This is a genomic window from Blastococcus sp. SYSU D00820 (assembly GCF_054050695.1).
Map to the genome: position 1 here is coordinate 112617 of NZ_JBJGZW010000003.1, position 57037 is coordinate 169653.

A 57037-nucleotide genomic window follows, 5' to 3' on the forward strand; every position below is an offset into this window, starting at 1 on the left:
TGATCCTGGTGATGGCCTTCTACGCCGTGCCGTTCGTCTTCATGAACGCCTCGGCCGGGCTGCGCAACCTGGACCCGGCGCTGGAGGAGGCCTCCCGGCTCAGCGGGGCGGGCACCTTCCGCACGCTGCGCAAGGTCACCCTCCCGGCGGTCGCCCCGAGCCTGGGCGCGGGCTTCCTGCTCGCCGTCTGGTTCGGCGTCGGCATGTTCTCGATCCCGGCGATCATCGGCACGCCGGCCGGCATCGACGTCATCTCCGTCCGCATCGTCGAGCTGCTGACCTTCACCTTCCCGCCGCAGACCGACGTCGCCATCGGCCTGTCCGGCTTCGTCGTCCTCTTCGTCGGGCTGGCCTACTGGCTGCAGGTGCGGATCCTGCGCCGCGGCCGGCACGCCACCGTGGCCGGCAAGGGCGCGCGCGCCAAGACCATCGACCTGGGCGCCTGGAAGTGGCCGGCCCGGCTGCTCGTGCTCGGCTACGTCGTCATCTCGACGATCCTGCCCATCGTCGCGCTGGTCCTGGTGTCGCTCAACGGCTTCTGGACGCCGGACATCAACTGGTCGAACCTCAGCTTCACCGCGGTCTCGCAGGCGGTGTTCGAGGACGAGACGACGCTGCGCGCCCTGCTCAACAGCCTGGGCCTGGGCCTGGTCGGCGGGCTGATCGGCATCGTCAGCGCGGCGATGATCTCCCTCTACGTGTCCCGCAAGCGCACCGCGCTGGCCAAGGGCATCGACGTGGCGATCAAGATGCCGGCGGCCATCTCCAACATGGTCATCGCCGTCGGCATCCTGCTGCTGCTGGCCGGGGCGCCGTTCCACCTCACCGGCACGCTGGCGATCCTGCTGATCGGCTACCTCGCGCTGTACCTGCCGCAGGCGTCGATCGCCGCCGACGCCGCGGTGAGCGGCGTGGGCAAGGAGCTGCCGGAGGCCTCGGCGATCTCCGGAGCGCGGCCGTTCCGCACCTTCCGCAAGGTGTACGTGCCGCTGATGATCCCGGGCCTGGTGGCCGGCTGGGCGCTGCTGTTCATCCGCATCGTCGGCGACCTGACCGCCTCGGCGATCCTCGCCGGCACCGCCAACCCGGTGGTCGGCTTCCGCATCCTCGAGGTGTTCACCAGCGGCTCGTTCGCCCTGCTGGCCTCGCTGTCGACGGTGCTGGTCATCATCACCGCGACCGTGCTGGTCGCCGTGCTGGCCTACACCCGGCGGAAATCCAAGCTGGGCGTCAGCGCCCGCGTCGGCGGGGTCTGATGGCCGCGCCCGCGCTGCCCCGGACCGCCGTCGCCCCTCCCGACCTCCCCGACCCGGCCCTGCGGCCGGAGAGCCTGCTGCTCACGTTCTTCGGCGCCTACGTGCTCGGCCGTCCGGTCATGGTGGCCTCGCCCGGCGTGCTCGACGTGATGGAACGGGTGGGGGTCTCGCCGCACGCCACCCGCTCGGCGCTGGCCCGCATGGTCAAGAAGGGCCTGCTGGTCAGCGAGCGGCGGGGCCGGCCGGTGTACTTCGGGCTCACCGCGCGCTCGGAGGAGGTGCTGGCCGACGGCGGCGTGCGCATCTGGCGCAGCGGTGCGGTCAACCGGCACTGGGACGGCCGCTGGACGCTGCTGGGCTTCTCGCTGCCCGAGTCGTGGCAGCGCCAGCGGCACGACCTGCGGTCGCGGCTGCTGTGGGCCGGCTTCGGCCCGCTGCAGGGCGGGCTGTGGGTGGCGCCGGACACCGTCGACGTCGGGCGGCTGCTCGAGGGCCTGGCCGCCGCCGGCCACGTGCGGTCGTTCCTCGCCACCCCGGCACCCGGCACCGACGTCCAGGCGATGGTCGCCGACGCCTGGGACCTCGCCGAGCTCGCCGGCCGCTACGAGGCCTTCCTCGAGCGGTGGGACGGCGGGGCCGCCGACCGCGGCGCCATCGACCCCCTCGCCCGGCAGCTGGCCCTGCAGGCCGAGTGGCTGCGGGCCATCCGCACCGATCCCCGGCTGCCGGTGGAGCTGCTGCCGGCGCCCTGGCCGGCCGAGCGGGCCCAGGAGGTGTTCCACCGGCTGCACGCCGAGGTGGAGGTCCAGGCCCGGGCGACGGCCGCCGAACTGCTGGACACGATCCCGGTGGGAGCACGATGAGCGACTTCGACCCGCTGGCGACCGACGTGCCCGCGGAGGCACTGGCCACCTACGCGGAGCTGCGCGAGCGGTGCCCGGTGGCGCACACCGACGCCTACGGCGGCTTCTGGGCGCTCACCCGCTACGCCGACGTGGCCGCCGCGGCCGGCGACGCGCGCACCTTCATCTCCTCGGTGCGCGCCGTCGTGCCCAGCGACCCCCGCGGGCTGCGCCGGCCGCCGCTGAACTTCGACGCGCCCGCGCACACCCCCTACCGCAAGGCGCTGGACCGCACCCTGCAGCGCGCCCGCATCGAGCGGCTCGAGCCCCGGCTGCGGGCGCACGCCGCCCGCGAGCTGGCGCCGATGCTGGCCCGCGGCGGCGGGGACGTCGCCCAGGAGTACGGCGCCCGCTTCCCGGCATGGGTGACCACCGAGTGGCTCAACCTCGCGCCGGAGATCGCCCCGCAGCTGGCCGACACCGCCACCGCCTGGATCCGCGCCTGGCGCCGGATGGACGGCCCGGTGGTCAACGAGATGAGCGAGCGGATGTACGGCATCGCCCGCGACCTCGTGCGCGACCGGCGGGCGGCGCCGCTGCCGGTGGAGGAGGACCCGGCCAGCTCGCTGCTCGCCGAGCGGCTGGACGGCCGGCCGCTGGACGAGGAGCACCTGGTCGGCGCGCTGCGGCAGAGCCTGGTCGTCGGCATGGTCGCCCCGCCGATCCTGCTCGGCTCCATCTGCGCGCACCTGTCGGCCGACCAGGAGCTGCAGGCCCGGCTGCGCGCGCACCCGGAGCTGCTGCCCGACGCGGTGGAGGAGTTCCTCCGGCTGCACACCCCCTACCGGGGCTTCGCCCGCACCGTCGCGCACGACGTCGAGCTGCACGGCCGCACCATCCGGCCCGGCGAGCCGGTCACGCTGGTCTACGCCGCGGCCAACCGCGACCCCGAGCAGTTCCCCGACCCCGACACGTTCGTGCTGGGCCGGCCCAACATCGCCACCCACCTGGGCTTCGGCCGCGGCCGCCACCGCTGCGCCGGCATGCCGCTGGCCCGGCTGGCCGTGCGGGTCGCGCTGGAGGAGTTGCTCGCCGGCACCGGCGGCTTCGTCGTCGACGGGCCGCTCGAGGGCGCCCGCATGCCCGAGATCGGCTACCAGTCGGTGCCGCTGCGCTTCACCACTTCGGCGGTGCCCTCGTGACCGGGCAGCGGCCGCTGGCCGGGATGGTCGTGCTCGACCTGACCAACGCCCTCGCCGGCCCCTACGCCACCCTGCTGCTGGCCGGCCTCGGCGCGCGGGTGGTCAAGGTGGAGAACCCGCACCGCGGCGGCGACCCGGCCCGGGAGAACTCGCCGTACGTCACGGGCGAGGGGCTCAGCGTCCGCCGGACCGCACCGGAGGACATGTCGGTCTCCATGCTCGTGCGCGGCCGCGGCAAGGAGTCGCTGACCCTCGACCTGCGCGACGAGCGCGGCCGGGCGGTGCTGGCCGACCTGGTGCGGTCGGCCGACATCCTGGTCGAGAACTACAGCGCCGGGGTCACCGCCCGGCTGGGCATCGACCCCGCCTGGGCCCGCGCGCTGAACCCGCGGCTGGTCTACACCTCGATCAGCGGCTTCGGCGCCGAGGGCGGCCCCGGTACCGGCAAGGCGATGGACACCATCGTCCAGGCGCTCAGCGGCGTGATGATGACCTCCGGCGCGCCGGGGGAGCCGCCCGTGCGGCTGGGCCTGCCGATCGCCGACCTGCTCGCGCCGCTGTACGCGGTCATCGGCACCGTCTCCGCCGTCCTCCAGGCGCAGCGCACCGGCGAGGGCCAGCACGTCGACGTCTCCATGCTCGGCGCGCTCACCTCGCTGGTGGCCTGCGAGCCGTTCGACGCCTTCGAGGAGATCGGCCTCCCGCTGCGCACCGGCGCGACCGTGCCGCGGCTGGCGCCGTTCGGCACCTTCCCGGCCGCCGACGGCTGGTTCGCCCTGTGCGCGCCGGTCGACCCCTTCGCCCACGGGGTGCTCCGGGCGATCGGCCGCCCGGACCTGGTGGACGACGAGCGGTTCGCCCGCCGCGACGGCCGGGTCGCCCACGCCGACGAGCTGCACGCCCTCATCGCCGAGTGGGCCGGCGACCGCACCGTCGCCGAGGCCGTCGCCGTCCTCGACGCGCACGGGGCGCCGGCCGCCGAGGTGCGCGACCCCAGCGCCGCCGTCCGGGATCCGCTGGTGCTCTCCCGCGGCGAGGTGGTGCGCCTGGCCGACCCGACCGGGGGCGGCGCCGAGCTGTACGGCGCCGGCGTGCCGATCGTCTTCTCCGGCACCCCGACCGTGCTCGACGGCCCCGCGCCGGCGCTCGGCGAGCACTCCCGGTCGGTGCTGCGCGACCTGTGCGGCTACGCGGACGAGCGGATCGACGCGCTCGTCGCGGCGGGGGTGGTCTGAGTGCGCGCCGTGGACCGCCTCGCGCAGGAGTACGCCGCCCGGCCCGAGCGGGCGCGCGCCCTGGCCGCCGCCGGCCGGCCGGTCGTGGGGATCGTCGGGGCCGACGTGCCGGCCGAGCTGGTGGCCGCCGCGGGCGCGGTCGGCTACCGGCTGCACGGCTCGCCCGACCGGGTCTCGGCCGAGGCGCGCGCGGTGCTGGGCGCCGCGCTCGACCCGGTCGCCCACTCGGTGCTGACCCGGCTGCTCGACGGGGAGCTGGCCTTCCTCACCGGGCTCGTGGTGTCCCGCGACTCGCAGGCCTCGCTGCAGCTGTTCTACGCGCTGCGCGAGCTGCGCCGGCTGGAGCCGGCCCGGGACCTCCCGCCGGTGGTCCTGCTGGACCTGCTGCACCTGCCGACGGCGCACACCGCCCGCTACGACGAGGAGCGGCTGGCCCAGCTGGCCGGCGTCCTCGCCGGCTGGACCGGCACGGCGCCGTCGCCCGGGCGGCTGGCCGCCGCCGCGGCGGAGGCCGGGCGGGTCCGCGACCTGCTCCGCCGGGTGTCCGCGCTGCGCCGGGAGGCGGCGCCGCGGGGCACCGGCACCACCGCGCTGCACGCGGTGGGGGTGGCCGGCGCGCTGCCGGCGGGGGAGGCCGCCGCGCTTCTGGAGGCCGTGCTGGACGAGGCCGACGAGCTCCCGGCCGGGCGGCGGGTGTTCCTGACCGGCAGCGGCCAGGACACCGACGAGCTGTACCGCGCGCTCGAGGAGGAGCTCGGCTGCCTCGTGGTGGGGGAGGACGCCGACTGGGGCGACCTCGCGCTGCCGCCCGACCCGGCCGGCGCCGACCTCGGCGCCCTCGCCACCGCCTACCGGGACCGCGGCCCGGCCGCGCCGACGGCGTCGATCCCGGCCCGGGCCGCGGCGACCGCGCAGCGGGTGCGCGACAGCGGCGCGGAGCTGCTGCTGGCCGTCGTCCGCGAGCACGACGAGGCCCCGGCGTGGGACTTCCCGGCCCAGGCCGCGGCCGCCGGCGTGCCCGCCGCGCTGCTGGCCCGGCAGCCGTACCGGACCGCCGCCGACGACCTGCGGGCCGCGGTCGGCGTGCCGGCCGGGAGCCGGTCGTGACCCGCCTGGCGGCGGCCACCGCCGCGACGGCCTACCAGAAGGAGTGGTTCGCCGGGATCCGCGCCCGGGTCGCCGCCGGCGAGCCGCTGGCCCTGGTCAACGCCGACGCCCCGCAGGAGCTGCTGCGGGCGATGGACATCCCCTACGTGGTCAACCAGTGGTGGGCCTCGGTGGTGGCGGCCAAGCAGCGGGCCGACGACGCCCTCCAGGTGCTGCGCGACCGCGGCTACCCCGACTACAGCCGGCAGTACGACGCGATCTCCCTCGGCTCGCTGTCGCTGGAGGACCCGCCCTGGGGCGGCCTGCCGCAGCCGACCGTCGTCATCGCCGAGAACAGCGGCGACGCCGCGCGCAAGGTGTTCGACCTGTGGGCCGAGCTCCCGGGCACCGACTCCCTGCCGCTGGAGCGCTCCTCGGCCGTCGAGGCGCCGTCGCGCTGGTGGGAGCTGGTGCCGCACCGCTGGGAGGAGGCGTTCGGCTCCGAGCGGATCGACCTGCTGGCCGGTGAGATCACCGACCTCGCCGCCGCCCTCACCGAGCGCACCGGCAAGGTGCTCGACCTCGACCGGCTGGCCGCGGTCATGGACCTGGTCAACGAGCAGGCCGAGTGGAACCGGCGCACCCGCGACCTGATCGCCGCCGCCCGGCCCACGCCGGTGCGCGTCGGCGACACGATCCCGGCGGTGATGGTGCCGCAGTGGCACCGCGGCACCGAGTGGGGCCGCGACGCCGCCCGCCGGCTCTACGAGGAGGTCGCCGGGCTGGTCGACGCCGGCGCCGCGGTGGTGCCCGACGAGCGGCTCCGGCTGATGTGGCTGGGCCGCGGCCTCTGGTACGACCTGGGCTTCTACCGGCGGTTCGAGGAGCGCTACGGCGCGGTCTTCGTCTGGTCGATGTACCTGGCGATCGCGGCCGACGGATACGCCCGCTACGGCCCCGACCCGGTGCGCGCGCTGGCCGGCCGCTTCGCCGGCCTCACCGACCAGCTCTACACGCCCCCGTGGAGCACGGAGTGGTACGTGGAGCAGGCGCGCACCCACGGCGTGGACGGCGTCGTCCACCTGGTCGCCGACGACGTGCCCGGCAGCTGGTTCACCACCCGCGCGCTGGAGGACGCCGGCATCCCGGTGCTGGAGATCCACGCCAACAACGCCGATCCCCGCACCGGCGGTCCCGACACCCTGGACCGGGCGGTCAGCGAGTTCCTCGAGCGCCGGCTGCTCCCGCGGCCGGCCGGTGGAGGGAGGGCGCCCCTGCAGGCCGACGTGCGCCCCGCCTGACGACCCGCACCGCCATCCCTGCACACCCTGCACACCCCGCGCCGATGCGCGCGGAGGAAGGATCCGCCATGCGCACCACCCGGAAGAGCATCGGAGCTCTCGGTGCCGGCCTCGCCGTCACCATGGTCCTCACCGCCTGCGGGGGAGGGGACGACGGCGGCACCGAGGAGGTGGCCGCGCCGACGCTGGAGAGCTCCGAGGAGCTCGACGCGCTCGTCACCGCCGCCCAGGAGGACAACTGCCTGACCGTCTACGGCACCGTCGACGAGTCGATCCTGCAGTCGGTCACCGACGCGTTCACCGAGCAGTACGACATCCCGGTCGCCTTCGTCCGGCTGGTCTCGGCCGACCTGAGCCAGCGGTACTCCACCGAGGCGCAGGCCGGGGCCACCGTCGCCGACGTCATCCTGCTGACCTCCTCGCCGTTCTACGGCGAGGCGCTCGGCAACGGCTGGCTGCAGCCGGTGGACGAGGCCGGGCTGCCGGCGTTCCCCGGTGAGTTCCCCGCCGACTACACCGCCGACGACGGCGCCACCCCGGTGGTGAGCCTCGTGCCGACGACGATGGTCTACAACACCGGCCTGGTCGAGGCCGCCCCCGAGTCGTGGGAGGCCTACGCCGACCCGGCCAACAAGGGCGAGCTGCTGTTCGCCGAGCCGTCGTCGTCGCCGGCCAACCTGTCGTTCTGGGCGCTCATGCGCGAGGAGTACGGCGACGACTTCCTCGAGGCCGTCGCCGCCAACGAGCCGCGCTGGTACAACTCCGCGGTCCCGGCCACGCAGGGCGTCGCGGCCGGCGAGGGCGCTCTCGGCTTCCCCGGCGTCGCGGCGATCGTGTCGGGCCTGCAGGAGTCCGGCGCCCCGCTGGAGGCCGCCGTGCTGAGCCCGACCACCGGCCCGGAGATCGGCCTGGGCCTGTCCGCCGGCAGCCCCTGCGAGAACGCCGGGAAGCTCTTCGCGAACTACCTGCTGTCGGAGGAGGGCAACACCTACTTCAACGAGGTGTCGAACGCGATCTCGCCGTACGGCGAGGACGTGAGCGACTTCGTCCGGCCGACGCCCGTGCCCGAGGCCGAGGCGCAGGAGATCAACGCGCTGCTCGGCGCGCCCTGACCGGGAGTGGCCGCGCCGGCCCCTGCGCCGGCGCGGCCACGCCCCCCACCCCGGTGGCGCCGGTCATCGGGATCCACCGACCCCGCGGGGTCCGAACGAGGGATGCTGATGCTCCGACGACGAAGCCTGCTCCTCACCGTCGCGGCGGTCACCGCCGGCGGGATCGCCCTGGTGCCGCAGACCGCGGCCGCCGCCGAGGTGGCCTGCTCGACCCAGGCCGACGGAACGGCGGTGTGCACCGGCGCGACCGCGGCCGCCGACGGCGCGCAGGCGCCGTTCCGGTACGAGGTGCCCGCCGACTGGAACGGCACCCTGCTCATCTGGAGCCGCGGCGGGCCGGTGCAGACGCCGCCCCTGCCGGGCCCGGAGAACCTGCGCCAGACCCTGCTCGACCAGGGCTACGCGCTGCTGGCCTCGACCTACTCCCACTTCGGCTGGGCGGTGGAGGAGGGCCCGGCCGACCAGATGGCCGCCCTCGACGTCTTCGAGGCCGAGGTCGGCGCCCCCGACCGCACGATCGCCTGGGGTGGCTCCCTCGGCGGCGTCATCACCGGGGCGATCGTCGAGCGGTACCCCGACCGCATCGACGGCGCGATCCCGCTCTGCCACGGCCTGGGCGGCACCACGGCGCAGTGGAACCAGCTGCTCGACGCCACCTACGTCGTCGACCAGCTGATCGCCACCGACGTCGAGCTGGACCTGGTGGACCTCCCGCCGTTCCCCGGCCCGGCACCCGCCGACGCCGCCACGGCCGGCTCGCTGCTGGCCCAGGCACAGACCACGCCCGAGGGCCAGGCGCGCATCGCCCTGGCCGCGGCGATGAACAACTCGCCGCTGTGGGTGGACCCGGCCGATCCGCGGCCGGCCCCCGGTGACCAGGCCGCGCTGCAGGCCCAGATGTACGACGCCCTGCAGAACGCCGTCCGGCTGGGCATGGGCGTGCCGCGGCAGGAGCTCGAGTACCGCGCCGGGGGCAACTTCTCCTGGAACGTCGGCGTCGACTACGAGCGGCAGCTCCAGGCGTCGGGCCACCGGCAGCTGGTCGAGGCCGTGTACCGGGCCGCCGGGCTGGACCTGCAGGCCGACCTGGACCGGCTGGCGGCCGCGCCGCGGATCGCCGCCGACCCGGAGGCCGTCGCCTACGCCCGGGAGAACCTCGCACCCAGCGGGGAGATCGCGGTGCCGGTGCTGACGATGAACACCACCGGCGACGCCTCGGCCCTGCCGGCGCACAGCCGCACCTACGAGGACGTCGTCCGCCGGGCGGGGAACAACGCCCTGCTGCGCACCGCCTACGTCGACGGCCCCGGCCACTGCACCTTCACGCCCGCCGAGTACCTCGCCGCGCTGCGCGCGATGGAGTACCGGCTGGACACCGGGCACTGGGGCTCGGCGGCGCAGCCGCAGTCGCTGAACCGGGTCGCCGCGGCCAGCGGCCTCGGGGCGGCGCGGTTCGTGCACACCACCCCCGAGCGGCTGCTGCGCCCGTGCAACGCCGGGGAGGAGTGCCCCGGTCAGCCCTGACCGTCTCCCTCCCTGCGGGGACGTCGCTCCCCGGCGGCGTTCCCGCAGGTCCCGGGCTGGGTCAAGATGGCAGGAATGGACGAGACCAGCGCGGCCGGCGGTGAGCCGGACCTGAGCGGGCCGAGCACGGCCGGGCCGGAGGACGTCGTCCTCCGGCCCGAGTCGCTGCTGCTCACGTTCTACGGCGCGCACGTGCTCGGCCGCCCGGTCATGGTCGCCACGCCGAGCCTGATCGAGGTCATGTCCCGGATCGGCGTCTCGCCGCACGCCACCCGGTCGGCCATCGCCCGGATGGTCAAGCGCGGCCGGCTGGTCAGCCGGCGGCAGGGCCGGCAGGTCTTCTACGGCCTGACCCCGCGGTCGGTCGAGGTGCTGCACGACGGATACGTGCGCATCTGGCGCACCGGCGCGGTCAACCGGCACTGGGACGGCCGCTGGACGCTGCTGAGCTTCAAGCTCCCCGAGTCCTGGCAGCGGCAGCGGCACGAGCTGCGCACCCGGCTGCTGTGGGCCGGCTTCGGGCCCCTGCAGGGCGGGCTCTGGATCGCCCCGTCCGTCCCCGACCCGGCCCGGCTGCTGGCCGGGCTGGAGGCCGCCGAGCACGTCCGCGCGTTCGTCGGCCAGCCGCACGGCGACCTCGACCCCGCGGCGATGCTCGCCGACGTCTGGGACATCCCCGGCCTGGCCCGCCGCTACGAGCGGTTCCTCGAGCGGTGGGACGGCGGCGTCGCCGACCGCGCGCACACCGATGCGCTCGGCCGGCAGCTGGCGCTGCAGGAGGAGTGGCGGCTCACGCTGCGCCAGGAGCCGCAGCTGCCCGTGGAGCTGCTGCCCGCGCCGTGGCCGGCCGAGCGGGCCCAGGAGCTGTTCCACCGGCTGCACGCCGAGGTGGAGGTGCAGGCCCGCGCGCTGGCCGGCGCCCTCCTCGACACGATCCCGGCGGTCGAGGGCGAGCCGGCGCCGCAGGCCTGACCGCGTCACCGCAACGGCCGGAAGAACTCCCGCACGTCCTCGACCAGCCGCTCCGGGTGCTCCATCGCCGCGAAGTGCCCGCCGCGGTCGTGCTCGCGCCACATCCGCAGGTCCCGGTACTGCTCGGCGGCCCACTCGCGCAGCGGCTGGTAGATGTCGCGCGCGAACAGCGAGACGCCGGTCGGCACCTCCACCCGGGGCCGCCGGGCTCCCGGGTCGCGCGCGGCCTCCCAGTAGATCCGCGCCGACGACGCCGCGGAGTTGGTGAACCAGTACTCCGAGGGCAGGTCCAGCAGCCGGTCGGCGCCCAGCGCGGCGACCGGGTCGCCGCCGGCGTCGGTCCAGGACCAGAACTTGTCGAGGATCCACGCGCACTGCCCGGCGGGGGAGTCGGCCAGCGCGTAGCCGATCGTCTGCGGCCGGGTGCGCTGCTGGACGGCGTATCCGGAGTCCTCGTCGCGGTAGTGCTCCTCGGCCGCCACCGCCCGCCGCTCCCGCTCCGTCGAGGGCTCGAACCCGCGCGGCGCCCGCACGGTCACCATGTTCAGGTGGACCCCGGCCACCCGGTCCGGATGCCGCGCGCCCAGGTTGGCCGACACGTGCGCGCCCCAGTCGCCGCCCTGGGCGCCGAACCGGTCGTAGCCGAGGCGGCCCATCAGCTCGGCCCAGGCGTCGGCGATCCGGGCCAGTCCCCAGCCGGGTTCCGCGGGCCTGCCGCTCCAGCCGAAGCCGGGCAGCGCGGGGGCGACGACGGTGAACGCGTCCCGGGCGTCGCCGCCGTACCGCACCGGATCGGTCAGCGGCCCGACCACGTCGAGGAACTCCAGCACCGACCCCGGCCAGCCGTGCGTGAGCACCAGCGGCAGCGCGCCGGCGTGCGGGGAGGGCACGTGCCACAGGTGCAGGTCCAGGCCGTCGACCTCGGTGCGGTACTGGTCGACCTCGTCGAACCGCGCCTGCCGGGCCGCCCAGTCGTAGCCGTCGGCCCAGTGCGCGCACAGCTCGCGCAGCACCGCCAGCGGCACGCCCTGCGACCAGTCCGGCACCGTTTCCGGCTCGGGCCAGCGGGTGGCGCGCAGCCGGGCGCGCAGGTCGTCGACGTCGGCCTCGGGCACGCGCACCCGGAAGGGGCGCAGGTCGGTTCCCACCGGCCGAACCTAGCCATCCGCCGGGTCTCTCACCCAGCGAAAGCCGGCCTTGCCCCGGCCGGTGCCCCTTGGTCGGCTGGACCGGTGCTCCCCAAGCTCGCGCCGACCACCAACCACCTGGGCCGCGACGTCACCGCCCGGCTGCCCGACGCCGCCTCGGTGACGGGCATCGCCGCGCTGACCCCGTGCCACGCGGCGATCTGGGAGCGCGCGGCGCCCTACCTCGCCGTCCGCGACAACGACGTCCACACGCTGTACTCCTACGGCCTGGCCCGGGCGCTGGTCGACCTGCACCCCGACGCCGATCCCGAGGTGGTGCTGCCGGGCATCCTGCTGCACGACACCGGCTGGTCGCAGGCGCCGGCCGGCGAGGTGCTCGACGCCATCGCCCCCGGCGGCGGCCGGCCCGACCTCGTGCGGCTGCACGAGGTGGAGGGCGCGCGGATCGCCCGGGAGGTGCTCGCCGACGTCGGGCACGACCCGGCCCGCACCGAGCGGATCGCCGAGATCGTCGACGGCCACGACAGCCGGCTGCACGCGCTGTCGCTGGAGGACGCCCTCGTGAAGGACGCCGACAAGCTGTGGCGGCTGACCCCGCACGGGGTGGACACCGTCATGGACTGGTTCGGCCTGACCCGGGAGCAGGCGCACCGGCTGATCGGCAGCCGGGTGCACGACCACCTGTTCACCGACGCCGCGAGGACGATGGCCCGGGCACTGGCCGCGGTGGCCTCGCTGGACTCCGCGCCGCAGCGCGTCACACTCGGCTGAGCGCGGTGACCGGTGCCGCCGGGGAGGAGGGCGGCGCGGTGACCGCGGAGCGGGGCCCGGGGGAGTCGGTGACCTCCCGGGTGCTGCGCATCCTGGAGGCGTTCGAGTCCGGCCCGGCCTCGCAGTCCCTCACCCAGATCGCCGAGTCCGCCCGGCTGCCGCTGCCGACGGCGCACCGGCTGGTCCGGGAGCTCACGGCGTGGGGCGCGCTGGAGCGCGACGCGACCGGCCGCTACCAGGTGGGCCTGCGGCTGTGGGAGGTCGCCCAGCACGGCGGCCGGCAGCTGCGGGACGCCGCCCGCCCGCACCTGCAGGACCTCTTCTCGCTCACCCACGAGACCACCCACCTCGCCGTCCGCGAGGGCCGCGAGGCGCTCTACGTCGACCGCGTCTACGGCTCCACCCGCGTGCCGCGGGCCTCCCGGGTGGGCGGCCGGCTGCCCTTGCACGCCACCGCGGTCGGCAAGGTGCTGCTGGCCTACGAGGAGCGGTGGGTGTGGGACGCCTACGTGAGCGGTCCCCTCGAGGCGCCGACCGCGCGCACCCACGTGCACCCCGGGCGGCTGCTGGAGGAGCTGGAGCGGATCCGCGAGCAGGGCCACGCCACCACCTTCGAGGAGGTGCGGCCGGGCGCCTGCTCCATCGCCGTCCCCGTGCTGCGCGGCCCGGAGGAGGCGGTGGCCGCCGTGGGCCTGTCGGTGCTGTCCACCCAGGCCGCGCAGATGACGCGGCACCTGCCGGCGATGCAGGGGGTCGCCGGCCGGATCGCCGCCGCGGTCTCGCGCCGTCCGTGGCAGGCCGCGGCGGCGCCTCGACCTCGACGGACGTCCTGATCCCGGGAAGCCGCTTTCACCCACCGAAAGCCCGGCGTTGTGGCCCGCGCCACCGCGGGCGTTCACTCGGTGCGTCACGGCCCAGCCGACGGATCGAGGAACACCCGGTGTCGCAGTCCCTGGAGATGCCCGTCAGCGCCCCGGCGGGGTGCCCCGCCCACCACGGCTACCAGCCGTTCGCGCAGGACGACCCCTTCCCGGCCTACGCCGCGCTGCGCGCCGAGGCCCCGGTGGCCTACGACGACCGGATCGGCTACTGGGTGGTCAGCCGCTACGACGACGTCAAGGCCGTCTTCGCCGACTGGGAGACCTTCAGCAGCGAGAACGCCCAGGCGCCGGTGCGCGAGCGGGGCCCGCAGGCGAAGCGGATCATGGACGAGGGCGGCTTCACCGCCTACTCCGGGCTCTCGGCCCGCATCCCCCCGGACCACACGCGGATCCGCAAGATCGTCCAGAAGGCGTTCACGCCGCGCCGGTACAAGGTCCTCGAGCCCGCCATCCGGGCGCACGTCGTCCGCCTGCTGGAGGCCATGCTGGCCCGGCCCGAGCGGCGCGGCGACCTGGTGGCCGACCTCGCCTACGACGTCCCGACCGTCACCATCCTGACCCTCATCGGTGCCGACACCGCCCAGGTCGACACCTACAAGCGCTGGTCGGACTCCCGGGCCGCCATGACCTGGGGCGACCTCAGCGACGAGGAGCAGGTGCCGCACGCGCACAACCTCGTCGAGTACTGGCAGGAGTGCCGGCGGCTGGTCGCCGAGGCCCACGCCGAGGAGCGCGACAGCCTGGTCGGCGACCTGGTCCGCGCCCAGCAGGCAGGGGAGGAGATCACCGACCACGAGATCGCCTCGGTCTGCTACAGCCTGCTGTTCGCCGGCCACGAGACGACGACGACGCTCATCTCCAACACCCTGCGGGTGCTGCTCGACCACCCCGACCAGTGGGCCCGCGTGGTCGAGGACCCGGCCCGCATCCCGGCCGCGGTCGACGAGGTGCTGCGCTACAGCCCCTCCATCGTGGCCTGGCGGCGCCGGGCGCTGCGCGACGCCACGGTCGGCGGCGTGACGATCCCGGCCGGCGCGCAGCTGCTGCTGGTCATGGGGTCGGCCAACCGGGACGAGACGCACTTCCCCGACCCCGACACCTTCGACCTCGACCGGCCCAACGCCCGCGAGCACCTGGCGTTCGGGTTCGGCATCCACTTCTGCCTGGGCCACCTGCTGGCCAAGCTGCAGACCCGCGTCGCGGTCGAGGAGACCGCCCGCCTGGCGCCCGGCCTGCGCCTGGTCGACGGCTCGGCCATCCGCTTCGGCGACAACCTCTCCTTCCGGGCGCCCCGCAGCGTCCCCGTCACCTGGGAGGCCTGACGTGCAGGACACCCGCTACATCCGGTTCTTCGACGGCGGCAGCGAGCCGACCGTCGAGCTGCTGGGCGGCAAGTGCGCCTCGCTGGTCACGATGACCGCCGCGGGGATGCCCGTCCCGCCCGGCTTCGCGGTCACCACCGCCCACTACGAGGCCGTCGTCGAGCGCTCGGGCGTCGCCGGCGAGATCGCCCGCGAGCTGGCCGGCCTCGACCCCGACGACGTCGCCGGCGTCGACGCGGCCTCGGCGCGGATCCGCCAGGCGATCTGCTCGCGCGAGTTCCCCGAGGACCTGCGCGCCGACGTGCTGGCCGCCTACGCGGCGCTGCAGTCGCGGTTCCCCGAGGAGGTGCCGGTCGCCGTCCGCTCGTCGGCCACCGCCGAGGACCTGCCGGGTGCCAGCTTCGCCGGGCAGCAGGACACCTACCTGTGGGTGCGCGGCGCCGAGGCGGTGCTGCACGCCCTCCGCGCCTGCTTCGCCTCGCTGTACACCAGCCGGGCGATCCTCTACCGGCTGCGCAACGGCATCCCCGACGAGGGGCTGGCGATGGCGGTCGCGGTGCAGAAGATGGTCAACGCCCGCGTCGCCGGGGTGGCGATCACCCTCGACCCGGCCACCGGCGACCGCTCGAAGATCGTCGTCGACGCCTCCTGGGGCGTGGGGGAGATGGTGGTCTCCGGCCAGGTCACCCCGGACAACGTGGTGCTGGACAAGGTGCTGCTCTGCGTGGTCTCCGAGACCGTCGGCGACAAGCACGCCGAGCTGGTGCCCGACGCCGAGGCCGGCCGGCTGGTCGAGCGGGAGGTCGAGGAGGAGCGCCGCCGCCGGCGCTGCCTGACCCCCGACGAGCTCACCGCGGTGGCCGCGCTGGCCAAGCGGGCGGAGAAGCACTACCGCTGCCCGCAGGACGTCGAGTGGGCCCTCGACGCCGACCTCCCGCCCGGGCAGGACCTGCTGCTCCTGCAGGCCCGGCCCGAGACCGTGCACTCCGCCGCCCCGGCTCCCGCGGCGCCGGCCCCGGCCCCGGTGCCGGCCGGCGCACCCGGCTTCAGCCTCTCCGGCATCACCTCGTCGCTGACCGCCGGCCTCGGCCGGCGCTGACCGCACCGGCTCCTCCCGCACCGCCGAACCGCCCGCGGCGCCGTCCCCGGCCCGCGGTCCCCGCCCCTGCCCACGACAGGACCCGCCATGACCGCAGTGCAGCCGTCCCTGAAGTCCTTCCCGAAGCCGTCGCAGCTGCCGGTGCCCGCCGGCGCCGAGGGGTGGGAGCAGCTGTATCCGTACAACCTCGTCTTCCAGAACCTCAGCGGCGCGGAGGACGAGAAGTTCTGGTTCTGCGACAGCCAGCACTGGCCGACGGTGTTCAAGCCGTTCGAGACCATCGGCGGGGAGTTCGCCGTCAAGTGCCTCGGGCAGTACAACACCCGCCACCTGCTCATCCCGCCGGCCAACGGCATCGAGTTCAAGATCCACCTGGGCTACCTCTACATGAGCCCGGTGCCGGTGCCCGAGGACCAGATCGCCGCCCGCGTGCCCGAGTTCGAGCGCCGCGCCGGCCACTACTTCCAGAACTGGGACAGCCTGCTGGAGCAGTGGAAGTCCAAGGTGCGCGCCACGATCGACGAGATGGCCGCGCTGGAGTTCGCGCCGCTGCCCGACGCCGTGCCCTTCGACGACATCGTCAGCGGCAAGGCCAAGGACGGCTCCGAGGTCCTGATGGAGAACTACGACCGGCTGATCCAGCTCTGCTACCAGAACTGGCAGTACCACTTCGAGTTCCTCAACCTCGGCTACCTCGCCTACCTGGACTTCTTCGGCTTCTGCAAGCAGGTCTTCCCGGGCATCCCCGACCAGGCGATCGCCAAGATGGTCCAGGGCGTGGACATGGAGCTGTTCCGGCCCGACGACGAGCTCAAGGCCCTCGCCGCGCTCGCCGTCCGGCTGGGCCTGCAGGACTGCCTGGAGGACCCGACCGACGTCGACGGCACCCTCGCCCGCTTCGCCGCGGCCGACGGCGGCCAGGAGTGGCTGGACGCGTACACCGCCGCGCAGGACCCCTGGTTCAACTTCACCATCGGCAACGGGTTCTACGGCCACGACAAGTACTGGATCGAGCACCAGGAGATCCCCCTGGCCTTCATCCAGGACTACGTCCGCCGGCTGGACGCCGGCGAGCGGATCATGCGGCCGGTCGAGGAGCTGGTCCGGGAGCGCGACCGGGTGGTCGAGGAGTACCGCGAGCTGCTCGACGGCGAGAACCTGGCGCTGTTCGACGCCAAGCGCGGGCTGGCCGCCACCGCCTACCCCTACGTCGAGAACCACAACTTCTACATCGAGCACTGGACCATGGGCGTCTTCTGGCGCAAGGTCCGGCAGCTCGGGGCGGTCTTCGCCGACGCCGGCTTCTGGGCCGATCCGGCCGACATGCTGTACCTGACCCGCGGCGAGGTGCGCGACGCGATCTTCGACCTCGTCACCGGCTGGGCCGTCGGCGCCGAGCCGACCGGGCCGCACTACTGGCCGGCGGAGATCGAGCGCCGCCGCGGGATCATCGACGCGCTGGCCTCCCAGCGCCCGCAGCCGGCGCTGAACACGCCGCCGGCGCAGATCACCGAGCCGTTCACGATGATGCTCTACGGCATCACCACCGAGCAGGTGCAGCAGTGGCTCGGGGACGACGACGCCGAGGACGACGGCGCGATCACCGGCATGGCCGCCTCGCCGGGGGTGGTCGAGGGCCCGGCCCGCGTGATCACCCACGCCGACCAGCTCGGCGAGGTGCAGCAGGGCGAGATCCTGGTCGCCACCATCACCGCGCCGTCCTGGGGCCCGATCTTCGGCAAGATCAAGGCCACCGTCACCGACATCGGCGGGATGATGAGCCACGCGGCGATCGTCTGCCGCGAGTACGGGCTGCCCGCCGTCACCGGCACCGGCAGCGCCTCCACCACCATCCGCACCGGCCAGCTGATCCGCGTCGACGGCTCCGCCGGGCGGGTGGAGATCCTGGCGGAGCAGCCGTGACCGCTGCCGGCGGCGCGACCGCTGCAGGCGCCGAGGGCGCCGGCCGCACCGTGCTGGTCACGGGCGCGGCCGGCGGCCTGGGCCGGGCCTTCGCCCTCGGCTTCGCCGGGCGCGGCTACCGCGTCGCGGTGGCCGACCTCGACGCCGACGGGGTGGCCGAGACCGCCCGGCTGGTCGAGAAGGAGGGGGTGCCGGCCTGGTCGGGCCGGGTGGACGTCACCTCCGCGGAGTCGGTGGCCGAGGTCGCCGCGGCCGTGGCCGGGTTCGGGGACGGCCGGATCGACGTCGTCGTCAACAACGCCGCGGTCTACGCGACCCTCACCCGGGCGCCGCTGGAGGAGATCGACCCCGCCGAGTGGGACCGCGTCATGGCGGTCAACCTCAAGGGCCCGTGGCTGGTGGTGCGGGCCTGCAGCCGGTACCTGCCCGAGGGCGCGCGGGTGGTGAACCTGGCCTCGGCCACCGTGTACAGCGGCTCGGAGCAGTGGGCGCACTACGTGGCCTCCAAGGGCGGGGTCATCGCGCTCACCCGCGTCATGGCCAAGGAGCTCGGCCGCCGGTCGATCGGCGTCAACGCCATCGCCCCCGGCTTCACCCTCACCGAGGCCAGCTACGGCCTGGTCGCCGACGCCGAGCAGTACGGCGTCGACCGCGGCGCCCTCCGCCGGGCCAGCCGCCCCGAGGACGTCGTCGGCGCGGCGCTGTTCCTCGCCGGACCCGACAGCGGCTTCGTCACCGGCCAGACCCTGGTCGTCGACGGCGGCCGGCAGTTCATCTGACCCCCAGCACCAGGAGAACCCCCATGCCGAAGGTCACCTTCACCGACGCCGCGGGCGACACCCGCGTGGTCGAGGCCAACCCCGGCGACTCGGTCATGGAGACCGCCGTCCGCAACGGCGTGCCGGGCATCGTCGCCGAGTGCGGCGGCTCGCTGTCCTGCGCCACCTGCCACGTGTACGTCGACCCCGCCGACCTCCCGGCGCTGCCGCCCATGGAGGAGATGGAGGACGAGATGCTCTACGGCGCGGCCGCCGACCGGCAGGAGACCTCCCGGCTGTCCTGCCAGCTCCCGGTGACCGAGGACACGGACCTGCACGTGACCACCCCCGAGCGGCAGGTCTGACCGTGGCCGGGCTGCTCGTCGTCGGCGCCTCGCAGGCCGGCGTCCAGCTCGTGGGCTCGCTGCGGGCCCTCGGGTACGACGAGCCGATCACCCTGCTCGGGGACGAGGACCACCGCCCCTACCAGCGGCCGGCGCTGTCCAAGGAGTTCCTGCAGGGCACCGTCGGCAAGGAGAAGCTGATCTTCCGCACCCAGGAGTACTGGGACGAGCACCGGATCACGCTGGTCACCAACGAGCGGATCGTCCGGGTGGAGAAGAAGGACGACGGTTCGGGCACCGCCTTCGCCGCCTCGGGGCGCGCCTTCGACTTCGACCGGCTGGCGCTCACCGTCGGCGCGCGGGCCCGGCGGGTGACGCTGCCGGGGGCCGACCTGCCCGGCGTCCTCTACCTGCGCAGCGCCGACGACGCCCTCGAGCTCAAGGCGCGCGCGCCGCAGGCGACCGACGTCGTGGTGGTCGGCGGTGGCTTCGTGGGCCTGGAGGCCGCGGCCAGCCTCACGACCATGGGCAAGCGGGTGACCGTGCTCGAGGCCGGGCCGCGGCTGCTGGGCCGGGCCGTGGGCCCGGAGGTCGCCGAGTACCTGCAGGCGCACCACACCGCCGCCGGCATCGGGATCGAGCTCGGCGCGCAGGTGACCGAGCTGGTCGCCCGCGGGGACGCCGTGGGCGCGGTGCGGCTGGCCGACGGCCGCGAGCTGCCCGCCGACCTCGTGCTGGTGGGCATCGGGGCGGTGCCCAACACCGAGCTCGCCGAGTCGATGGGGCTGGCCGTCGGCGACGGCATCGTCGTCGACGGGTACGCGCTCACCTCCGACGGGGTCACCGTCGCCGTCGGCGACTGCGCCGACCTGCCCAACCCGGTGCCCGGCTCGCCGCCCGGCGACCGGGTGCGCCTGGAGAGCGTCAACAACGCGATCGAGCACGCCAAGGTCGCCGCCTACGCGATCACCGGCCGCCGCCAGGAGTACGCCGGCATCCCGTGGTTCTGGTCCAACCAGGGCTCGCTGAAGCTGCAGATCGCCGGCCTGACCCGCGGCGCGGACCGCACCGTCGTCCGGAGGGACGACGCGCGCGGCCGCTTCACCGTCCTGCACTACCGGGAGGAGCGGGTGCTCGCCGCCGAGTGCGTCAACGCGCCCCTGGACTTCATGGCGGTCAAGGCGGCGCTGGCCGCCGGCGCCGCCGTCCCTGCCGACCGGGCCGCCGACCCGTCGGTGCCGCTGAAGTCGATCACCGTCGCGGCCGACGCCGCGCAGACGAGGAACCAGAGCTCATGAGGACCGCACTCCCGCCCACCCCGGTGCCGACCGACCGGCCCGTGGACACCTCGCCGATCTCGCTGACCCCGGCACCGGGGGAGGGCCTCGACCCCGTGTGGGCCGCCGTGGTGCCCGAGACGCGGACCCGCAGCAACGACATCCACCTGCCCATCTCGCTGGCCTACGCCGAGCGGCTGTGCGACGCCTACCCCGAGGCCGACCGGCAGGTGGTGCGGGTGGCGATCCTGCTGCACGACACCGGCTGGGGCCGGGTGGACGAGGAGCGGATCCTCTCCGAGGGGTTCACCGGCGACTGGCGCAAGGCCGCCATCCGGTTCGAGCACGAGAAGCAGGGCTGCCTGATCGCCCGCGAGGTGCTGCCGCCGCTGGGCTACGAGCCGGAGTTCGTCGACGCCGTCGTGGCGATCATCGACGGGCACGACACCCGCAAGGAGGCGCACACGCTGGAGGACGCGCTGGTGCGCGACGCCGACCGGCTGTGGCGCTTCGACCACGCGGGCATCGCGCTGGCCTCGGGCTGGTTCCGGATGGACCCGGCGACCTACTGCGACCGGCTGGCCCGCGAGATCGTGCCCGAGCTGCTCACCGAGGCCGCGATCGCGATGGCGCGCGCGGACCTCGCCCGCTCGGAGGCGCTGCTCAAGACGGCGGTGCTGCGGTGACCGCGGTGGCCGCCGACCGCCGGGCCGGCCTGGAGCTGCCCTACGCCGCCGTCGACGACCTGTTCGTCGCGGGGGAGTGGCGCCCGGCCGCGGGCGCCGGCCGGCTGGCCGTCGTCGACCCGGCCACCGGGGAGGCCTGGGGCTCGGTGCCCGACGCCTCCGACGAGGACGTCGACGCGGCGATGGCCGCGGCCGACCGGGCCTTCCGCACCGGCCCGTGGCCGCGGCTGAGCCCGGCCGAGCGCGCCGGGTACCTGCTGCGCATCGCCGACGAGGTGGAGCGGCGGGCCGAGGTCATGGCGCTGACCTGCACGCGGGAGAACGGCTCGCCGGTGGCCGAGACGCGCGGCGCGGCGGCCAACGCCGCGGGCATCCTGCGGCACGTGGCCGGGCTGGCCCCGTGGCTGGCCGACGACGACGTCCGCCCGTTCCCGGCCGGCGGGGCGGAGTCCGTCGTCCGGCGCGACCCGGTGGGCGTCTGCGTGCTCATCGCGCCGTGGAACTTCCCGATCAACCTCATGGTCGTGAAGCTGGCGCCGGCGCTGCTGGCCGGCTGCACCGTCGTCCTCAAGCCCGCGGAGTCCACCCCGCTGTCGATCCGGTTCGTCGTCGAGGCGGTGCAGGCCGCCGGCGTGCCGGACGGCGTGGTGAACCTGGTGACCGGGGCCGGGCGGGTCGGCGACGCGCTGGTGCGCCACCCGCGCACGGCCAAGGTCGCGTTCACCGGCTCCACCGCCGTGGGACGGCGGATCGGCGCGGCCTGCGGCGAGCTGCTGCGGCCGGTGACCCTGGAGCTGGGCGGCAAGTCCTCGGCGATCGTGCTGGACGACGCCGACCTCGACGCGATGGCCGGCGTGCTGCTCCGCTCGTGCATGCGCAACAGCGGGCAGACCTGCTACATCTCCACGCGGATCCTGGCGCCCGCGCGGCGCTACGACGAGGTGGTCGACGTGGTGACGCGGACCGTCGCCGCGGCCCGGCTGGGCGACCCCCTCGACGAGGACACCGAGGTCGGCCCGCTGGCCACCCGGCGGCAGTACGAGACGGTGCTCGGCTTCCTCGACTCGGCCCGGGAGGAGGGCGCCCGGGTGACCACCGGCGGCCGCCCGGCCGACCGGGGCCGCGGGTGGTTCGTCGAGCCGACCGTGCTCGCCGACGTCACCCCGGACATGCGGGTGGCCCGCGAGGAGGTGTTCGGCCCGGTGGTCACCGTGCTGCGCTACGAGACCCTCGACGAGGCGCTCGAGCTGGCCAACGGCACCGGGTTCGGCCTGGGCGGCATCGTGTTCTCCGCCGACCCCGACCGGGCGTTCGCCGTCGCCGAGCGGATGGACACCGGCTCGGTCGGCATGGGGTTCTTCGCCTCGAACCACGACGCGCCCTTCGGCGGCCGGCACGACTCCGGGCTCGGGGTCGAGTACGGCATCGAGGGGCTGTCGGCGTACGTGGCCTACAAGTCGATCCACCGCCGGACGCGCTGACCCGGGCACGGCGCCCGGCGGAGGATCACCGCAGGGGGACCGGGGCGACCCCGGGCACGATCCGCGACTCGATGGCGCCGAGATGGTCGGCCTCCAGGCGCACGACGTCGCCGGCGGCCAGCCAGGGGAAGGCGTCGCTGCCGTGGGTGCGGGAGAGCTCGAGGATGCAGCCGGTGCCCACCGTGCCGCTGCCGATGACGTCGCCGGGCCGCAGCTCGGTGCCGCGGGAGGCGTAGGCCAGCAGCTGCCCGAACGACCAGTGGATCGTGGCCATGCTGCCCTTGCTGTAGGGCCGCCCGTTGACCGAGGCGCGCATGCCGAGGTCGTAGCCGTTGCCGGCCCGGAGCGGCTCGAGCTCGTCGGGCGTGACCAGCCAGGGGCCCAGGCTGGTGGCGGTGTCCTTGCCCTTCGCCGGGCCGAGCTGCTGGCGCATCTCCCGCGCCTGCAGGTCGCGCGCGCTCCAGTCGCACAGGAGCAGGTAGCCGGCGACGTGCTGCTCGGCGGTGTCGGGGGAGAGGTCGGCGCCGGCCGTGCCCACCACGGCGGCGACCTCCAGCTCGAAGTCGAACTGCTGGGAGCCCGGCGCGATCGGGATGTCATCGGCCGGCCCGCGCACGGCGGCCGGGTTGCTGAAGTAGAAGACGGGGATCTCGTACCAGTCCGGGTCCATCTCCTGGCCGAGGGCGCGGGTCGAGGTGACCACGTGCTCCTCGAACGCCATGAAGTCCCGGATGGACGGCGGCGTGGGCACGGGCGCGCACAGCGCCGTCGCGCCCAGGCCGAGCACCTCGAAGGGCGTGGCCCGTGCCGCCGCCGCCTGCGCCGCGAGGTCGGCCCCCGCGACGAGCAGGTCGGTGAGCGAGCCCGGGTGGGCCAGGCCGAACAGCTCGTCGTCGACCAGCAGGCCGCAGTGCTGCCGTCCGTCCTGGGGGGACAGGTAGGTGGTCCAGCGCATCGTCGCTCCTCGGGCGGGGGTGGGGCGGATCAGGACAGCCGCAGCAGGGCGGCCGCGGTGCCGCCGGCGATCGCCGCCCGGTCCTCCGGGGGGAGCGCGAGCCGGTCCAGCCGGGTGACGGGGTCGGTCACGCCCATGTCGAACGGGTAGTCGGTGCCGATGAGCACGTGCCCGGCGCCGGCGACGTCGACCAGGTGCTGCAGGCCGTCCGGCCGGTAGACCAGCGAGTCGAAGTACAGGGAGCCGAGGTACTCCGACGGGCGCCGCTGCATCGTCCGGCTCTCCGGCCGGACCTCGTAGGCGTGGTCGGCGCGGCCCAGGTAGACGGGGAAGTAGCCGCCGCCGTGCGCGCCGCAGACCCGCAGGCCGGGGAAGCGGTCGAAGACGCCACCGAAGACCATGTGCGACAGCGCGAGGGTGGTCTCGAGCGGCTGGCCGATGACGTTGCCGAGGTAGAACTCGGTCAGCCGCCCCTCCAGGCTGCAGCCCCACGGGTGGACGAACACGAAGGCACCGGTCTCCTCCGCGGCCGCCCAGAGCGGGTCGAAGGACCGGTCGGAGAAGTCGCGCCCGGCGGCGCTGGTCGAGATCGCCATCCCGCGCAGTCCGAGGGTGCCGACGGCGGTGCGGAGCTGGTCGGCGGCCAGCTCCGGGTCCTGCAGGGAGACGGTGGCCAGCCCGGTGAGCCGGTCCGGTCGCGCGGCCGCCAGCCCGGCGATGTGCTCGTTGACCGCGGCCACGATCTCCTCGGCCAGGCCCCGGGGGGCCCAGTAGTGGTACTGGACCGGCGTGACGCTGACCGCCTGGACGTCGACCCCGCTGGTGTCCATCTGCGCCAGCCGCCGCTCCGTCTCCAGCAGGTACGGGCGGTAGCTGCCCAGGGCGAGCTCGCGGTTGAGCTCCATCGACACCGGGCCGAAGGTGCGCAGCTGGGCCTGGAGGTCCGCGGCCAGCTCCGGCCGGTCCCGGACCAGCTCGTCCACGGCCGGCACCTGGACGTGGGCGTGCACGTCGACGACGCGGTCCGTCCCGCCGTTCACGGGCGCACGCACGCGTTCTGCTGGGTGCCCAGGCCGGTGATCGAGCCGGTCATGACGTCGCCCGGGGTGAGGTAGCGGCCGTAGTGGGCGCCGTTGCCGGCAGGGGAACCGGTCAGCACCAGGTCGCCGGGCTGCAGGGGCGTGATCTCGCTGACGTGGCTGATGAGCTGCGCGACGTCGAAGATCATGTCCGAGGTGCTCTCGTCCTGCATGACCTCGCCGTTGAGGCGCAGCGTCACCGTGAGGTCCATCGGGTCCGGGACGAACGCGGCGGGGACCAGCCAGGGGCCGGTCGGCAGGAACGTGGGCGCGTTCTTCCCGGCCAGCCAGTCGGTGCCCAGCCCCGGCATGTCGGGGCGGAAGACCCGGTCGCGCGTCGTGACGTCGTTGACGATCGTGTACCCGGCGACGGAGTCGAGCGCGTGCTCGCGCGACACCCGGTAGGTGGTGCGGCCGATGACCGCGGCCAGCTCCAGCTCCCAGTCGTGCTGCGTCCCGGTGCCGGGCAGCACGACATCGTCGAAGGGACCGCACAGCGCGCTCGGCAGACCGATGAAGACGTAGGGCGTGCCGGTCTCCGCCCGCCGCCGCATCATCTCCTCCGCCTCCTGGCGGACCACCTCGGGATCCTGCCCGGAGCCGCGGGCGGCGGCGATCTGCAGCTGCACGACGTGGGTGCGGTAGTTGGCGCCGCTCTGGAACACCTGCCGGGGCCGGACCGGGGCCAGCACGCGCAGGTCCGACACCGGGACCGCCTCGGCGGCCCACGCCCCGGAGGCCGACAGCGCGGCGACCGCGTCGGCCACGACCGGGAGGACCTCGGACCAGCGGTCGAGCAGCTCCTCGGGCGTCCGGACGTCGGTTCCCAGCCGGTCGACCGGCATGGTCCGCTCGTCGAGGACGGCGCCGCAGAAGTCGGTTCCGTCGGGCGAGCGGAAGCAGCCGAAGGCGAAGGGCGGGGACGCTGCTGGCATGGAGGCGGGCCTCTCGTCGGCGGGGGGTGCCGGCGGAGGGCTGGCTCCGCGGCGGATCGGATCGTGTCTAGTGCCGCGATCCGCCGTCCGCTACGAGCGCGTGGTGATCTCAGTCATCGCCGGCCGTGATGACCGGGGCCGCCTCCGCTGCCGGGGTGTCCAGGTCGTCGGCGAGGGCGATGAGGCGTTCCCGCAGCCAGCGGTGGCCGGGATCCCGGTCGAAGACGGGGTGCCAGTACATCGTCTCCGTGATCGGCTCCAGGGGCACGGGCGGTTCGAGGACCCGGACCTCCTCGTACTCCCGCCGCGTGGTCAGCCGCTCGTGGACGAACGCGAGCATCGGCGTCCCCGGCAGGAGCAGCGGGGCCATGACGAAGCTCTGCGTCGACAGCGCGAGGTTGCGCGGCACGCCCATGGCGTCGAGCTGCACGTCGACGTAGGCCGGCAGGTGGTTGGGGTTGTACGTCAGGTACGGCAGCTCCGAGAGCGTGCGGGTGGTGATCGTGTCCCCGACCTCGCGGTTGTCACGGGACACCGCGCACACGTACCGGTCGGTGTACAGCTCGCGCTGGGCGAACTGCCCGGCCGGGACCGCCGTCACCTCCTTGGGCATGATCAGCAGGTCGATCGAGGCGCGCTCCAGCTCGGTGACGTAGCCGGTCGTGATCGGGTTGACCCCGACCTTGACCAGCGGGGCCTCGGCGTAGAGGCGCTCGAGCAGCGGCCGCAGCAGCACGAGGATCACGTAGTCGCTGGCGACCACCCGGAAGGTGCGCGCGGTGCGGGCGGGGTCGAAGTGCGGCGTGGTGGACAGGATGCGTTCCAGGGAACTGACCGCGTCCCGGACGGGATCGACCAGCGCCTGTCCCAGGGGGGTGAGTTCCAGGGCCCGGCCGTTGCGGACGAGGAGCCGGTCGTCGAACACCTTGCGCAGGCGCGCCAGTGCGGCGCTCATCCCCGACTGCCCGAGGCTCAGCCGCTCGGCCGCCCGGGTGACGTGGCGCTCGGTCAGCAGCGCGTCCAGCGGGAGCAGCAGGTTCAGGTCCAGTTGGTGCAGGCGCTTGTCCGCGGACATGCGTCCATCGTGCCGGACCGGTGTCGTGGATCACTGACAGCCATGCATCGCATGACCACGGACCGTTAATCGATCACCGCCGCCCCGCCCTAGCTTGTGACCCGTGCAACAGCGGACAGCGGACCGGGCAGGAGGCAGGCGATGCGCGTACTGATCGTCGGTGCGGGGACCGGTGGCCTGGGGGCCTGCGCCGCGCTCGCCCAGCGGGGTCACGACGTCGACGTCGTCGAGGTGAGCCAGGACGGCGCGGTCTACGGGGTCGGGATCAACCAGCCGGCCAACAGCCTGCGGGCACTGCGCACCCTCGGCGTGCTGGAGGAGTGCCTGGCGGCCGGCTACCAGTACGACCGCACCCGGTTCTGCGACTACAACGGTGAGCTCATCGTCGACGTGCCGGCGGACGGCGACGGCGACGTGCCGGCCAACAACGCGCTGTCCCGCAAGGACCTCCAGCGCATCCTGCAGGGAGCCGTCGACCGGGCCGGGGTGACCGTGCGCTACGGCGTGACCGTGGCGGACCTGGCGCAGGACGCCGCCGGCGTCGACGTCACGTTCACCGACGGGGGACAGGGCCGCTACGACCTGGTCCTCGCCTTCGACGGGATCCGGTCCCCGATGCGCCGGCGGCTGTTCGGCACCGCGGTCGAGCCGGTCTTCACCGGCTACTCGGTCTGGCGGCTCACCGTTCCCCGGGAACCGGAGGTCACCTCCTCGATCCTCTTCCAGGGGCCCGACGCCAAGGCCGGCGTCATCCCGCTCAGCGAGGAGTGGATGTACCTCCTGCACGTCACCCCCGAGCCCGGCAACCCGCGGCACCGGCCGGAGGAGTTCGACACGCTCCTGCGCAAGCGGCTCGACGGCTTCGGTGGCCTGCCGGGCCGGCTCCGGGACGCGATCGACGGGCCCGAGGGCATCGTCTACAGCCCCCTGTCCGAGGTCTTCCTGCCGCTGCCCTGGTTCGTCGGCCGGGTCGGCGTCCTCGGGGACGCCGCGCACGCCTGCACCCCGCACCTCACCCAGGGTGCGGCGATGGCGCTGGAGGACGCCGTCGTGATCGCCGAGATGCTCGACGCGCCCGGTCCGCTGTCCCGGACGCTCGAGGACTTCCAGCAGCGTCGCTTCCCCCGCGCCCGGTTCGTCCAGCAGGCCTCCCGGGCCATCCTCGACGCGGAGATGCAGGTCCACGCCGGGAACCTCGCCCAGGTCGCCGAGCAGATCCGCGAGCACGTGCCCGGCCAGATGGCCGCCGTGCAGGACGTCCTCGCCCAGCCCGCCTGAGCGCATCCCCAGGAGCGACCCGGCTCCCCGACCGACCGCGCGCACGCCGCCGGCCGGCTGCTTCGCGACGCCCACTCACCGATCGGAAGGCCTCCATGACAGTCACCCCTGACGCCCGCGCGGACGTCTCCGCCGCGGTCCCCCCAGGACCGCGCCCGCTCCCGCCCCTGCCTCCACCGCTGCCGCGGCGCGGCGAGCTGCCCTCGGAGATGGCGCGCCGGTCGCCGGTCACCCACATCCGGTACGTGGCCCTCGCGACCCCGGACTACGCCGAGGCGGTGGCCTTCTACGAGGGCATCTGGGGCCTCTACCGGGTCGCCGACGACGGGGACATCGCCTTCTTCGGCTCGGTCGGCAGTACCGAGCCCTACATCGTCCGGGTGCGCCGGGCCGCGGAGAAGCGGACCGACCTCATCGCCTTCGCCGGCCGGGACCGGGCCTCGGTGGACGCGCTGGCGGCCCGCCTGGGCACCGACGGCGTCCGCCTGGCCACGGAGCCCGCCGTGCTGACGACCCCCGGTGGGGGCTACGGGTTCCGGTTCTTCGACCCGGACGGCCGCCTGGTCGAGGTCAGCTGCGAGGTGTCGGCCAAGCCGGCCCGCGAGCTCGAGGAGCGCGAGTCCGTGCCCCGCAAGCTCAGCCACGTGGTGCTCGACAGCCCGGACGTGGCCGGTCTCATGGCGTTCTACGAGCGCTACCTGGGCCTGCGGCTGTCCGACTGGCTGGAGGACCGGATGTGCTTCCTCCGCGCCAACAGCGAGCACCACAACCTGGCCATCGCCCACCGCCGCGTGCCCGGCCTCAACCACGTCTCGTTCGAGATGCGGGGGCTCGACGAGTACCTCCGGGGCACCGGGCGCATGATCCGCTCCGGGCACCGGCCCCTGTGGGGTCCCGGCCGGCACAGCGCCGGGGACAACGTCTACTCCTACTTCCAGGGCCCCGGCGGGTTCGTCGTCGAGTACACGACCGAGCTCGAGACCATTCCCGACGAGGACTCGTGGCAGCCGCGCCGGTGGTCGGCCAGTCCCGAGTACGCCGACCAGTGGGGGACCGCGGGTCCGGGCGAGGACCTGTTCGCCCTCTCCCACACCAGCGAGCCCGAGTCCGGTCTCTGGACCCCGGCGCCGGTGTGAGCGCGATGACCAGCACGACGCCGTCCACCGTCCCGGATCCGGGGAGCCGCGCATGAGCACCAGCACGCACCAGCACGTCGGCATCGAGGACGCCGTCCTGCAGGAGGTCGCCGAGGGGGTGTTCGCCTACCTGCAGCCCGACGGCAGCTGGTGGATCAACAACACCGGCTTCGTGGTCGGCAGCCAGGGCGTCGTCAGCATCGACGGCTCCTCGACGCGACGCCGCACCGAGGCCTACCTGGAGCGGATCTCCTCGGTGACCGCGGCCCCGGTGCGCACCGTGGTCAACACCCACCACCACGGGGACCACACGCACGGCAACTACCTGTTCACCGACGCGACCGTGGTGGCCCACGAGCTGTGCCGTACCGAGATGCTGGCCACCGGCCTGCCCCCGGACGGCGTCTGGGACCCGGTGGACTGGGGCGACCTGCGGGTCCGGCCGCCGGAGCTGACCTACCGGACCGGGATCACGATCTGGGCCGACGACACCGAGCTCCAGGTCAGCCACGTCGGCACGCCGGCGCACACGACCAACGACAGCGTGGTGTGGCTGCCGGGGCCGCGGGTCCTCTTCGCCGGTGACCTGCTGTTCAACGGCGGGACGCCGTTCGTGCTGATGGGGTCGGTGGCGGGCACCATCGAGGTGCTCGACAGCGTGGTCCGGGCGTTCCCGGCCGACGTGATCGTGCCCGGGCACGGTCAGCCGTGCGGCCCGGAGCTCATCGACGACGTCATCGACTACCTGCGGCTGGTCCAGACCGCCGCGCGCGAGGGCTCGGCGGCCGGGCTCACGCCGCTGGAGACCGCCCGCGACCTCGACCTCGGACGGTTCGCCGGCCTGCTCGACGCCGAGCGGATCGTGGGCAACCTGCACCGCGCCTACGCCGAACTGGGGGAGGCCGAGCGGGGCGTCCGGATCGACGTCGCGGCGGCCCTGGCCGACATGGTCACGTTCAACGGCGGCCGACCGCTCAGTTGCTACGCGTGACCGCAGCTCCTCCCCGCCCGTCGCGCAGCGCGGCGACGGGCGTCCCGGGACGACCGGGCAGCACCACCGCGGAACCGGTGCGGACGGGGCCCCTCGGGGGCCGCCGTCCGGCACCGGTGCGCGGCGTACCCCTTCCGACGGCCGGGCGACGGCGCCCGGACCGCCACGACACCTGGAGGACTCCCATGGGACGGACACACCTGGCCGCCGGCCTGGTCGGCGCTCTCGCGCTCGCACTGACCGGCTGCGGCGGCGACGGGGGATCGGGTTCGTCGGGCGGCGGCGCCAACGCCGACGTCGACGCCGCCCGGCAGCTGATCGCCGACTACGTCGACGCGCCGAGCGCCTTCCCGGTCTCGACTCCGCTCGAGGCGTCCCCGGCCGGCAAGCGGATCGCCTACATGGACTGCGGCACGCCGATCTGCGGTCTCTTCTACGACCTCGCCCAGGCGCCGACGGCCGAGCTCGGGATGGAGCTGACCCGCATCGACACCGGCCTCAACGCCGACACCGTGGCCACCGCCTTCGACACCGTGGTGGCCGGCGACTACGACGGCGTGTTCGTCCCGGCCATCCCGGCGCAGCTGTGGGAGTCCGGCCTGGACGCGCTGACCGACGCCGGCATCCCGGTCGTCACCAGCGGCATGGTCGGCGGCGACGCCGACCGCATCCCGGTCCGCCAGGCCTCCGAGGTCGCCCAGCAGCTCGCCGGCCAGCTCCTGGCCGCCTACGTCGTCGCGGAGAACGGGGACGAGACCGACGTCGTCTTCTACACGACCCCCGAGCTGCAGCTGACCACCGTCATCTACGAGGCCTTCGAGGCCGAGCTGGCCGAGCTGTGCGACGGGTGCGCGGTGCGCTCGGCGGAGATCCCGGCCGCGTCCTTCGGCACCCGCTCCTCCAGCCTCGTGGTGGACGACCTGCAGGCGCACCCCTCCACGCGGACGGCGGTCTTCGCCGTCGGCGAGCAGGCCGCGGGTCTCCCGGCGGCCCTCGAGACCGCCGGGCTCGAGGTGCAGACGATCGCGAACGGTCCCGACCCGGCCACCCTCGAGCAGATCCAGAACGGCGACATGGCCGCCGCGCTCGGCCTGGACCTGCCGGTCGTCGCCTGGACGGTCGTCGACTCCCTGGCCCGGCTGGTGACCGGTCAGGAGGTCGACCCGGGTGCGGCCGCCGACCAGCCGCCCATGCAGTTCCTCACCGCGGACAACCTCCCCGACGACATCTCGCACGGGTGGACCGGCTACCCGGACTTCCCCGAGCGCTTCGGGACCCTGTGGGCGGCCGCCGCATGACGTCCGGCCCCGCCGCCGCCCCCGGGACGCCCGTCCCGGGGGCGGCGGCCCCCGTCCTCCTCGACATCCGGCAGCTGAGCAAGACCTTCCCCGGCGTCCGGGCGCTCGACGGGGTCGACCTGACCCTGCGGGCGGGCGAGGTGCTCGCCCTGGTGGGTCACAACGGCTCGGGCAAGTCGACGCTGGTGAAGGTCCTGGCCGGATTGCACCGCCCGGACCCGGGAGCCCGGATCGAGGTCTCCGGTGGGCTGCACTTCATCCACCAGGACCTGGGGCTGGTGCCCCTGCTGGACACGGTCGAGAACCTCGACCTCGGGCAGCGCCGCGGCCTCGTGCGCGGGCTGGTGCCGACCCGGGGCCGGGAGCGCGCCCAGGCCGAGGCACTGGTCCGGCGGTTCGGCGGCACCTTCGACGTGGGGCTGCCCATCGCCGCCCTGACCCCGGCCGAGCGGACCATCGTCGCGATCGCCCGGGCCACGGCCCGGTGGTCGGACGGGCGCAACGTGCTCGTCCTGGACGAGCCGACGGCCGCGCTGCACGGGGACGAGGTCGACCGGCTCAAGGACGTCGTGAGGCAGCTGGCCGCCGAGGGGACCGGGATCCTCTACATCTCCCACCGGCTCGACGAGGTGGTCGAACTGGCCGACCGCGCCGTCGTCCTGCGCGACGGCCGGGTGGTGGCCGACGCCCGCCGCGGGGAGTTCGACCACGGCTCGCTCGTCGCGGCGATCACCGGGGACACCGGGAGCGTGGCGCCCCGGACCCCCCGGACCGGCCGGCCCTCCGACGACGGAGCGCTGCTGGAGGTCCGCGGCCTGCGCACCGAGCGCATCCACGGACTGGACATGGCCGTCCGGCCCGGCGAGATCGTGGGCGTGAGCGGTCTGGTCGGCTCGGGGATGGAGCAGCTGCTGGGCACGCTGTTCGGCGCCCGCGGGCGCAGCGGCGGCTCGGTGCGCGTGGCCGGGCGGGAGCTGGCGCCCGCCGCGCCCGCCGCCGCCATCGCGGCGGGGCTGGCCTACATCCCCGCCGACCGGCGGGCGCACGGCGCGGTGCTCACCATGAACGCCCGGGAGAACCTGACGCTGAGCGACCTGCGCAGCCTGCGCGGCAGGGGCGGCCGGCTGGACCGGCGCCGGGAGCGGCGCGAGGTACACGAGGCGATGACGGCCGTGGCCGTGCGCCCGCTGCAGCCGGAGCGCGACTTCGCCCTGTTCAGCGGCGGGAACCAGCAGAAGATCGTCATCGCGAAGTGGCTCCGGACCCGTCCGTCGGTGCTCCTCGTCGACGAGCCCACCCAGGGCGTCGACGTGGGAGCCCAGGCCGGCATCCACGACCTCGTGCGGGAGGCCGCCCGGGCCGGGACGGCGGTCGTGGTCGCGTCCTCCGACGCCAAGGAACTGGTCGGCCTGTGCGACCGCGTGCTCGTCCTGCGGGACGGCCGGTTCGCCGCCGAGCTCGCCGGCGCCGACCTGGACGAGTCGCGGCTGCTGCGCGCCACCCTCTCCGCCCGTCCCGAAGCGAACGACCACCTCCCCGAGGAAGAGTGATGACGGAGCAGACCCTCTCCGAAGCCCCCACGGCGGCCGACGCGACCGCCGCGGGGAGCCCGGCACCCCGCCGGCCCCGCACCGCGGGATCCCCGCTGCTGCGCTGGCTGGACCCGCGCCGGATCAGCGCGGTCTACGTGTTCCTGCTGCTGTTCGCGGTGTTCAGCCTGTGGATCCCGGACCTGTTCCTGACCGAGACGACCTGGCGCACGCTGCTCAACAACCAGGCGGTCACCGCCCTGACCGCGCTGGCGCTGGTGCTGCCCCTGGCCGCCGGCGTCTTCAACCTGGCCGTGGGCGCCCAGGTCGGGGCCGCCTCGATCCTGATCGCGTGGCTGCTCGTCGACGCGGGCATGCCGGTGGTCCCGGCGATCGTCCTCTGCCTGCTGTCCGGGGTCGTGATCGGCCTGGCCACCGCGCTGCTCGTGGTGCGCGCGCGGATCGACTCCTTCATCGCCACCCTGGGCGTGAGCTCGCTGCTCGCCGCCTTCATCACGGCCATCTCCGGCGGCCAGCAGATCCTCGGCGTGCCCGAGGAGTTCGCCGCCTTCGGCCGGGGCCGGCTGTTCGGCATCACCTACCCCGTCTACGCGGTCCTCGTCGTGGCGCTCGTCCTCTGGTACGTGCTCGAGCGGACCCCGGCCGGGCGCCGGGTGTACGGGACCGGCGGCAACATCGAGGCCGCCCGGCTCGCCGGCGTGCGGACGTCGAGGGTCGTCGTCGGCTCCCTGGTGGCCTGTGGCCTGGTCGCGGCCCTCGCCGGCATGTCGGTCACCGCGACCCTCGCCAACGCCGACCCCACGATCGGCCCGGGCTACCTGCTCCCGGCGTTCACCGCCGCCTTCCTCGGCTCCACCCAGTTCCGCGGTGGCCGGTTCAACGTGTGGGGGACGGTGCTGGCCGTGTACGTGCTCGCGACGGGCGTGAAGGGGCTGCAGCTGGCCGGCGCTCCGGTGTGGATCCCCGACGCCTTCAACGGCGCGGCCCTGCTGCTCGCCGTCGGCCTGGCCAAGATGCAGGGCAACAAGGGCCGCACGTCGGCGATCGCCCGGCTGCTGCGGCGCCGGCACGCCGAGGCCGACACCGCTCCCTGACCGCCGGCTCACCCGCCCTTGCGGCGGGCGAGCACCAGGCCGTCGACCTGCGCGGCCCCGGCCGCCAGGAGGGCGCGGGCCATCTCGCGCAGCGAATAACCCTCGGAGTAGACGTCGTCGAAGACCAGCACCCGGCGGCCGGCCACGCGGCCGGGGTCGGGCACCGACAGGAGGTCGCGCAGCTCGCCCTCGGCGATCTCCCGGCGGGCCTCCGGGCCGATCCCGAGGAAGCGGCCGGTCGGCCCGGCCTTGGCGATCAGCCCGGGGGCGAAGGGCCACTGCGGCCCGGCGGCCTGCGCCGCCTGCACGACCAGCGTGAGGTAGTCCCAGAGCCGCTGGGCCCGCGGGCCGACGTAGATGGCGCCGGTGGTGATCAGGTCGTAGCCGGCCATCTCCTCGCGGTGCGCGTCGAGGTAGCCGACCAGGAGCCGGCCCAGCACCCCCGCCCAGGAGCGGTCCTCGCCGTACTTGTAGCTCCAGACCGCCGACCACATCTCCTCCGACCGCTCGGTCACCGTGTGGATGCGGGTGAAGAACCGGTCGTCGAGACGGCAGACGGTGTTGGGGCAGCGCCCGGTCGCGTCCTGGGGCTGCCGGCAGGTGGCGCAGCGGGCGCCGCCGTGCACCCCGTCGTGGTCGCCGGCCGGCCCGGTGACGCACGCGAAGCACAGCGCCGGCGTCCCGGTGCTCCGGTAGGGGCAGCGCGGACAGGCGGCGAAGCCGGCCGGGCGCGGCCGCAGGTCCTGGACGTCGACGGGCACCGGGCATCCCCCTCCCGCGCCTGTGCTCGGCGCGTGACCGTCCCCGTGGAGGGGCAGGGTAGGGCGCCGGGGCCGGTCGCGGGAGCCGTCCGGTCCCCCCGGCACCGGCCCACCTCGAGGAGGAACCCGTGAGCAACCACGTCTACCGGCTCAGCGAGATCGTCGGCAGCAGCCCGACCAGCGTCGACGACGCCATCCGGACGGCGATCCGCAAGGCGTCGGAGACCGTCCGCCACCTGGAGTGGTTCGAGGTGCAGTCGGTGCGCGGCCAGGTGGCCGACGGGGACGTGGCGCACGTCCAGGTCACGCTCAAGATCGGCTTCCGCGTGGAGGACTGAGCCCCGCGACCGATCGCCGGCCCCGGGATGCGGGCGCCGGCGATCGGGCGCACCCTGGAGGTGCGCGGGCCATGTCCCCGCCGGGTGGAGGGGGACTCCCCGGTGGGGCCCCGGGCCAGGTTCCGAGATCTCACTCCCTGGCCCGGTGCCAGGACTCCGGTGGCACGCAACCGGATGCCGCAGACCCGGACGGCGGTCAGCCCGCCCGCTGGGCCGCCAGCTCGCCGAGCGCCGCCTCCACGGCGGCCAGACCGCGCGGATCGGCGAAGAGCAGCGCCGTCCGCAGCGTCGAGCCGGCCTCGTAGCGCAGCCCCCCGTCGAACGCCCGGGCCCGGCCGGGGTCGTGCTCGGCGAGGACGGCGCGCACCCGGGCCAGCGCCTCGGGGTCGTCGGCCAGCTCGGCCAGGTCGGTGTCCAGCCCGGCGAGCGCGGCCGTCCGCCGCTCCGCCGTCCAGGGGACGCTCCAGGTGTGCTCACCGGGGCCGGCGTCGGCCGTCGAGCCGTCGGGGAGCACCACCTCGGCCGTGGTCCCCGGCGGGACGACGGCGGTCACGGTCACCCGCCCGCCGGTCAGCGACCAGCCGGCCGCCGCCGGGCCGTACGGGGTGCGCAGCTCGCTGCGCGCCGACGTCAGCCCGTCGAGCACCGTCGGGGCGATCCGCAGCCGCCGGTAGCCCGGGGCGGCCGGCCCCAGGCCGGCCAGCCCGCGGTGCAGCCAGTCGGCCACGGCGCCGAAGGCGTAGTGGTTGAACGAGGTCATCTCGTGCGGGTTGACCGACCCGTCGGGCAGCAGCGCGTCCCAGCGCTCCCAGACCGTCGTCGCGCCCACGGTGACCGGGTACAGCCACGACGGCGCCTCGGTCTGCAGGAGCAGGCGGCCCGCGGCGTACCGCTGCCCGGTCGCGCAGAGCGCGTCCATGACCAGGGGCGTCCCGACGAAGCCGGTGCCGATGCGGTAGCCGTCCTCCCGCACGATCTCGGCCAGCCGCGCCCCCATCGCCGCCCGCAAATCCGGGTCGGTGGCCAGCCCGAACACCAGCGCCAGGGCGTAGGTGGTCGGGCCCTCGGAGACCATCCGGCCGCGCGGGGTCACGTAGGTGGCGAGGAACGCGGTCCGGGTGCGCTCGGCGAGCTCCGCGTACCGCTGCGCGTCGGAGTCGTGCCCCAGCAGCGCGGCGGTGCGGGCCACCACGTCCAGCGAGCGGAACAGGTACGCCGCCGCGACGAGGTTCGGATGCGTGCGCCCCTCCCGGGGCCGGTCCGCGGGCGCCCGCGGGTCCAGCCAGTCGCCGAGCTGGTAGCCGCGGGTCCACAGCCCGTCGTCGTCGGCGACGGCCAGCTCGGCCTCCACCCACGCCCGCATGCCGGCGTACTGGCGGGCCAGCAGATCGCGGTCGCCGAACCGCTCGTACAGCGTCCAGGGGACGACGGTCGTCGCGTCGCCCCAGGCGGCGACCACGCCGCCGGCGTCCTCCGCCATCGCCGTCGGCACGATGATCGGCGTGACGCCGCCATGGCGCTCCTGCTCCAGGGACAGGTCGGCCAGCCACGAGGCGAGGAAGGCGTCGCAGTCGGCCAGGGTGGCCGCCGCGCCGGAGAACACCTGCAGGTCACCGGTCCAGCCCAGCCGCTCGTCGCGCTGCGGGCAGTCGGTGGGGATGGACAGGAAGTTGCCGCGCATGCTCCACACGACGTTCTCGTGCAGCCGGTCCAGCAGGTGTGAGGAGCTCGTGAACACCGCGGTCGGCGCCAGGTCCGAGGCGCAGACCACGGCCGTGACGTCGGCGGGGTCGAGCTCCCCGGGCCAGTCGTCGACCTGCAGGTAGCGGAACCCGTGGAAGGTGAACCGCGGCTCCCAGACCTCCTCGCCCTCCCCGGCCAGGGTGTACCGGTCGACCGAGACGGCCTCGCGCAGCTGGCGGGTCGCGAGCTCGCCGTCCTCCAGCACCTCCGCGTGCCGCAGGGTCACGGTGGTCCCGCGGGGCCCGCGCACGCGGATGCGCACCCGGCCGACCAGGTTCTGCCCGAGGTCGACCACGGTCGCGCCGGAGGGCGACGTGCCCACGGCCACCGGCGCGACCTCGAGGACCCGCCGGACCGGCTCGGCGGCCGCGGGGGAGAGGGCGATCGGGGCGACCTCCGGCATCGCGACCGGCGCCCAGCCCTCCGTCGTCCCCTCCGGGGTGGACCAGGCGGGGTCGTGCCGGCGCGCGTCGTACTCCTCCCCGGCGTAGATGCCGCTGGCCCGCAGCGGGCCGGCCGTGCTGCCCGCCCAGCCGGGGCCGGTCGCCACCGTCTCCCGCGTGCCGTCGGCGTAGGTGATCTCGACCTGGGCGAGGAGCGCGGCCGGGCCCTCGTAGGCGCGGGTCGCGCGGCCGAAGAAGCCGTAGCGCTCGGTGAACCAGGCACCGGCGAGCCAGGCGCCGACGGTGTTGGCGCCCTCGCGCACCAGGCCGGTGACGTCGTAGGTGCTGACGAGCACCCGGTCGCGGTAGCTGGTCCACCCCGGCGCGAGCACCTCGTCGCCGATCCGCACGCCGTTGAGCTCCACCTCGTACGCGCCGAGCGCGGTGACGTGCAGCCGGGCCCTCACCGGCACGCCGCGGGCGGCGAAGCCGGTGCGCAGCTGTCCCGGCTGGTCCTCGGCGGCGCCGGGCAGCGCGATCCACCGGGCCGTCCAGTCCGCCGGGTCCAGCAGCGGCGCCTCGATCTCGATCCGCTGCGGTCGCGACCGCGTGCCGTCGGTGCCCGTGGTGGTGACCTCGACGGCCACCCGCTCCCGCGAGCGCAGCGGCGCTGCCGGCCACGGGACGCCGACCGACTCCCCGCCGGGCAGCTCGACGACCTCCCGCGCGCCGCCGCGGTCCAGCCGGGTGACGGTGACCGTGGCCGCGGCCTGCTGCCAGCCCGGGGCGGACGTCTCGGTGCGCCAGGACAGCACCGGCGTGGCCGTGTCGGTCCACGGCACGCCGTCGCGGCGGCGGCCGGCGCGCAGGTCGGCGACGGTGCTGGTGGTCATCGGGGGCTCCCGTCTCGGGCCGGTCAGCGGGTCGGCGTCGGCCTCCCGGCGGGCGAGGCCGCAGGATGACCCTGGCGCGCAGTTCCCTCACCGCCGCGCACACCGTACTTTGGTTCCGACGGAGCATATGCCGTCGGTCACGTCGTCGTTCGGAGGTCGTCCCCCGTGAGCAGCTCGTCGCCCTCACCGCAGGAGGCCTACATCCACGGCCGGCTGATCAACCTCGTGCGCACCGGCCAGGCGGTCACCCGCCCGGCGCTGGAGCAGGAGACGGGCCTGGGGCGCAAGGTGGTCGCCCAGCGCGTGCAGCAGGCGATCGACGTCGGCCTGCTCGAGGACGGCGACCTGGCGCCCTCCGGCGGCGGCCGGCCGTCCCGCCTGCTGCGCTTCCGCGCCGACGCGGGACACGTCTACGCCGGCATGGTCGGCGCCACCGAGATGACCGCCGCGGTCGCCACCCTCGACGGCACGCTGCTGGCCTCGCTGCACGAGGACTGGGACGCCGCGGGCCGTCCGGAGGAGACCCTCCAGCTGCTCGACGGGCTGTTCACCCGGCTGGCCCGCAAGACCCGGACCGAGCCGTGGGCCTTCGGCATCGGGGTGGCCGGCCCGGTCGACTTCGCCACCGGCCGCCTGGTCGACCCGCCGATCATGCCGGGCTGGGACGGCTACAGCGTCCGCTCCTGGTTCCGCGAGCGCTACGACGCGCCGGTCTGGGTGGACAACGACGTCAACCTCATGGCCCTGGGCGAGTGGCACCGCGGCACGCCCCGCGACGGCCGCGACCTGCTGTACATCCTGGTCGACGAGGGGGTCGGCGCCGCCCTGGTCTCGCGCGGCGCGGTGTTCCGCGGGGACAGCGGCTCCGCGGGGGACATCGGCCACATCCAGGTCACCGACGACCCGGCGGTGGTCTGCCGCTGCGGCCAGACCGGCTGCCTGGAGGCGGTGACCGGGGGGTGGGGGCTGGTCCGCCGGTTGACCGCGCGGGCCGCCGAGAGCCCGCACCTGTCGGCGCGCCTGGCCGAGAAGGGGCACCTCACCGCCGAGGACGTGGGCCTGGCGGCGCGCGCCGGTGACCCCGTGGCGGCCGAGGCGGTGATCGGCAGCGCGCGCACCGTCGGGCTGACCGTCGCCAACCTCGTGAACTTCGTCAACCCCGGCACCGTGGTGCTCGGCGGCGGCGCGCTGCGCGTCGGCGAGCAGGTCTTCGGGACCTTCGAGGAGACCGTCCGGGGGCGCGCCACCAAGCTCGCCCGGCAGCGGCTGACCGTGCGCCCCGCCTCGCTGGACTTCCACGAGGGCGTCAGCGGAGCGGCGCTGCTGGCCGTGGAGCACCTCTTCGCGCCGGCGTCGGTCGGCCTGTGGATCGAGCAGGGCAGCCCGGTGGGGCACGCGGTGCCGCTCCAGCGCGCCGCCGCGGTGTGAGGGTTGACATATGTGCCGTCGGCACTAAAGTCTTTGGCAGAGGCGTGACCCGCCCCACATGACCCACCGGCGCCCCATCCGGTCGCCCGCTCCCTCCTCTGCCCCGCGGCTCCGCCGCTCCGGGACCACCGCCGGTCCCGACGACTCTGGAGAACCCATGCGAAGGTCCCTCGTCGCGGCTTCGGTCGCCTCCGTCCTCCTCCTCGCCTCCGCCTGCGGCGGCTCGTCCGGCGGGGGCTCCGGCTCCGGCGGCGGCACCGACCGGCTGACGATGGCCGTCATCACCCCGCCGAGCTCCTTCGCCGTCGGCGAGATGGCCCAGAGCGGCCCGGAGGACACCTACTACCAGGCGGTCTACGACACGCTGCTCAGGCTCGACTCCGACGGGCAGCCGGTCGCCAACCTGGTCACCGACTGGTCCTTCGACGAGACGGGCACCCGGCTGAGCCTGACCCTGCGCGACGACGTCACGTTCACCGACGGCACGCCGTTCGACGCCGAGGCGGTCAAGGCCAACCTCGAGTCGGCGCAGACCAGGAGCGGCGAGGCCGGCTCCGCGCTGCGCGCGCTCCAGTCCGTCGAGGTCGTCGACGCCACCCACGCCGACCTGGTGCTCACCCGGCCCGACCCCGGCCTGGTGGCGAGCCTGGCCCGCAGCACCGGCTACATGGCCAGCCCCGCCGCCCTGTCCAGCCCCGACCTCGCCACCGCCCCGGTCGGCTCGGGCCCCTACGTGCTCGACCAGGACGCCTCGACCGCCGGCAGCACCTACGTCTTCACGCGCAACGAGGACTACTGGAACGCCGAGGCCTACCCGTACGACTCGGTCGAGGTGCGCTACCTCGACGACACCACTGCCATCCTCAACGGGCTGCGCTCGGGTGAGATCAACGGCGTCTCGGCCGGCACCAGCGACATCGTGGCCGGCGCGGAGAGCGCCGACCTCAACGTCGTCACCTACACCAACGGCGGCATCGAGGGCGTCTACCTGTGGGACCGCGGCGGCGCCCTCGCCCCCGCGCTCGGCGACGTCCGCGTCCGCCAGGCGATCAACCACGCGATGGACCGCGAGTCGATCGTCGACGTCGTCAAGGGCGGCCTCGGCCAGCCCACCGTGCAGATCTTCACGCCGAACTCGCCGGGCTACGACGAGTCGCTGGAGGGCACCTACGAGTACGACGTCGAGAAGGCCGAGGAGCTCATGGCCGAGGCCGGCTACGCCGACGGCTTCACCATGACCCTGCCGGACTTCTCGCCGGTCTACCCCGACGAGCAGGCGGCGATGACCGAGGCGCTGGCCGCCATCGACATCACCGTCGAGTACGCGCCGATCACCGGCGACCAGGTCGTGGGCAGCATCATCGGTGGCCAGTGGCCGGCCAACTTCTTCAACCTGACCGCCGGCTCGCCGTTCGAGATGATCGGGCTGTCCCTGACCGCCCAGTCGCCGTTCAACCCGTTCAAGAGCGCCGACCCCGAGGTCGACCGGCTGGTCGCCGAGGCGGCCACCACCACCGGTGACGAGCAGGCCGCCGCCCTCCAGGAGCTCAACGCCCACCTGGTGGAGCAGGCCTGGTTCGCCCCCTGGGACGCCGCCGAGGGTGCCTTCGCGACCACGACCGACGTCGAGGTCGCGCCCGTGCCCGGGGTGAGCGTGCCCCCGCTGTCGAGCTTCACGCCCGCCGGCAGCTGACCGCCGGCCCGGGGGGGGGGGGGGGGGCGGGCCCGGGGGCGCGGGGGGCGGCGGCCGGCGCGGCGGCCCCCCCCCGCGCGCCCCCCCCCCCCCCCCCCCCCCCCCCCCCCCCCCCCCCCCCCCCCCCCCCCCCCCCCCCCCCCCCCCCCCCCCCCCCCCCCCCCCCCCCCGGGTCCCAGCCTCGAACCTCGCGGCACCGAACCCCGTCCCCGGAGGCCGACCGTGCTCCCGTTCCTGCTCCGCCGGCTCGGCGCCGGCCTCGTCCTGGTCGTCGTCATCGCGACGCTCACCTTCTTCCTCACCAGCCTGACCGGCTCGGACCCGGCCCGGCGGATCCTCGGCCCGACCGCGGACCTCGCCCAGGTCGCGGCCAAGCGGCAGGAGCTGGGGCTGGACCGGCCGGTGCTGGAGCGCTACTGGGACTGGCTGACCGGCGCCTTCCGCGGCGACCTCGGCGTCTCCTGGTTCACCAACCAGCCGGTCGGCCGGTTGGTCGCCGACGCGCTGCCGATCTCGCTGTCGCTGGTCCTCGCCGCGACCCTGCTCACCGCGGTGGTGAGCATCGGGCTGGGCGTGCTCGCCGCGGTGCGCGGTGGCTGGCTGGACGGCCTGCTGCAGGGCATCTCGATCGTGGCCTTCGCGGTGCCGAACTTCCTCGTCGGCCTGGTCCTCTCCCTGTTCTTCGCCGTCGAGCTCGGACTCTTCCCGGCCCTGGGCTACACGCCCTTCGCGGAGGACCCGGGCCTGTGGCTGGCCTCGATCACCCTGCCGGCGCTCGCGCTGGCGATCGGCGCCATCGCCACGGTCGCCACGCAGACCCGCGGCTCGATGATCGACGTGCTCCAGCAGGACTACGTCCGCACGCTGCGCAGCCGCGGCCTGCCCGCGCGCAGCGTGCTGTTCAAGCACGCCCTGCGCAACGCCGCCCCGGCGTCCCTCACCGTGCTGTCCCTGCAGTTCATCGCGCTGATCAGCGGTGCGGTGGTCATCGAGAAGGTGTTCGGCCTCAACGGCCTCGGCGAGCGGGCCACGTCGGCGGCCAGCCAGGGCGACGTGCCGCTGGTCCTCGGGATCGTGGTGGTCGCGGTGCTGCTGGTCGTGGTGGTCAACCTGGTCGTCGACGTCGTCCTCGGCTGGCTCAACCCGAAGGTGCGGATCGCATGAGCGTCCTGTCCGAGAGCGGCCTCGCCGGGGGCCCCACCGACCCGACGCCGGCCGACGCGGTCGCCGTCCGCCCGCGGGCCGGGGCGCTGCGCCGGCTGGCCCGCCGGCCCGTCGCCGTCGTCGCGCTGGCCTGGCTGCTGCTGGTGGCGGTGCTCGCCGTGCTGGCGCCGCTGCTGACCGACGCCAGCCCCACCGCCTCCCAGATCACCAACGCGCTGGCGCCGATGGGCGGGGACAACCCGCTCGGCACCGACGGCGTCGGGCGCGACGTGCTCGCCCAGCTGCTGTACGGCGCCCGGACCAGCCTGGTCGGCGCGCTGATCGTCGTCGCCGTCGCGCTGCTGCTCGGGCTGCCCGCCGGGCTGGTCGCCGGCTACTACCGCGGCCGGTTCGACGCGGTGGCCAGCTGGGTGGCCAACCTGCTCATGGCCCTGCCGGCGATCATCGTGCTGCTGGTGGTGCTGGCCCAGCTCGGCCGCTCCACCGCGCTGGCCATGCTGGTGTTCGGCGTGCTCATCGCGCCCGGGGTGTTCCGGCTCGTGCGGGCCTCGGCCGTGGCCGTCCGCGAGGAGCTCTACGTCGACGCCGCCCGGGTGTCGGGCCTCGGCGACGGCCGGATCCTGCGGCGGCACGTGCTGCCGGTGGTCATCGCGCCGACGGTCATCCAGGTCTCGCAGCTGCTGGGCATCGCCATCGTCATCCAGGCGGGGCTGGAGTTCCTCGGCCTGGGCTCGGCCAACCAGGCCAGCTGGGGCGGCATGCTCAACGACGCCTTCCAGAACATCTACGCCGAGCCGCGGCTGCTGCTGTGGCCGGGCGTGGCGATCGTCCTCACCGTCACCGCCTGCGGCCTGCTGGGCAACGCGCTGCGCGACGTCCTGGGCGTGGGCGTGGCCGGCCGGCCGCGCCGCCGGGCCGCCGTCGTCCCGACCCGGCCGGTGGTGGACGCCGCGCCCGGTGCCGGCGGGGACGGCGCGCGGCCCGGTGCGCTGCTCGACGTCGCCGGCCTGCGCGTGGCCTACCCGCGCCCCGACGGCGGCGAGACCGAGGTCGTCCACGGCATCTCGCTCACCGTCGGCAAGGGCGAGGTGCTCGGCCTGGTCGGGGAGTCCGGCTCCGGCAAGAGCCAGACCGCCTTCGCCGTCCTCGGCCTCCTGCCGCTGCAGGCACGGACCACCGCCGCACGGATGGCCTTCGACGGCACCGACCTGCGCGGCCTGTCCCGCGCCGACATGAACCGGCTGCGCGGCCGGCGGATCGGCTACATCCCCCAGGAGCCGATGAGCAACCTGGACCCGTCGTTCCGCATCGGCAGCCAGCTGACCGAGCCGATGCGCCACCACCTGGGGTTGTCCCGCGCGGAGGCGCGCACCCGGGCCCTGCAGCTGCTCGAGCGGGTCGGCATCGCCGATCCCCAGCGGGTCTTCGACTCCTATCCCCACCAGATCTCCGGGGGCATGGCCCAGCGGGTGCTCATCGCCGGCGCGGTCTCCTGCGACCCGGAGCTGCTGATCGCCGACGAGCCGACGACGGCCCTCGACGTGACCGTGCAGGCGGAGGTGCTCGACCTGATCCGCGAGCTGCAGGCCGAGCGCGAGCTCGGGGTGGTGCTGGTGACCCACGACTTCGGCGTGGTCGCCGACCTGTGCGACACCGTCGCGGTGATGCAGTCCGGCCGGATCGTCGAGACCGCCCCCGCGGCGCGGCTGTTCGAGGCCCCGGAGCACGAGTACACGCGGATGCTGCTGGCCTCGACGCTCGAGGACAGCCCGCCGCGCGCGGCGCTGACCGTCGCCGACCTGCAGCCCGACGACGTGCCGCCGCCGGACGGGATGCCGGCCGCGGTCCAGCCCCTGCCCCTGCCCTCCGCCGGAGGTCCGCGATGACCCGCTCGTCCGTCCTGCCCCAGCCGGCCGTGCCGGCGGGCGGGGAGCCGCTGCTGGCCCTCGACCGCGTGGCCGTCGCCTATCCGCAGAAGGGGCTGCGCCGCCCGCCGATCCAGGTGCTGCACGGCGTCAGCCTCGACGTGGGCGCCGGTGAGACCGTCGGCCTGGTCGGCGAGTCCGGCTCGGGGAAGACCACCCTGGGCCGGGCGGTGCTCGGCCTGGCCCCGGTCACCGGCGGCGAGATCCGCTTCGGCGGCCGGGTCATCAGCGGCCTCGGCAAGCGGGAGCGCCGGGCCCTGGCCGCCGACGTCCAGGTCGTCTTCCAGGACCCGTACACCTCGCTGAACCCGGCGATGACCGTCGAGGACATCCTCGGCGAGCCGCTGCTGGTGGCCGGGGCCTCGCGCGCCGACGCCCGGCAGCGGGTCCGCGACCTGCTCGACCAGGTGCACCTGCCCGCCGACGCCGGGCAGCGGCTGCCGCGGGAGTTCTCCGGCGGGCAGCGCCAGCGCGTGGCGATCGCCCGGGCGCTGTGCCGCGACCCCCGGCTGGTCATCTGCGACGAGCCGGTGAGCGCGCTCGACCTGTCCACCCAGGCCCGGGTCCTCGACCTGCTCATCGAGATCCAGGAGCGGACGGGCGTGGCCTACCTGTTCATCACCCACGACCTGTCGGTCGTCCGGCACATCAGCCACCGCGTGGCGGTCATGTACCGCGGGGAGCTGGTGGAGACCGGGGACGCCGCCACGGTGACCCGGACGCCGCAGCACCCCTACACCGAGCGGCTGCTGCTGGCCGCGCCCGTCCCGGACCCCCGGCGGCAGGCCGAGCGGCGGGCCGAGCGCCACCGCCGCGCGGCCGCGACGGCGACCGCCCCGGGCTGACCGGCACCTTCCCACCGGCGCACCGGCGCGCCACCCCCGCCCAGGCGGACGGCCCGAGGCCGTCCGCACGCCCCGCCCTGCCCGCAGGCAGGACCAGCACCGCAGAGGAGGACCGATCCGTGTCCGATCGCGTCCGCGCCGGCATCGTCGGCGTCGGCTTCATGGGGACCGTGCACGCCCGCGCCGTGCGCCGCAGCGGGGGAGTGGTCACCCGCGTCGCCGGCTCCACCCCGGAGTCCGGCCGCGCCGGCCGCGAGCGGCTCGGCGCCGAGGCGGCCAGCGACACCGCCGCGGAGCTGGTCGCCGCCGACGACGTCGACGTCGTGCACGTGTGCACCCCGAACGCCTCGCACGCCGGCGTGGTCCGGGCGGCACTGGCCGCCGGCAAGCACGTGGTCTGCGAGAAGCCGCTGGCCGTCGACGTCGCCGAGGCCGAGGAGCTGCTGGCCCTGGCCGCCGCGGCCGGGGTGACCGCCACCGTGCCCTTCGTCTACCGCTTCTACCCGACCGTGCGCACCGCCCGTGCCCGGGTCGCCGACGGCACCGCCGGCCCCGTCCGGCTGCTGCACGGCTCCTACCTGCAGGACTGGCTGGCCGCCGACAGCGACGACGACTGGCGGGTGGACGCCGCCGCCGGCGGCGCCTCGCGGGCCTTCGCCGACATCGGCGTGCACTGGTGCGACCTCGTCGAGTTCGTCACCGGGCACCGGATCGCGCGGCTGGCCGCGCGCACCGTCGTCGCCGTGCCCGAGCGGGGCGGGCGGCCGGTGACCACCGAGGACGCCGCCGTGGTGCTCTTCGAGACCGACCGGGGCGCCGTCGGCAACCTGACGGTCAGCCAGGTGACCCCGGGCCGGAAGAACCGGCTGTGGTTCTCCGTCGACGGCGCCGCCGAGAGCCTGGTGTTCGACCAGGAGGCCCCCGACTCGCTGTGGATCGGCGGACGCGAGGCCAACCAGCAGCTGCTGCGCGGCGCGGCCGACGACCCGTCCGCCGCGCGCTACTCGGTCGTCCCCGCCGGTCACCCGCAGGGCTACCAGGACTGCTTCGACGCCTTCGTCGCCGACACCTACGCCGCCGTCGGCGGCGCGCCGCCCGACGGGCTGCCCACCTTCGCCGACGGCGTGCGCGCCGCCCGCGTCACCGCCGCCGTCCTCGAGTCCGCCGCCACCGCGCGGTGGGTCCCCGTCGCCTGACCCCCGTCGCCTGACCCCCCGTCGCCCGAGAACCTGGAAGAGACGAGATCGCCCCATGAGCAGGACCTTCCCCGAGCGCGTCGACGTCGCCATCGTCGGCAGCGGGCCGTGCGGAGCGGCCTACGCCCGGATCCTCAGCGAGCGCGCCCCCGGCGCCACCCTCGCCACGTTCGAGGTGGGCCCGCTGCTGGCCGACCCGCCCGGCGTGCACGTGAAGAACATCGTCGACCCCGCCGAGCGGGCCGCCGCCCAGCGGGCGTCGGAGGGCCCGGCCCCGCAGGCCGACGACACCCCGACCGACACGAACGAGAACTACGCCACCGAGGCGCCCCGCCTGGTGCGGCCCGGCACCTTCCTGCTCGCCGAGGGCTACCGGCAGCCGGGTGAGGACGGGCTGCCGGGGGCGGCCATGTCCAGCAACGTCGGCGGGATGGGCGCGCACTGGACCGGCGCCTGCCCCCGGCCCGGCGGCCGCGAGCGGATCGGCTTCCTGCCCGACCTCGACGAGCTGCTGGCCGAGGGGGAGCGGCTGCTCTCGGTGGACGCGCACGCCTTCGACGACGCGCCGTTCGCCGGCGAGGTCCGCAAGCGGCTGGGCGACGCCCTGGACGCCGAGCGGGCCGAGGACCGGCGGGTGGGGCCGATGCCGCTGGCCGTCGTGCGCCAGGACGACGGCCGGGTGACCTGGTCGGGCTCGGACGTCGTCTACGGCGAGGCCACGCGGGCCAATCCGCGGCACACCCTGCTGCCCGAGGCACTGGTCACCGCGGTGCTGGTCGAGGACGGCCGGGTGCGCGGCGTCCGCGTGCGCGACCTCACCGACGGCACCGAGCACGAGGTCGCCGCCCGCTACGTGGTGGTCGCCGCCGACGCCCTGCGCACGCCGCAGCTGCTGTGGGCCTCCGGGATCCGGCCGCGGGCCCTCGGCCGGTGGCTCAACGACCAGCCGCAGACGGTCTACGCCGTCCGGCTGCGCGACGTCGTCCCCGTCGCCGAGGCGGAGGCCGACCCCCGCGAGGAGCCGGAGATCGTGCCGCAGAGCGGGGTCAGCTGGGTGCCCTACACCGACGAGGACCCCTTCCACGGCCAGGTCATGCAGCTGGACGCCTCGCCGGTGCCGCTCGCCGACGACGACGCGCCGACCCCCGGCACGATCGTCGGCCTGGGCTGGTTCTGCGCCAAGGACCTGCAGGAGAGCGACCGGGTCGAGTTCGACGACACCGCGACCGACCCCTACGGCCTGCCGGCCATGCGCATCCACTACCGGCTGACCGAGGCCGACGCCGCCTCGATCGCCGCCGCCCGCGCGGCGGTGCAGCGGGCCGCGGCCGCCCTCGGCGAGCCGCTGGACGACCGCCCGCCGCTGACCTTCCCGCCGGGTGCCTCCCTGCACTACCAGGGCACCGTCCGCATGGGCACCACCGACGACGGCACCTCCGTCTGCGACCCGACCTCGCAGGTCTGGGGCGTCGAGGGCCTGCACGTCGCCGGCAACGGCGTCATCCCGACGCCGATCGCCTGCAACCCCACCCTCACCTCGGTCGCCCTCGCCGTGGGCGGCGCCCGGGCCATCGCGGCCGCACTCACCGCCCCCTCTCCCACCAGTGCCATGGAGGACTGACCGATGTTCGACCGTTCCGTGATCCAGGGCCGCGGCTTCCGCAACGTGGTCGAGGACGGCCGGGTCACCGGCTTCTCCTTCCAGCTCCGCCAGCCCAACTACCGGGGGACCGCCGGCAGCCTGCTCGACGGCATCGAGGTGGTCGTCGACGGGGAGCGCATCCCCGAGCACGTGCCGCTGTGGACCCTGCAGGGGCGCACGCTCACCCTCGACGAGCTGCGCGCCTCCACCGACGTCCGCTGGCAGCTCGACGAGCTCGCGACGATCACCGTGCCACGGCCGGGTGGCCTGTCCACCGGCGTGCACCGGCTGGAGGTCGTCGTCTACCTGCGCCGTCCCTACTTCCCGCCGATGGTGTCGCGCACGACGTTCACCGAGTCGGCCACCGGGGTCATCGTGCCGCCGGCGCCGGAGGGCGGCCTGCGCTTCGGCGTCTCCACCTACAGCTACACCGGCGACATCTACACCCTGATGACGCTGGAGGACGTGCTGGCCGACGTCGCCGACCTCGGCGCCACCGGCATCGAGATCCTCGGCGAGGGCAACGTCCCCGGCTATCCGTCGCCGGACGCCGCCTGGGTGGACCGCTGGCACACCCTCCTCGAGCGGTACGGCCTCACCGCGACCAACTACGGCTCGTGGGTCGACACCGACCTGTGGCGCGACCGCAGCCTGACCGCCGAGGAGGGCGCGGCGCAGATCCGGCAGGACCTGCGGCTGGCGCACCGGCTGGGCTTCACCTCGGTGCGCCCGAAGTTCGGCGTCGTCTCCTGGGACCTCCAGCCGCACCCGATCTGGGAGGAGGCCGTGGAGCGCTCGCTGGACCTGGCTGCCGAGCTCGACGTCGTCATCTGCCCGGAGATCCACGCGCCCACCCCGATCCGGCACCCGGTGACCCAGGGCTACGTGGACTTCATCGAGCGCACCGGCAGCAAGCACTTCAAGCTGCTGATCGACACCGGCATCTTCAACACCGCCCCGGTGCTGGAGCACTCGGAGGAGATCCAGACCGGCGACGACGGCGACGTGCCCGAGCACCTGCGGCCGCTGGCCGTGCCCATGGCCGACCTGGTCGAGGTGCTGCCGCACACCCACTTCATCCAGGCCAAGTTCGCCGAGGTCGACGACGACCTCAACGACCTGCACGTGCCGTGGGGCCGGATCATCCCGACGCTGCAGGACGCCGGCTGGTCGGGCTGGCTGTCCAGCGAGTACGAGGGCCGGCGCGAGCCCTACCGCGGCGCCGACCAGGTGCGCCGCCAGCACGCCCTGCTGCGCTCGCTCGCCGCCGGCGGCGCCCGGTGAGCCGACCGGTCACGCTGTTCACCGGTCAGTGGGCCGATCTGCCGTTCGAGGAGGTGTGCCGGCTGGCGTCGGGCTGGGGCTTCGACGGGCTGGAGATCGCCTGCTGGGGCGACCACCTGGACCCTGACCGGGGTGCGGTGGACGACGCGTACCTGGCGGAGAAGCGGGCGGTGCTGGACCGGTACGGCCTGCAGGTGTTCGCGATCTCCAACCATCTGAAGGGTCAGGCGGTCTGCGACGACCCGATCGATGCCCGGCACCGGGAGATGCTGCCGGACTCGGTGTGGGGCGACGGGGATCCCGAGGGCGTGCGGCGGCGGGCGGCCGAGGAGATGAAGAACACCGCGCGGACGGCGGCGCGGCTGGGCGTGGACACCGTCGTCGGGTTCACCGGCTCGGCGATCTGGAAGTACGTGGCGATGTTCCCGCCGGTCTCCCAGCAGGTGATCGATGCCGGGTACCAGGACTTCGCCGACCGGTGGAATCCGATCCTGGACGTCTTCGACGAGGTGGGCGTGCGGTTCGCCCACGAGGTGCACCCCAGCGAGATCGCCTACGACCACTGGACGACGGTGCGCGCGCTGGAGGCGATCGGGCACCGGGCGGCGTTCGGGCTGAACTGGGACCCCTCGCACATGATGTGGCAGGACCTGGATCCGGTGGGGTTCCTGCTGGACTTCGCCGACCGGATCTACCACGTCGACTGCAAGGACGTGAAGCTGGCCGTGGGCAACGGCCGCAACGGCCGGCTGGGCTCGCACCTGGCCTGGGCCGACGCCCGCCGGGGCTGGGACTTCGTCTCCACCGGGCACGGCGACGTGCCCTGGGAGCGCTGCTTCCGCGCGCTGAACGCGATCGGCTACACCGGCCCGATCTCCATCGAGTGGGAGGACGCCGGCATGGACCGCCTCCTGGGCGCCCCCGACGCCCTGGCCTTCGTCCGCTCCAAGCTGTTCGACGCCCCCACCGCCGCCTTCGACGCCGCCTTCAGCACCCGAGCGGAGTGACCGTGCAACGCCCCGTGCTGCCCGGCTTCCACCCCGATCCGAGCATCTGCCGGGTGGGGGACACCTACTACCTGGTCACCTCCAGCTTCGAGTACGCGCCGGGGGTGCCGCTGTTCCGCTCGACCGACCTGCGCTCCTGGGAGCAGGTCGGGCACGTGCTCGACCGGCCGTCCCAGCTCGACGTCTCCGCGGCCGGCCCGTCGGGCGGGATCTTCGCCCCGACCCTGCGCCACCACGACGGCCGGTTCTGGATGATCACCACCAACTGGTCCGACGAGGGCGGCCAGGTGCTGGTCCATGCCGAGGACCCGGCCGGTCCGTGGTCGGAGCCGGTGCGCATCCCCTCGGCGATCGGCATCGACCCCGACCTCGCGTGGGACGACGACGGCACCTGCCTGATGACTTACGCCGGCTTCGGCCCCGGCGGCGGGGAGGGCATCGTGCAGTCGGCGATCGACCCGCTCACCGGCGAGGTGCTCACCGAGCGCCGGTGGATCTGGTCGGGCACCGGCGGGAAGTTCCCGGAGGGCCCGCACCTCTACCGCATCGGCGACCTCTGGTACTTGCTCATCGCCGAGGGCGGCACCGAGCGCGGCCACGCGGTGACCATCGCCCGCGGCCCGTCGCCGTCCGGCCCGTTCGAGGCCTGCCCGGCCAACCCGCTGATCACCTCCCGCGGCACGGACCTGCCGGTGCAGAACACCGGCCACGCCGATCTCGTGCAGCGGCCCGACGGCAGCTGGGCGATCGTCTACCACGGCGTCCGGCCGCGCGGATCGAGCCCGGAGTGGCACGTGCTGGGCCGGGAGACCTTCGCCGACGACGTCGCGTGGGTCGACGGCTGGCCGGTCGTGACCGGGCACGTCGAGCCGGCCGCGCCCGCCGACGCCGTCGTCCGCGAGCACCTGGCCGGCGACGCGCTGCCGCCCTCGTGGGTGGCAGCCTCCGCCTTCCCGGAGCAGCTGCTGGCCCGGGAGGACGGCGGCTGGCGGGTCGCCGCGGCGGACCGGCCGGTCTTCGCCGGCCGCCGCCAGGAGCACCTGTACGCCACGGTCCGCGCGCGGCTGGCGGTGTCCGGGATCGGCGGGCTGTCGCTGCGGATCGACCCCCGGCACGCGCTGGAGCTGGAGTGCGCCGACGGGGTCGTCCGCGCGGTGTGGGCGGTCGGCGACGTCCGCCACGTGCTGGGCCAGTGCCCGGCCCCGGGGGACGACGTGGAGCTGGAGCTGCGCGCGCTGCCGACCGAGGGCCACGAGTTCTCCACCGCGCGCGGCCCCGACCGGGTGGTCGCGGTGGTGCTCGCCGCCGAGGGCGAGCGGGTGCTCGGCGAGGTCGACGGGCGCTACCTGTCCACCGAGGTCGCCGGCGGGATGACCGGCCGGATGGCCGGCATCGCTTGCTCGTCGGGCAGCGTGCTGGTCCGGTCGTTCACCTACGCCGGCTCGGACGACCCGGCGGTCGTCGGTGGCGGCGCCGTCGCTCCGGAGCCGTGGGCCGCGGCGTGACGGTGCGCGTCGGCCTGGTCGGCGCCGGCCCGTGGGCCACCATGTCGGCCGCGCCGATGCTGGTGGGCGGCCCGGGGACCACCCTGGCCGCGGTGTGGGCCCGGCGGGCCGAGGCGGCCACGGACCTCGGAGCGCGGTTCGCGGTGCCGGTGGCCGGCAGCTTCGAGGAGCTGCTGGCCACCTGCGACGCCGTCGCCTTCGCGGTGCCGCCCGCCGTCCAGGCCGAGCTGGCGCCGGTGGCCGCGGGCGCCGGGCGGCACCTGCTGCTGGAGAAGCCGCTGGCGACCTCCGTGGCCGCCGCCGAGGCGGTCGCGGCGGCAGCCGATGCCGCCGGCGTGGTCACCCAGCTGCTGCTGACCAACCGCTGGACCACGGCGGTGGACACCTTCCTCGCCGAGGTCGGCCGGGGCCGACCGCGGGTGCTCACCGCGGAGTTCGTGGGCAGCGCCGCCCTGCCGGGGTCGCCGTTCGCCACCGCCTGGCGCAGCGCGGACGCCGCCGTGCTCGACGTCGGCCCGCACGTGCTCGACCTGGTGCAGGCCGCTGCCGGGCCGGCGGCGGTGGTGCACGCCCGGCGGGCGGGGGTGGTCACGACCGCGACCCTCGAGCACGCCTCGGGCGCGGTCAGCTCCGTGACGCTGTCGGCCGCGACCCCCGGCGCGCGGGGCCCGCTGCGGTGCGCGGCGGTCACCGACGCCGGCCGGGTGGACCTGGCCGATCCGGGCGCCGAGGACCGGACGGTCGTGCACCGGCGGATCACCGCCACGTTCGCCGGCGCCGTCGCCGCCGGCCGGTCGCCGGACCTCGACGTGCACCACGGCGTCCGGCTGCAACGGCTCCTGGCCGATGTCGAGCGGTCCACCCGGGGGGACGAGAGATGACCGAGGCTGTCGACAACGACTTCCTGGCCCGCTGGCTGCCACCGCCGGAGCCCGTGCGGCGGCCCGACGGGGTGCGCTGGTACCCGGGCGCGGTGTACGCCGCGGTGCCCGGCTACCGGGCGCTCGAGCTGGACCTGTGGGTGCCGGACCTCGCCGGCTCCGCACCGCTGGTCGTGTGGGTGCACGGCGGTGCCTGGATGTCGGGCAACCGCCGGCTGCTCCCGCCGGGGGTGCGCCCGGGGGCGCTGTTCGAGCAGCTGCTCGCCGCCGGGCTGGCGGTCGCCACCATCGAGTACCGGCACGCCCGCGAGGCCCGCTTCCCGGCCCAGCTGCACGACGCCAAGGCGGCGGTCCGCTGGCTGCGGCACCACGCCGGCGACCTGGGCCTGGACCGCGCGCGGATCGCGATCGGCGGCGAGTCCGCCGGCGGGCACCTCGCCGCGCTCGTGGCCCTCACCGCGGACCGGCCCGAGCTGGAGGGAGCGGTCGGGGTGACCGGCCCGTCGAGCGCGGTCACCGCGGTCGTGGACTGGTACGGCGTCGCCTCGGCCGAGACGATGCCCGCGTTCTCGGTGCCGCCGGAGGTGGCCGCCGCCATCCCGGCCGAGGACCTGGTGGCCCCGCTGGAGGCGCTGCTGGACGGCGTCGCCCCCGCCACCCGGGCCCTGGTCAGCCCGCTGGCGCACGTGGCGCCCGGCGCGCCGCCGTTCCTGCTGGTGCACGGCACCGCCGACACCGTCGTCCCGCACGAGCAGAGCGAGGTGCTCGCCGCGGCGCTGCGCGGGGTGGGCGCCGACGTCCGCCTGGAGAGCGAGCCCGGCGCCGGGCACGGCTGGGACGGGTACGCCGGCGCGGACGCCGTCGTCGACCGCACGGTCGCCTTCCTCGCCGGCGCGCTGGGTGCGGGAGGCCGGCGCTGACGCGACGGGCCGGAGGGTGAGGCTCAGGCCGGGGCGTCGACGGTGGTGTGGAACGCCATCTCCGGCTCCCCGGCCACCAGCCCGGGCACCCGGGCGAGGAACTCCCGGGTGTGGTCGTGCTCCATGTGCGCGTCGAGCGCCGCACGGTCGGCCCAGACCTCCACGCCGAGCACCCGGTCGGGGTGCTCGACGTCGACGGCGAAGGAGTAGGCCACGCAGCCGGCGTCGCCGCGGGTGGCCGCGGCCACCGCCCGGGCCGCCGCGAGCAGTTCCTCGCGGCGGCCGGGGGCAGCGCTGGCGGCGGAGAGGACGACGAGCACGACTAGTCCTCCATGAGGGCGAGCTGCTTGGTGATCTCGCGCGGGTTGGAGTCGCCGGCCACCTTCTGCAGGAACGGCGTGTGGTCGAACAGGAAGTCGCGGATCGGGCGCAGCGGCGCCGGCGCGTGGTGGAACACCTTCCCGAGCAGGTAGGCCTGCTGCACCTGGCGGGCGGTGTGCGGCTTGCGCGGGTCCTCGTAGGCCTGCAGCGCCCGCGAGACGGCGGCCGGGTCGGTGAGGTCGACACCGCGCAGCGCCCGGCCGAGGAAGTAGCCGTCCTCGATCGACATGCCGGCGCCGTAGGCCGCGTAGGGCGAGGTCGGGTGGGCGGCGTCGCCGACGAGGGTGGCCCGCCCCTTGGACCACTGCGTGAGCGCCGGCCGGTCGCGGAGCACCCAGCGCTGCACGTCGCCCGGCTCGGTGGCGGCGATCAGCCCCGGCAGCGGAGCGGGGAAGCCCGCGGCGAGCCCGGCCGCCGCTGCCTTGAGGTCGGCCGGCGCGGGCGCGTCGGGGTCGGTGGCGGTGAGCACCCACCACTGGTGGCCGTCGCGGCCCTTGTTCCGGATCGAGGTCCAGCTGCCCTGCACCGTCGCGCTGTGCGTGAGGACGCACCGGTTGGGCTCGGTGCCGGCCACCTCGGCGAAGGTGAACCCGCCGAAGATGTGCAGCCGGTGCTCCCGCTTGGGCGCGTCGCCCCACAGCGTGCGCCGCACCAGCGAGTCGATCCCGTCGGCGCCGACCAGCACGTCGTGCTCGGCGGTGCTGCCGTCGGCGAAGGTCAGGGTCACCGCCGGGTCGTCCTGGTCGATGCGCTGCACCTGGGTGCCGAAGCGGATCACGCCCTCCGGGATCGCCGCGAGCATCCGCTCGTAGAGCTCGGGCCGCAGCAGGCCGATGAACCCGCCGCCGTACTCGCGCTTGACGTCCTCGTCGAGCTTGACCCGCACCCGCACCCCGCCGCGGACGTTGCGGAACTCCGAGTCGGTGGGCGCGCCGAGGTCCTCGGTGTCGACGCCGAGCGAGCGCAGCGCCTTCAGCGGCGGCGGCCACAGGTTGAGGATGTTGCCGGCCGGCCGGGCCTCGCGGTAGCGCTCGTAGACGACGACGTCGTGGCCGGCCTTCAGCGCGCCCAGCGCGGCGGCCATCCCGGCCGGGCCGGCGCCGAGCACGGCGACGCGGCCGCGGGGGGCGGGGGAGGGGGGAGTGGACACGGGGCTCCTCGACCTGGTCGCAGAACTGTAGTCAGCACTACAGACAGCGCAGACTGTAGTGCGCGTCACGTTCCTGTCAAGACGCGTGCCAGCGGCGCCCGCGGACCGGCAGGATCGGGGTCATGGGGGACGCGCAGCCGGTGACCGGCGACCTGGAGGTGCGGCCGCCCAAGCAGCGGCGCAGCCGCGAGACCTGGCAGCGCGTGCTCGACGCCGGCGTCGCCGTCCTCGAGGAGGGCGGCTACGACGCGTTCACCATCGCCGCGGTCTGCGAGCGGGCCGGCGTGGCCCCGCCGTCGATCTACGCGCGGACGACGAGCAAGGACGCCCTGTTCCTCGCCGTCTACGAGCACGGCGTGGCACGCCTGGTCGCCGAGCAGCAGCGGCTCGACGAGGCCGGCCGCTGGTCGGGGCTCGCCCCGGCCGCGCTGGTCCGCGCGGTCGTCGCCGAGGCGGTCGGCATCTCGCTGCGCCACCAGCCCTTCCTCCGGGCCGTGGTGCTGATCTCGGCGGCCCATCCGGAGGTGCGACGCCGCGGTTCCCGCTACGGCCAGGACCTCGCCGAGCGGTTCGCCGCGGCGCTGCGCCCCGTGGCCGCCGAGGTGACCCACCCCGATCCGGAGGTCGCCCTGCACGCGCTGTTCGGCACGCTGTTCGCCGCGACGATCATCCGGATCGCCTACGGGCCGGCGTTCGCCACCCCGGCCCCCCTGGACGACGACGCCTTCCTCGACTCGCTCGGCGACCTCGCCGTCCGCCACCTGCTGGCAGTGGCCCCGTGACCGCCCGCGCCCGCCTGCTGGCGCCGGCCGCCGTCCTCGCCGCCGTGCTCGCCGGCTGCACGTCGACGGTCGACGGGACGGCCACCGCCGCCGACGCCGGCCCGCGGCCGCCCACCGCCGGCGACCTGACCTCCGGGTCGTGGACGCTGAGCTACCAGATCGAGGGCGACGACCCCAAGGAGTACGTCATCGAGTTCGGCCCGGACGGCGGGTTCTCCTACGAGCCGGACGAGAACGACACCGGCCGCGCCGAGACCTGGGAGTACGACGGCGAGCGGCTGCAGATCTGCTTCAACGAGTGCTACTCGACCTACACCGGCACCTGGGACGGCGACCGGTTCTCCGGCGAGGCCACCAACGTGACCGACGCCGTGTGGGAGTGGGAGATGGTCCCCTCCTGATCAGCCGCCGGTCCGCGCCCGGCACTCGGGGCACGGATGCGCCGAGCCCAGCCCGCGGCGCCCGGCCCAGCTGCCCTGGACGACGGCCACCGGCGTGCCGCAGGCCGCGAGCCACGGCGCGGGGCCGTCGGCGATCGTCCGCGGCACCGCGTGCGCGCGGTCGCTGTGCTGGTCGCGGCCGGCCGCGTACTCCTCGATGGTCACGCTCCGAGCATGCCCCGCGCCCGCCAGGTGCCGCTCGCGGCCGCGCTGGGTAGGCCCGCGTCATGTCGACCGACGCCCGGGCTCCGGCCCGGCTGCCCAGCCGGGCCACCGGCCTGCTCTACGGCCTCGGCTTCGGGGGGTTCGTCGACGGCATCGTGCTGCACCAGATCCTGCAGTGGCACCACATGGCCAGCGCGGTCCGCAGCCCCACCACCGTCGCGGGTCTCGAGCTGAACACCACCGCCGACGGGCTGTTCCACCTCGCCACCTGGGTGCTCACCTTCGCCGGCACGATCACCGCCCTCGTCGCCTGGCGGCAGGGCCGGATCGCGCCCAGCTGGAGCTTCCACCTCGGCCTGGTGCTGGCCGGCTGGGGGATCTTCAACGTCGTCGAGGGGCTCGTCGACCACCAGCTGCTCGGCGTGCACCACGTCCGCGACGACCTCGGCGGCCCACTGGCCTGGGACATCGGGTTCCTGGTGTTCGGCGTCCTCCTGATCGCCGGCGGCTGGGCGCTGCACCGCCGCGGGCTGCGGGAGATGGAGCGCCGGCGCCGCCGATAGTCGGTTGTCGGCCGGCCGCGGGCGGTGGTCGACTCCAGGGGTGGAACACCTGCTGCGCGTCGATCCCGACACCGTGCTGTGGGCCGAGGAGCGGGGTCATCCGGCCGCCTCGCCGCTGCTGCTGGTCATGGGCGCCAACGCCGGCGGGCTGGGCTGGCCCGATGCGCTCGTCGACCGGCTGGCCACCGCGCACCGGGTGATCCGCTACGACCACCGCGACACCGGCCGCTCCACCGCCGCCTTCGACCGCCGGCCCTACGCCGTCCGTGACCTCGCCGCCGACGCCGTCGCCGTCCTCGACGCGCTGGGCATCGACCGGGCGCACGCCGTCGGGATG

The 57037-nt window shown here is 75.1% G+C and carries 52 protein-coding genes (2 of these 52 only partly in view); 42 read left to right on the plus strand and 10 right to left on the minus strand.

Features of this window, described 5'->3' with window-relative positions; translation table 11 throughout:
* From ACI79R_RS06000 to ACI79R_RS06040, 9 genes are all read left to right on the plus strand, one after another.
* A protein-coding gene (locus ACI79R_RS06000) for an ABC transporter permease (protein WP_456572670.1) crosses the window boundary here: on the plus strand, nt 1-1256 show its 3' portion. Its footprint begins 529 nt before the window's first position; only the last 1256 of its 1785 coding nucleotides appear in the window; the start codon falls outside the window, past its left edge; it ends in the stop codon at nt 1254-1256.
* Nucleotides 1256-2119 carry a PaaX family transcriptional regulator gene (locus ACI79R_RS06005; RefSeq protein ID WP_456572671.1) on the plus strand — a complete coding sequence of 288 codons (864 nt, stop codon included), beginning with the start codon at nt 1256-1258 and terminating at the stop codon, nt 2117-2119. Before ACI79R_RS06000 ends, ACI79R_RS06005 begins: the two co-directional genes overlap by 1 nt.
* A complete protein-coding gene (locus ACI79R_RS06010; protein ID WP_456572672.1) occupies nt 2116-3300 on the plus strand; it encodes a cytochrome P450 in 1185 nt (394 codons plus the stop codon). Before ACI79R_RS06005 ends, ACI79R_RS06010 begins: the two co-directional genes overlap by 4 nt.
* The gene (locus ACI79R_RS06015) at nt 3297-4535 is read left to right on the plus strand and encodes a CaiB/BaiF CoA transferase family protein (protein WP_456572673.1); all 1239 of its coding nucleotides are present in this window, start codon (nt 3297-3299) and stop codon (nt 4533-4535) included. Before ACI79R_RS06010 ends, ACI79R_RS06015 begins: the two co-directional genes overlap by 4 nt.
* Nucleotides 4536-5642 (plus strand): 2-hydroxyacyl-CoA dehydratase, encoded by a 1107-nt coding sequence (locus ACI79R_RS06020; RefSeq protein WP_456572674.1) that lies wholly within the window; start codon nt 4536-4538, stop codon nt 5640-5642.
* Nucleotides 5639-6922 carry a 2-hydroxyacyl-CoA dehydratase gene (locus ACI79R_RS06025; RefSeq protein WP_456572675.1) on the plus strand — a complete coding sequence of 428 codons (1284 nt, stop codon included), beginning with the start codon at nt 5639-5641 and terminating at the stop codon, nt 6920-6922. The genes ACI79R_RS06020 and ACI79R_RS06025 overlap by 4 nt, the downstream gene beginning before the upstream one ends.
* Nucleotides 6923-6990: 68 nt before the next feature.
* A complete protein-coding gene (locus tag ACI79R_RS06030; RefSeq protein WP_456572676.1) occupies nt 6991-8034 on the plus strand; it encodes an ABC transporter substrate-binding protein in 1044 nt (347 codons plus the stop codon).
* A 108-nt stretch (nt 8035-8142) separates the two neighbouring features.
* Complete coding sequence (locus ACI79R_RS06035; protein WP_456572677.1) at nt 8143-9558, plus strand: alpha/beta hydrolase family protein; 1416 nt, start codon at nt 8143-8145, stop codon at nt 9556-9558.
* 75 nt (nt 9559-9633) lie between these two features.
* Nucleotides 9634-10530: a PaaX family transcriptional regulator gene (locus ACI79R_RS06040; RefSeq protein ID WP_456572678.1), complete on the plus strand. Its 897-nt coding sequence runs from the start codon at nt 9634-9636 to the stop codon at nt 10528-10530.
* A 5-nt stretch (nt 10531-10535) separates the two neighbouring features.
* Here ACI79R_RS06040 and ACI79R_RS06045 read toward each other — a convergent pair whose 3' ends face one another.
* Complete coding sequence (locus ACI79R_RS06045) at nt 10536-11678, minus strand: epoxide hydrolase family protein (protein ID WP_456572679.1); 1143 nt, start codon at nt 11676-11678, stop codon at nt 10536-10538.
* Between the two features lie 84 nt (nt 11679-11762).
* On the opposite strand from ACI79R_RS06045, the gene ACI79R_RS06050 reads away from it, so the two are divergent.
* From ACI79R_RS06050 to ACI79R_RS06095, 10 genes are all read left to right on the plus strand, one after another.
* A complete protein-coding gene (locus ACI79R_RS06050) occupies nt 11763-12449 on the plus strand; it encodes an HD domain-containing protein (RefSeq protein ID WP_456572680.1) in 687 nt (228 codons plus the stop codon).
* A gap of 5 nt (nt 12450-12454) precedes the next feature.
* Nucleotides 12455-13282, plus strand: coding sequence for an IclR family transcriptional regulator (locus ACI79R_RS06055; protein WP_456572681.1), 828 nt, complete (start codon nt 12455-12457; stop codon nt 13280-13282).
* A gap of 107 nt (nt 13283-13389) precedes the next feature.
* Nucleotides 13390-14652, plus strand: a complete 1263-nt coding sequence (locus ACI79R_RS06060; protein ID WP_456572682.1) for a cytochrome P450 — start codon at nt 13390-13392, stop codon at nt 14650-14652.
* 1 nt (nt 14653) lies between these two features.
* On the plus strand, nt 14654-15751 hold the full coding sequence (locus ACI79R_RS06065; RefSeq protein WP_456572683.1) for a PEP/pyruvate-binding domain-containing protein: 1098 nt from the start codon (nt 14654-14656) through the stop codon (nt 15749-15751).
* A gap of 87 nt (nt 15752-15838) precedes the next feature.
* Nucleotides 15839-17674, plus strand: a complete 1836-nt coding sequence (locus tag ACI79R_RS06070; RefSeq protein ID WP_456572684.1) for a PEP-utilizing enzyme — start codon at nt 15839-15841, stop codon at nt 17672-17674.
* Complete coding sequence (locus tag ACI79R_RS06075) at nt 17671-18453, plus strand: SDR family NAD(P)-dependent oxidoreductase (protein ID WP_456572685.1); 783 nt, start codon at nt 17671-17673, stop codon at nt 18451-18453. Before ACI79R_RS06070 ends, ACI79R_RS06075 begins: the two co-directional genes overlap by 4 nt.
* 23 nt (nt 18454-18476) lie before the next feature.
* Entirely contained in the window at nt 18477-18797 is a 321-nt protein-coding gene (locus ACI79R_RS06080) for a 2Fe-2S iron-sulfur cluster-binding protein (RefSeq protein WP_456572686.1), read from the plus strand.
* Nucleotides 18798-18799: 2 nt separating this feature from the next.
* On the plus strand, nt 18800-20074 hold the full coding sequence (locus ACI79R_RS06085; RefSeq protein WP_456572687.1) for an NAD(P)/FAD-dependent oxidoreductase: 1275 nt from the start codon (nt 18800-18802) through the stop codon (nt 20072-20074).
* Nucleotides 20071-20739 (plus strand): HD domain-containing protein, encoded by a 669-nt coding sequence (locus ACI79R_RS06090; RefSeq protein ID WP_456572688.1) that lies wholly within the window; start codon nt 20071-20073, stop codon nt 20737-20739. The genes ACI79R_RS06085 and ACI79R_RS06090 overlap by 4 nt, the downstream gene beginning before the upstream one ends.
* Nucleotides 20736-22220 (plus strand): aldehyde dehydrogenase family protein, encoded by a 1485-nt coding sequence (locus ACI79R_RS06095; protein WP_456572689.1) that lies wholly within the window; start codon nt 20736-20738, stop codon nt 22218-22220. Before ACI79R_RS06090 ends, ACI79R_RS06095 begins: the two co-directional genes overlap by 4 nt.
* Nucleotides 22221-22245: 25 nt before the next feature.
* Here ACI79R_RS06095 and ACI79R_RS06100 read toward each other — a convergent pair whose 3' ends face one another.
* The 4 genes from ACI79R_RS06100 to ACI79R_RS06115 form a co-directional block, all read right to left on the minus strand.
* On the minus strand, nt 22246-23175 hold the full coding sequence (locus ACI79R_RS06100) for a fumarylacetoacetate hydrolase family protein (RefSeq protein ID WP_456572690.1): 930 nt from the start codon (nt 23173-23175) through the stop codon (nt 22246-22248).
* A gap of 29 nt (nt 23176-23204) precedes the next feature.
* Nucleotides 23205-24227, minus strand: a complete 1023-nt coding sequence (locus tag ACI79R_RS06105; RefSeq protein WP_456572691.1) for an amidohydrolase family protein — start codon at nt 24225-24227, stop codon at nt 23205-23207.
* Nucleotides 24212-25189: a fumarylacetoacetate hydrolase family protein gene (locus ACI79R_RS06110; RefSeq protein ID WP_456572692.1), complete on the minus strand. Its 978-nt coding sequence runs from the start codon at nt 25187-25189 to the stop codon at nt 24212-24214. The genes ACI79R_RS06105 and ACI79R_RS06110 overlap by 16 nt, the downstream gene beginning before the upstream one ends.
* Before the next feature lie 109 nt (nt 25190-25298).
* Nucleotides 25299-26264 (minus strand): LysR family transcriptional regulator, encoded by a 966-nt coding sequence (locus tag ACI79R_RS06115; RefSeq protein WP_456572693.1) that lies wholly within the window; start codon nt 26262-26264, stop codon nt 25299-25301.
* A 141-nt stretch (nt 26265-26405) separates the two neighbouring features.
* Between ACI79R_RS06115 and ACI79R_RS06120 the strand changes: the two genes are divergently transcribed.
* The 6 genes from ACI79R_RS06120 (at nt 26406) to ACI79R_RS06145 (ending at nt 33611) form a co-directional block, all read left to right on the plus strand.
* Complete coding sequence (locus ACI79R_RS06120) at nt 26406-27542, plus strand: FAD-dependent monooxygenase (RefSeq protein ID WP_456572694.1); 1137 nt, start codon at nt 26406-26408, stop codon at nt 27540-27542.
* Nucleotides 27543-27751: 209 nt separating this feature from the next.
* The gene (locus ACI79R_RS06125) at nt 27752-28678 is read left to right on the plus strand and encodes a VOC family protein (RefSeq protein ID WP_456572695.1); all 927 of its coding nucleotides are present in this window, start codon (nt 27752-27754) and stop codon (nt 28676-28678) included.
* A 52-nt stretch (nt 28679-28730) separates the two neighbouring features.
* Nucleotides 28731-29669, plus strand: a complete 939-nt coding sequence (locus ACI79R_RS06130) for an MBL fold metallo-hydrolase (protein ID WP_456572696.1) — start codon at nt 28731-28733, stop codon at nt 29667-29669.
* A gap of 185 nt (nt 29670-29854) precedes the next feature.
* Complete coding sequence (locus ACI79R_RS06135) at nt 29855-30967, plus strand: sugar ABC transporter substrate-binding protein (RefSeq protein WP_456572697.1); 1113 nt, start codon at nt 29855-29857, stop codon at nt 30965-30967.
* Nucleotides 30964-32517 (plus strand): sugar ABC transporter ATP-binding protein, encoded by a 1554-nt coding sequence (locus ACI79R_RS06140; RefSeq protein ID WP_456572698.1) that lies wholly within the window; start codon nt 30964-30966, stop codon nt 32515-32517. The genes ACI79R_RS06135 and ACI79R_RS06140 overlap by 4 nt, the downstream gene beginning before the upstream one ends.
* On the plus strand, nt 32517-33611 hold the full coding sequence (locus tag ACI79R_RS06145; protein WP_456572699.1) for an ABC transporter permease: 1095 nt from the start codon (nt 32517-32519) through the stop codon (nt 33609-33611). The genes ACI79R_RS06140 and ACI79R_RS06145 overlap by 1 nt, the downstream gene beginning before the upstream one ends.
* 8 nt (nt 33612-33619) lie before the next feature.
* Here ACI79R_RS06145 and ACI79R_RS06150 read toward each other — a convergent pair whose 3' ends face one another.
* Nucleotides 33620-34372 (minus strand): hypothetical protein, encoded by a 753-nt coding sequence (locus ACI79R_RS06150; protein ID WP_456572700.1) that lies wholly within the window; start codon nt 34370-34372, stop codon nt 33620-33622.
* Between the two features lie 128 nt (nt 34373-34500).
* Here ACI79R_RS06150 and ACI79R_RS06155 point away from each other — a divergent pair, with 128 nt between their 5' ends.
* Nucleotides 34501-34710: a dodecin gene (locus tag ACI79R_RS06155; protein WP_456572701.1), complete on the plus strand. Its 210-nt coding sequence runs from the start codon at nt 34501-34503 to the stop codon at nt 34708-34710.
* A 196-nt stretch (nt 34711-34906) separates the two neighbouring features.
* On the opposite strand, the gene ACI79R_RS06160 is transcribed toward ACI79R_RS06155, so the two are convergent.
* Nucleotides 34907-37729 carry a family 78 glycoside hydrolase catalytic domain gene (locus ACI79R_RS06160; RefSeq protein ID WP_456572702.1) on the minus strand — a complete coding sequence of 941 codons (2823 nt, stop codon included), beginning with the start codon at nt 37727-37729 and terminating at the stop codon, nt 34907-34909.
* Between the two features lie 165 nt (nt 37730-37894).
* Here ACI79R_RS06160 and ACI79R_RS06165 point away from each other — a divergent pair, with 165 nt between their 5' ends.
* The 12 genes from ACI79R_RS06165 (at nt 37895) to ACI79R_RS06220 (ending at nt 53219) form a co-directional block, all read left to right on the plus strand.
* Entirely contained in the window at nt 37895-39157 is a 1263-nt protein-coding gene (locus ACI79R_RS06165; protein WP_456572703.1) for an ROK family protein, read from the plus strand.
* A 157-nt stretch (nt 39158-39314) separates the two neighbouring features.
* Nucleotides 39315-40850 carry an ABC transporter substrate-binding protein gene (locus tag ACI79R_RS06170; RefSeq protein WP_456572704.1) on the plus strand — a complete coding sequence of 512 codons (1536 nt, stop codon included), beginning with the start codon at nt 39315-39317 and terminating at the stop codon, nt 40848-40850.
* Nucleotides 40851-41072: 222 nt separating this feature from the next.
* Nucleotides 41073-42014, plus strand: a complete 942-nt coding sequence (locus ACI79R_RS06175) for an ABC transporter permease (RefSeq protein ID WP_456572705.1) — start codon at nt 41073-41075, stop codon at nt 42012-42014.
* Nucleotides 42011-43900 carry a dipeptide/oligopeptide/nickel ABC transporter permease/ATP-binding protein gene (locus ACI79R_RS06180; protein ID WP_456572706.1) on the plus strand — a complete coding sequence of 630 codons (1890 nt, stop codon included), beginning with the start codon at nt 42011-42013 and terminating at the stop codon, nt 43898-43900. The genes ACI79R_RS06175 and ACI79R_RS06180 overlap by 4 nt, the downstream gene beginning before the upstream one ends.
* Nucleotides 43897-44784, plus strand: a complete 888-nt coding sequence (locus tag ACI79R_RS06185) for an ATP-binding cassette domain-containing protein (RefSeq protein WP_456572707.1) — start codon at nt 43897-43899, stop codon at nt 44782-44784. Before ACI79R_RS06180 ends, ACI79R_RS06185 begins: the two co-directional genes overlap by 4 nt.
* Nucleotides 44785-44903: 119 nt before the next feature.
* Nucleotides 44904-45980: a Gfo/Idh/MocA family protein gene (locus ACI79R_RS06190; RefSeq protein ID WP_456572708.1), complete on the plus strand. Its 1077-nt coding sequence runs from the start codon at nt 44904-44906 to the stop codon at nt 45978-45980.
* 55 nt (nt 45981-46035) lie between these two features.
* A complete protein-coding gene (locus ACI79R_RS06195; RefSeq protein ID WP_456572709.1) occupies nt 46036-47601 on the plus strand; it encodes a GMC oxidoreductase in 1566 nt (521 codons plus the stop codon).
* Nucleotides 47602-47604: 3 nt separating this feature from the next.
* Nucleotides 47605-48906 carry a C-glycoside deglycosidase beta subunit domain-containing protein gene (locus ACI79R_RS06200; RefSeq protein WP_456572710.1) on the plus strand — a complete coding sequence of 434 codons (1302 nt, stop codon included), beginning with the start codon at nt 47605-47607 and terminating at the stop codon, nt 48904-48906.
* Complete coding sequence (locus ACI79R_RS06205; RefSeq protein ID WP_456572711.1) at nt 48903-49913, plus strand: sugar phosphate isomerase/epimerase family protein; 1011 nt, start codon at nt 48903-48905, stop codon at nt 49911-49913. The genes ACI79R_RS06200 and ACI79R_RS06205 overlap by 4 nt, the downstream gene beginning before the upstream one ends.
* A gap of 2 nt (nt 49914-49915) precedes the next feature.
* Nucleotides 49916-51418 carry a family 43 glycosylhydrolase gene (locus ACI79R_RS06210; protein WP_456572712.1) on the plus strand — a complete coding sequence of 501 codons (1503 nt, stop codon included), beginning with the start codon at nt 49916-49918 and terminating at the stop codon, nt 51416-51418.
* The gene (locus ACI79R_RS06215; RefSeq protein WP_456572713.1) at nt 51415-52299 is read left to right on the plus strand and encodes a Gfo/Idh/MocA family protein; all 885 of its coding nucleotides are present in this window, start codon (nt 51415-51417) and stop codon (nt 52297-52299) included. Before ACI79R_RS06210 ends, ACI79R_RS06215 begins: the two co-directional genes overlap by 4 nt.
* The gene (locus ACI79R_RS06220) at nt 52296-53219 is read left to right on the plus strand and encodes an alpha/beta hydrolase fold domain-containing protein (protein ID WP_456572714.1); all 924 of its coding nucleotides are present in this window, start codon (nt 52296-52298) and stop codon (nt 53217-53219) included. The genes ACI79R_RS06215 and ACI79R_RS06220 overlap by 4 nt, the downstream gene beginning before the upstream one ends.
* Before the next feature lie 23 nt (nt 53220-53242).
* Here the strand turns inward: ACI79R_RS06220 and ACI79R_RS06225 are convergent, their stop codons facing one another.
* Complete coding sequence (locus ACI79R_RS06225; protein ID WP_456572715.1) at nt 53243-53539, minus strand: putative quinol monooxygenase; 297 nt, start codon at nt 53537-53539, stop codon at nt 53243-53245.
* Nucleotides 53540-53541: 2 nt separating this feature from the next.
* Nucleotides 53542-54750: an FAD-dependent oxidoreductase gene (locus ACI79R_RS06230; RefSeq protein WP_456572716.1), complete on the minus strand. Its 1209-nt coding sequence runs from the start codon at nt 54748-54750 to the stop codon at nt 53542-53544.
* 122 nt (nt 54751-54872) lie between these two features.
* Here ACI79R_RS06230 and ACI79R_RS06235 point away from each other — a divergent pair, with 122 nt between their 5' ends.
* Nucleotides 54873-55532, plus strand: coding sequence for a TetR/AcrR family transcriptional regulator (locus tag ACI79R_RS06235; RefSeq protein ID WP_456572717.1), 660 nt, complete (start codon nt 54873-54875; stop codon nt 55530-55532).
* Nucleotides 55529-55933 (plus strand): hypothetical protein, encoded by a 405-nt coding sequence (locus ACI79R_RS06240; RefSeq protein WP_456572718.1) that lies wholly within the window; start codon nt 55529-55531, stop codon nt 55931-55933. Before ACI79R_RS06235 ends, ACI79R_RS06240 begins: the two co-directional genes overlap by 4 nt.
* Here the strand turns inward: ACI79R_RS06240 and ACI79R_RS06245 are convergent, their stop codons facing one another.
* On the minus strand, nt 55934-56137 hold the full coding sequence (locus ACI79R_RS06245; RefSeq protein ID WP_456572719.1) for a hypothetical protein: 204 nt from the start codon (nt 56135-56137) through the stop codon (nt 55934-55936).
* A gap of 62 nt (nt 56138-56199) precedes the next feature.
* Here ACI79R_RS06245 and ACI79R_RS06250 point away from each other — a divergent pair, with 62 nt between their 5' ends.
* The gene (locus ACI79R_RS06250) at nt 56200-56700 is read left to right on the plus strand and encodes a DUF2243 domain-containing protein (RefSeq protein ID WP_456572720.1); all 501 of its coding nucleotides are present in this window, start codon (nt 56200-56202) and stop codon (nt 56698-56700) included.
* A 40-nt stretch (nt 56701-56740) separates the two neighbouring features.
* Nucleotides 56741-57037 carry the beginning of an alpha/beta fold hydrolase gene (locus tag ACI79R_RS06255; RefSeq protein ID WP_456572721.1) on the plus strand. 579 nt of this gene lie beyond the right edge of the window, so 297 of the gene's 876 nt are visible here — the first part of the coding sequence; the start codon lies at nt 56741-56743; its stop codon lies off the right edge, out of view.

What these genes read in the sequence shown, in the direction of transcription:
- ACI79R_RS06185 (WP_456572707.1), top strand. Translation starts at nt 43,897, where the DNA reads ATGACCCGCTCGTCCGTCCTGCCCCAGCCGGCCGTGCCGGCGGGCGGG.
- ACI79R_RS06115 (WP_456572693.1), bottom strand. Translation starts at nt 26,264, where the DNA reads ATGTCCGCGGACAAGCGCCTGCACCAACTGGACCTGAACCTGCTGCTC.
- ACI79R_RS06170 (WP_456572704.1), top strand. Translation starts at nt 39,315, where the DNA reads ATGCGAAGGTCCCTCGTCGCGGCTTCGGTCGCCTCCGTCCTCCTCCTC.
- ACI79R_RS06035 (WP_456572677.1), top strand. Translation starts at nt 8,143, where the DNA reads ATGCTCCGACGACGAAGCCTGCTCCTCACCGTCGCGGCGGTCACCGCC.
- ACI79R_RS06135 (WP_456572697.1), top strand. Translation starts at nt 29,855, where the DNA reads ATGGGACGGACACACCTGGCCGCCGGCCTGGTCGGCGCTCTCGCGCTC.
- ACI79R_RS06070 (WP_456572684.1), top strand. Translation starts at nt 15,839, where the DNA reads ATGACCGCAGTGCAGCCGTCCCTGAAGTCCTTCCCGAAGCCGTCGCAG.
- ACI79R_RS06160 (WP_456572702.1), bottom strand. Translation starts at nt 37,729, where the DNA reads ATGACCACCAGCACCGTCGCCGACCTGCGCGCCGGCCGCCGCCGCGAC.
- ACI79R_RS06080 (WP_456572686.1), top strand. Translation starts at nt 18,477, where the DNA reads ATGCCGAAGGTCACCTTCACCGACGCCGCGGGCGACACCCGCGTGGTC.
- ACI79R_RS06130 (WP_456572696.1), top strand. Translation starts at nt 28,731, where the DNA reads ATGAGCACCAGCACGCACCAGCACGTCGGCATCGAGGACGCCGTCCTG.
- ACI79R_RS06180 (WP_456572706.1), top strand. Translation starts at nt 42,011, where the DNA reads ATGAGCGTCCTGTCCGAGAGCGGCCTCGCCGGGGGCCCCACCGACCCG.
- ACI79R_RS06200 (WP_456572710.1), top strand. Translation starts at nt 47,605, where the DNA reads ATGTTCGACCGTTCCGTGATCCAGGGCCGCGGCTTCCGCAACGTGGTC.
- ACI79R_RS06120 (WP_456572694.1), top strand. Translation starts at nt 26,406, where the DNA reads ATGCGCGTACTGATCGTCGGTGCGGGGACCGGTGGCCTGGGGGCCTGC.
- ACI79R_RS06030 (WP_456572676.1), top strand. Translation starts at nt 6,991, where the DNA reads ATGCGCACCACCCGGAAGAGCATCGGAGCTCTCGGTGCCGGCCTCGCC.
- ACI79R_RS06040 (WP_456572678.1), top strand. Translation starts at nt 9,634, where the DNA reads ATGGACGAGACCAGCGCGGCCGGCGGTGAGCCGGACCTGAGCGGGCCG.
- ACI79R_RS06235 (WP_456572717.1), top strand. Translation starts at nt 54,873, where the DNA reads ATGGGGGACGCGCAGCCGGTGACCGGCGACCTGGAGGTGCGGCCGCCC.
- ACI79R_RS06140 (WP_456572698.1), top strand. Translation starts at nt 30,964, where the DNA reads ATGACGTCCGGCCCCGCCGCCGCCCCCGGGACGCCCGTCCCGGGGGCG.
- ACI79R_RS06145 (WP_456572699.1), top strand. Translation starts at nt 32,517, where the DNA reads ATGACGGAGCAGACCCTCTCCGAAGCCCCCACGGCGGCCGACGCGACC.
- ACI79R_RS06090 (WP_456572688.1), top strand. Translation starts at nt 20,071, where the DNA reads ATGAGGACCGCACTCCCGCCCACCCCGGTGCCGACCGACCGGCCCGTG.
- ACI79R_RS06005 (WP_456572671.1), top strand. Translation starts at nt 1,256, where the DNA reads ATGGCCGCGCCCGCGCTGCCCCGGACCGCCGTCGCCCCTCCCGACCTC.
- ACI79R_RS06195 (WP_456572709.1), top strand. Translation starts at nt 46,036, where the DNA reads ATGAGCAGGACCTTCCCCGAGCGCGTCGACGTCGCCATCGTCGGCAGC.
- ACI79R_RS06100 (WP_456572690.1), bottom strand. Translation starts at nt 23,175, where the DNA reads ATGCGCTGGACCACCTACCTGTCCCCCCAGGACGGACGGCAGCACTGC.
- ACI79R_RS06220 (WP_456572714.1), top strand. Translation starts at nt 52,296, where the DNA reads ATGACCGAGGCTGTCGACAACGACTTCCTGGCCCGCTGGCTGCCACCG.
- ACI79R_RS06250 (WP_456572720.1), top strand. Translation starts at nt 56,200, where the DNA reads ATGTCGACCGACGCCCGGGCTCCGGCCCGGCTGCCCAGCCGGGCCACC.
- ACI79R_RS06110 (WP_456572692.1), bottom strand. Translation starts at nt 25,189, where the DNA reads ATGCCAGCAGCGTCCCCGCCCTTCGCCTTCGGCTGCTTCCGCTCGCCC.
- ACI79R_RS06125 (WP_456572695.1), top strand. Translation starts at nt 27,752, where the DNA reads ATGGCGCGCCGGTCGCCGGTCACCCACATCCGGTACGTGGCCCTCGCG.
- ACI79R_RS06010 (WP_456572672.1), top strand. Translation starts at nt 2,116, where the DNA reads ATGAGCGACTTCGACCCGCTGGCGACCGACGTGCCCGCGGAGGCACTG.